Here is a 57,184-nt window from a genome sequence, read left to right as displayed (position 1 = left end):
ATTCACAATTGTCACTATGGAACCAGTATTTGACAGTCGCTCTTCAAACATTCCAGATGAAACCAGGTCCGTCGCCGGAATGCTGTAGCCGACCAGCGCCACATTAGCCGCCGAACCAATGGCATCCGACGCGTCCTTCCACAACTGACGAGTTAGAGGATTCCGGTAGTAGGAAGACTTTGCAGCGGCCGGAGGTACTATAAATGGCTCACGTCCAGGTAGAAGCTGATTCCGATCCACCACACGTGGCACTCCCGGAGCGCCGAATCGTCCATTATCATTCCACCGCCGAATAGTAGTCCCCGTTAGATCTCCGGGCACCCAATAGTTATCAATCGACCCATGCAACTTGATCAATCGAAACGTCTTAGCTGTCGGCAACCCGAATACCAGACCTCGATTCGGCGTTTCAGGCGGAAGAGGCATGTTCTTCAACGCATCCTCGGCTTGAGCTTCGTGCTCGAGATCGTCGTAGAGTCGGCAATACTTAAGCACCAACTCCGGAATCACGTCGTAGTTGAAGGTAACGACATTCGCCTGTCGAAAATGCAAAATTCCGATGAGACGCTGCAGCCACCACGATGGTTGCCCCTTGAGCACTTCATCCTGACATTCACGAATCACTTCTCTAATCGCGGATGTGACAAGTGAGAACATCTCTCGATTGCGAAGATTCTCCGATTCCGACAGATCCGGCTGTTGCTCTGCCAAGCGCGACAACCAAGATTCGAAACGGCGTCCTCTGAACGGTCTTACCGCGTCCTCGGATCGACCAGATTCGCGGATCCTGCGCATCACCCGAACCCCAAGGTCATCGGTCGCTGGAAACACGCCATCCGATGCAGCGATAGAGAAACCAGCGCCTAGAACCACAGTCAAACTCATAAGTCCAACGATACTAGAGATCGGCAAGCGTCACTCAACGGACGCTTAGATTCGAGGCAGTTGACGGACACATGTAATAAGCCTCGGACCGGTGCTATGGGCAGAACTAGGGCTTCGGTTAGGGCGTTATCAGAATTGCGAACCTGCAAATACCTGGCCCCGCTTCAAACAGGTACAGTTTCCAATCCAGTGAGGCTGCTCCCGATCGCCGTTGGCTCGCCAACCGCCCTGGCACGTCTCGTACAGCTCCCGTCTTACGCACCACTATGCACCCAATGCAACTCAGCAAGAAGACGCTCACCCAGATGGTAAGAGTCATCGCAATAAGATATCGCGTCGAAAGTGAAGCTGGTGCTGTCAACGACCGATCGAAGTTTCCAGCGCAAGGAACCGAGAGCAGCTTCTGCGAACGCGCAACCGCCACCTGCTGTGCCGTCCCCGGGGGACGCGTCGTGCAGCGGTGAGGCGGTGCGACCGTTACCATGAGAGCATGACCGACCCGACTCACTTTGACCCCCTCGCGCTCGAATCCCTGCTCGCCCTCGAGCACCGCGGGTGGGACGCCCTGTCCAGCCACCGGGGCGGCGCGTTCTACGGCGCTCTCATGACGCCGGAGGCGGTCATGGTCCTCGTCAACGGGATGGTGCTCGACCGTGAGACGATCGTCGCCGGTCTCGACGACTCCCCCGCCTGGGACTCCTACACCCTCACCGACGCCCGCGTGGTGCCGACCGGTGAGGACTCCGCGGCACTCGTGTACCGGGCGAGCGCACGGCGCGCCGCGGACCCTGCCCCGTTCGAGGCCCTCATGGCGAGCCACTACCGGCTGGTCGACGACGAGGTGCGACTCACCTTCTACCAGCAGACGACGATCACGCACTGAGCGCTGCACTCGGCGGAGTGGATTCGGCCCGCGGGCAGTGCGATGCTGAAGACTCCGTCCGAGCACGCGAGCCGCGCGGCTCGGTTCCGATGAACGAGGTGGCAGTTCGAATGATGGATCCGTCACGCGCGCAGCAGGTCGCCAACCCGCTCGAGGAGCTCGGGCTCGATGAGCTCCGGCAGCGGACGAGCATGAAGTGGCGCGCTCACCCCGCTGACGTGCTGCCGCTGTGGGTCGCGGAGATGGATGTCCGACTCGCCCCGCCCATCGCCGAGGCCCTCCACCGCACCATCGATGCCGGGGACACCGGGTATCCCGTCGGCACCGCGTACGCCGAGGCGTTCTCCGCGTTCGCAGCGGAGAACTGGGCGTGGAACGACCTGGCCGTGGAGCGGACCGCGATCGTCCCCGACGTCATGATGGGAGTCGTCGAGGTGCTCCGGCTGGTGACGGAGCCCGGTGACGCCGTCGTCGTCAACTCCCCCGTCTACGCGCCGTTCTACGCCTTCGTCACCCATGACGGCCGGCAGATCGTCGAGGCGCCCCTCGGTGCGGACGGCCGGGTGGACCTCGGCGTCCTCGAGGACACGTTCCGCCGGATCAGGCAGGGCGGGCGTGGGGCCGCCTACCTGCTCTGCAACCCGCACAACCCCACCGGAACGGTGCACACCCCGGAGGAGCTCGCGCGGATCGCGGAGCTCGCCCGCACCCACGGGGTCCGGGTGGTCGCCGATGAGATCCACGCCCCGCTCGTCCTGCCCGGGGCCCGCTTCACCCCCTATCTCAGCGTGCCGGGGTCGGAGGACGCCTTCGCGCTGATGTCGGCGTCGAAGGCCTGGAACCTCGCCGGTCTCAAGGCCGCGCTCGCGATCGCCGGGGAGGAGGCCGCCGCGGATCTCGCCCGCATGCCCGAGGAGGTCAGCCACGGCCCGAGCCACCTCGGCCTCATCGCCCACACCGTCGCGCTCCGGGAGGGACAGGAGTGGCTCGGCGCGCTGCTGCGGGGTCTCGACGCGAACCGGACGCTGCTGCGCCGGCTCGTCGCCGAGCACCTGCCCGAGGCCGGCTTCCGCGTGCCCGAGGGCACCTACCTCGCATGGCTCGACTGCAGCTACCTCGGCGCCGGGGCACCCGCCGCGCGGGACGGACTCGCCGTCGTGTCCGATCTCGCGGGACCGGCGCAGCTGTTCCTCGACGAGGCCCGGGTGGCGCTGAGCTCCGGTCACGTGTTCGGCACGGGCGGTGCCCAACACGTCCGGCTGAACTTCGCCACCTCACCGGCGATCCTCACCGAGGCCGTCGAGCGGATGGGTCGCGTGCGGCCGGTCGGCTGAGACCGGCCGGCCCACCGTGAGCTGATGCGTCGCCTCTGTGACGTCCTGGTCCATTGCCGAACGGCGTCGGACGTCACAGCGGGGACGTCGGTTCCGCGGGACGAGAGGGGTCCGCCAGTGCATAGGCGGAACAGCTCTCGCACCGTGTGATGAAGTTGTGCCGGCACTCTCGGACGTGCTCGCGGAACGCTTCCGCGGCGTCGAGCTCCGCCCGCTGCCTGCGGATCGCCTCGAGACGAGCGGCGATGACGCCGTCGCGCCCCTGCTCGTCGCGGTGCAGGATGAGGCGGATCTCCTCGAGACCCAGCCCGACGGACCGGCAGGATCGGACGACCTGCAGTCGGCGCACATGCTCCTCGGTATAGTCGCGATACCCTGCAGGGGTCCGGTCCGGCGTGATGCCGCACGCGTCCTCCCAATGACGCAGGACGTGGGTCGCGACGCCGAGGCGCCCTGCGGCCTCCCCGATCCTCATGACACCGTGCTCCTCACGTTCCCGCACCTCTTGCCTTCATGTCGACATGAAGGTCTAGCGTAGCGCGCATGACCGACCTCCCCGCCCCGCCCGAGCGCATCCCGATCCTCGGCACCGAGATCGCGACCTCCGTGCTCGAGCCCGAGACCGGCAACCCCGCCGGTGACGTCGTGCTCTGCCACGGGACACCGTGGTCGGCGGAGACCTGGCTGCCGGTGGCCCGAGCGCTCGCACGGTCGTTCCGGGTCTTCCTGTGGGACATGCCGGGGTACGGGAGGTCGATCCGCGGATCCGATCCGCCGGTCGACCTCGTCCATCAGCGCCACCGTCTCACTGCGCTCATCGATCACTGGGATCTCGATCGACCCCACGTCGTCGCGCACGACATCGGCGGTGCGGTCGCTCTCGGATCCCATCTGCTCGACGGCGCCGCCTTCGCCTCGCTCTATCTCCTCGATGTCGTCGCACTCGACCCGTGGGGCTCGCCGTTCTTCCGACTCGTCTCCGAGCACCACGAGGTGCTCGCCGCACTTCCGGAGAATCTGCACGCCGCCCTCGTCCGGGAGTACATCTCCGGCGCCGGCGGCGACACCCTCACCCCCGCGCGAGTCGAGGAGCTCGCCCGACCGTGGTGCTCGCCGCGCGGACAGGTCGCCTTCTACCGGCAGATCGCCGCACTCACTCCGGACCACACCGCGCCCATAGTCGCCCGACTCGCTGAGACCCGATGCCCGGTGCACATCGGCTGAGGCGCGGACGATTCCTGGATCCCCGTCGCCCAGGCGGCCGAGCTCGCCGGCCGGTTCCCCGGGCAGCCCGGCGTCACGACCTTCCAGGGGACCGGCCACCTCGTGCAGCTCGAGGCGCCGACCGAACTCGCTCTCGACCTCCGGCGATGGCTCGGGACCCTGCCGAGCTGACCGTCCGCCGTGAGCCGAGACGTCCCCGCTGAGACGTCCCCACGGGGACGTCGCAGCGGGCCTCCCCACCCGGACCGGATCGCCGTCCCCGTGCGTTCGCGATGCCGGCGGCTCCGCCGGGCGATGGGCGTCACCCCCGCCGCCTATCGGCGTGCGTTCGGACACTGATCGTTCGCACACCGACCGGCCCCGCGCGCCCCCGTGCCGCACGCGCCGGAGGATCTCCGCCTACGCGGCGGACCCGCGCGCCCGGATCCGCGGGTACACCCGGCGGAGGAGCCGGAACCACGGCGACCAGCGGGGCGGGCCGGTGACCCCAGCTGCGCGATCGAGGAGGTCCTCGAGCACGGCGTCGTGCAGCGGACCGACGAGCACCGCCCATTGCAGACGCCGCCACGGGCCGATGCGGAGCTCGAGGTCGTGCACGAGGCGGCTGCCGCGGGCGGAGGGGACGACGACGAACCGGTGGAAGCCGCGCCAGTGCCGCGAGCCGAGGATCGAGTCGAAGGCGAAGGTCACCGCATCCGGTGAACGCTCCGTGCAGTGGTAGCGCACCGGGCCGTGCCCGCCCGCCGCACCGACGAGGGGCGGGCCGTCGAGGCGCATGGGGAACCACAGGTGCACAGGCCACAGCCCGTCGTCCCGGGTTCCGAGCGTCGACAGCAGCGCCGCGACCTCGGCGGCGGGCCGGTCGAGGTCGCGGGATTGCCGGTTGCGGACCCGCACGGTCTCAGCCCTCGCGCGCCGCGAGGTCGAGCAGCATGACGTCGGAGCTCCCGTTGCGGCCGATGACCGCGAAGCCGAGCTCCTCGTACAGGTGGCGGGACCCGTTGCCGTCCTCGACGGCGAGGCTGATCGCCCGGACACCGGTGAGCCCGGCCATCTGGATGAGCGTCTGCAGGAGGCGGCGGCCGAGCCCCTCGCCCTGCGCCTCGGGCAGGACCGCGATCGAGAGCTCGGGGATGTCGTCAGCGACCCAGCCGAAGCCGGGCTTCTCCCCCATCGTGCGGATCCAGATCGCTCCGAGCGCCCGCGGCTCCGCTCCGGGTGCGGGCGCGTGGTCGCCGTCGGCTCCTGCCCCGGGCTCTGCCGCCAGCGCCATGACGCCGAGGTCACCGACCCTACCCCAGCCCTCGATGTAGCGGTTGAGGTGATCGTCGGCGCGGATCGCCTCGGCGTCGACGGGCGGGCGGTCCATCGACCAGCTGCAGCAGAGCTCGAGGAACGGCAGGAGGATGTGCTCGCCGTCGGACGGGACCGGAACGATGCGCATGCGGGGACTCCTCGGGACTGGGTGCGAGTACGCCCATCATCGTATCCGCGCCCGGGACCGAGGTCCGTGCGAGCGGGCCGCGCTCGCTCTCAGCTGCGGGCTTCGGCGCGACGGATCCAGCCGTCGTTGCGCACCCGCCAGCCGAGGCTGATCGCGCGGAAGGCGACGAAGCCGATCCCGAAGCACGCCCACAGCACGTGGACCGTCGACCACTGCGTGAACACGAGGAGCAGCAGGACCGCGTACCCGAGCAGCGCCCCGAACTGGGCGAGCGCCAGGTAGCGGGCGTCCTCGGCTCCCATGAGCACACCGTCGAGGGTGAAGACGTACCCGGCGATCGGCATCCCGGCGGCGAGGATGAGAGCGAGCGTGCCGATGAGGGCGGCGACCTCGGGATCGCCGGTGAACACCGCACCGAGGACCGGGGAGGCGGCGGCGAGCAGCACGCCGACGACCACCCCGAAGCCGATCCCCCACTGGATGAGCCGCCGGTTGATCGCCGCCACCCGCTCCCGCCGGCGGTGCCCGAGCTCGAGGCCGATGAGCGCCTGCCCGGCGATCGCGAGCGAGTCGAGGACGAGGGCGAGCGCGTTGAACAGCGTCTGGATGACCTGGATCGCGGCGAGCTGTACGGTGCCCAGACCGGTGGCGAGCACGATGAGGAGGATCATCGCAGCGCGCAGCGAGCCGTTGCGCACGAGCAGCCAGCCCGAGGTGCGGGCCGCCCGGATGACGCCCGCCCAGTCCGGGCGCAGCGAGGCCCCGGTGCGGCGGGCGGCGCGGACGGCGATGACGAGGTAGATCGCGCACATCCCGAGGTGGGCGATGAGCGTGCCGAGCGCGGACCCGGCCACGCCCATGTCGAGACCGTAGATGAAGAGCGCGTTGAGCCCGATGTTGGAGAGGAAGCCGCCGGCGGCGACGTAGAGCGGGGTGCGCGTGTCCTGCAGCCCGCGCAGCAGCCCGGTCGCGGCGACGACGGTGAGCATGAAGGGCAGCCCCCACCAGGAGATCGTGAGGTACGCCGAGGCGCCGGCGGCCACCTCGGGCGTGGGATCGAACCAGCCGATCGCCGTGTCGATGAGCGGCAGCCCGATGACGAGCAGGACGCCCGAGGTGATGAGCGCGAGCCAGATCCCGTCGAAGCCGGCGCCGATCGCGCCCGGGGTGTCACCGGCGCCGAGCCGGCGGGCCACGCGCGGGGTCGTCGCGTAGGCGAGGAAGATCATGAGGCCGAGGACGGTCTGGAGGATCGTGCTCGCGATCGCGAGCGAGCCGAGCGCCTCGGGCCCCAGGTGCCCGACCATCGCGGTGTCGGCGAGGAGGAACAGGGGTTCGGCGGCGAGCGCCCCGAGTGCCGGGACGGCGAGCCTGAGGATGTCCCGGTCGAGTGCACGCATGACCACCATCGTAGGACCGGGACGCCTGGACGGGCACGTCAGGCCGGGCTGTTAGGGTCGCCCCCGTGAGAACGGTCGACAACGCACGCACCACCGACACCCGGGCCGGTGCCTTCCAGCGGCACCTGCCCCTCCTCGCCACCGAGGTCATCTGCCTCGCCGCGGTCGTGGTCGCCGTGCTCACCCGGCAGTGGTCCGACATCATCATCCCGGCGCTGCTGATTCCCGCCGGTCTGGTGCCGCTCCTCCTCGAGCACTGGGCGCGCACCCCGATCCCCGCGTGGCTCCAGGGGCTCTACGCGGCGCTGCTGCTCTCCGGCCCGTTCCTCGGCAGCCACCTCCACTTCTACGCGGTGTGGGGACTGTGGGACACCGTGGTCCACTTCTACTCCGGCATCCTCATCGCGCTCGGCACGGTCTACGCGCTCGGCATCGCCTACCGGCGGACCGATCTCACCACCCCGCCGTGGTTCGAGGCCGTCGTCGTCATCGCCGTGAGCGGCCTCGTCGCGCTCCTGTGGGAGATGTCCGAGTTCACCGCGGACATCGTCGTCGGGACGAACGCGCAGCGGAACAACACGGACACGATGGTCGACCTCGTCGCGGGCACCTCGGCGGCCCTCCTCGTCGTCATCCCGCTGCTCCTCCACCGCCGGCGCGGGTGGTTCGCGGCGTTCGGCTCCCTGGTGTGAGCCGGCCCGTCCGGAGGGGGCCGTTCGGAATATCTCGCTCCGCGCGGTGTTGTGCCCAGTGGAAGCCGCAGCCTCATGGTCCGCGGAGCCCCGGCCAGATCACGGGTGACGGACCGGTCCGCTGCGGGACACCTCGGCGCCGGGTCCGGCGCGGAAGGAGAACCCCATGACCGACACCGATCGCATCGTCATCCTCGGCGGACACGGCAAGATCGCCCTGCTCGCCGCCCCCAGGCTCACCGCGGCCGGGTTCACCGTCGACTCCGTCATCCGCAAGGAGGACCAGCGCGATGACGTCAGGGAGGCCGGCGCGAATCCCGTCGTCCTCGACATCGAGACCGCGACCGAGGAGGACCTCGCCAAGCAGTTCACCGGGGCGAAGGCCGTGGTGTTCTCCGCCGGCGCCGGCGGGGGCGACCCGCAGCGCACGCACGCGGTCGACTACGAAGCGGCCGTGCGCGCGATGAAGGCCGCGCAGCAGGCCGGCGTGCAGCGGTTCGTCATCGTCTCCTACGTCACCGCGGGGATCGACGTCGACCGGCTCGAGGAGGACAACTCCTTCTTCCCCTACGCCAAGGCCAAGCACGACGCCGACGCCCACCTGCGCGAGACCGAGCTCGACTACACGATCCTCGGCCCCGGCCGCCTCACCCTCGACCCGGCGAGCGAGCAGATCCAGGTCGTCGACTCCCACGGCGAGGCCGAGGGCCGCACGCTCACCGACGAGGAGAAGGTCACCTCCCGCGACAACGTCGCAGCCGTCATCACCCACGTCCTGCGTGACGGTGCCGGAGTCCGGGAGACCGTCAACTTCTTCGACGGGTCCACCCCGATCGCCGAGGCGATCCGCTGAGACCGGGCGTACGAGTGTAGGACTTCCGACGGAGGGTGGTGGCGTTGATGCCATCACCCTCCGCCGAAAGCCCCACAGTTCGGTCGGACGCCCGGTCGGGCACTGTCAGAACAGGGTGCTGATCCAGCGGCGGGTGTCGGCGGGGTCGATGACGTCGTCGACGTCGAAGAACATCGCCGCGGTCATCGCCCGGCCCTGCTCGTAGGACTCCGCGACGAGCTTCTCGTAGAGCGCCTCGCGCTCGGCCGGGTCCTCGACCGCGGCGAGCTCCTTCGAATAGCCCAGGCGCACCGCGCCCTCCAGGCCCATCGGCCCCATCTCCCCGCTCGGCCAGGCCACGGTGAAGCGGGTGGCGTGGAAGGAGCCGGCGGCCATCGCCATCGCGCCGAGCCCGTAGCCCTTGCGCACGACGACCGCCCCGAACGGCACGCTCAACCCCGCCCCCGTGGTGAAGAACCGACCGAACGCGGTGACGCCCGGCTCGTGCTCGGCCTCCGGGCCGACCATGAACCCGGGGGTGTCGACGAAGGACACGACGGGGATCCCGTGCGCCTGCGCGGTCTCGAGCAGCCGCACGAAGGAGTTCGCGGCATCGACGTCGACCGCCCCGCCGAGGTGGTGGTTGTCGTTGGCGATGATCGCGATCGGCCGGCCGGCGACGAGCGCGAAACCGGTGATCGCGCCCGGTGCGTGATCCGGGCGCAGCTCGAGGAACGTGTCCGCATCGACGACGCTGCGGATCACCTCGCGCATCTCGAAGGCGCGCAGCCGGTCCCCGGGGACCACGGCCCGCGCGCGCTCCGGATCCGGGGCACCGGAGTCCGCGGCCGAGGCGCCCTCCTGGGTATCCGGGGACACGGCACCCGGCCCGGCACCGCCGTCCCCTGCCGGCACGAAGTAGCGCAGGTACTGCTGGGTGGCGGAGACGGCCTCGGCGTCGCCGGCGACGAGCACGTCGATGACACCGCTCACGGTGTGCACGCCGACGGGTCCGATGTCTTCCGGCCGGTAGCGTCCCAGGCCGCCGCCCTCGACCATCGCGGGTCCGCCCATCCCGAGGTTCGCGTCCTCGGTGGCGATGATGACGTCGCACACCCCGGCGAGCGCAGCGTTGCCGGCGAAGCACCGCCCGGACACGATCGCGACGAGCGGCACCCGGCCCTTGAGCCCGGCGAGGGCGGCGAAAGTGTGGACGTTGAGGTGGGCGCCCGGGGCCCGGTCGGTGTCGCCGGGCCTCCCGCCGCCGCCCTCGGCGAACAGCACCACCGGCAGCCCCTTGGACGCCGCGACCTGGATGAGCCGATCGGTCTTCGCGTGGTTGCGCGAGCCCTGGGTGCCGGCGAGCACCATGTAGTCGTAGCTCATGACGACGGCCTCGAGCGGCCCGCTGGGCGTGTCGACGAGTCCGATCCCGCCGATCAGCCCATCCCCGCTCGTGCGCGCGATGAGGTCCTCCAGCGAGCGCCTGGCCATCTGGGCGGCGATGACGAGCGGCCCGTACTCGACGAACGAGCCGGGCACGAGCAGGTCGTCGAGGTTCTCCCGGGCGGTCCGCCGCTGCCGGGCGTGGATCTTCTCCACCGCTTCCGGCCTCGCCTCGTCGAGCACGTCGGCATGCCGCTGCACCACCTCGTCGACGAGCGGGTGCGCTTCGTCCCGGGCGGCCTCCGCCTGGGCGGCGGGGTCCTCGGAGGTCCGCACGAGGAACACCGGATCACCGGCTGCGACGGTGTCCCCGACCGCCACGAGCGCGCGCGCCTCCGCATGGGCCGGTGCCGGGATCGGGTGGTGCATCTTCATCGCCTCGATGAGTCCGAGCTCACCGGGCTTCGCGTCGAGGGACACGATCGTGCCGCTGAGCGGGGCGGCGACGAGCTCCTCCCCCGGCCCGGGTGCGGGCACGGTGCGAGCCGTTCCCGAGGCGCCCTCGGCCGACGAGGCGCCCGCACCTCCCGGTGCACCACCGGAACCGGCGCCGTCCGCGCCACCGTCGTCCGCCTCGAGCTCCGCGGCCCGGGCGACGAGCGCTCCCATGTGCTCGTCGATCCACGTCGTGTGCGCCTCACCGAGCGGCGCGCGCTCGAGGACAGCGCGGAGGAACGCGGTGTTCGTGTCCAGCCCGGTGCAGCCGAGCTCGGCGAGCGCGCCGACGGTCCGGCGCTCGGCGGCCTCGAGGCCCGGCCCGTGGGCGATGACCTTGGCGATGACCGTGTCGTAGAGGGCACCCACGCGGGTGCCGCCGCGCACCCAGGTGTCGACGCGGATCCCGGGCCCGCTCGGCAGGTCGAAGCGCTCGATCGTGCCGGTGGCCGGGTGCACGGTGCCGTCGGCGGCGAGGGTCTCCGCGGCCACCCGCACCTCGATCGCGCTGCCGGTCGGCTCCCACGTCATGTCCTCGGCCACGCCGTGGACGGCGAGGTCCTCACCCAGGCCGAGCGCGATCTGGCAGGCGACGAGGTCGAGCCCGGTGACCGCCTCAGTGACGGTGTGCTCGACCTGGATCCGCGGGTTGACCTCGAGGAGCACCCAGTCGTCGTCGGCGACGAGGAACTCGACGGTGGCGAGCGACAGGTAGTGGAGCGAGTCGAGGAGCTTCTCCGCCGCCCGGTGGAGGTCCGCCCGCAGGTCTGCGGACAGTCCGGGGGCCGGGGCGAGCTCGACGAGCTTCTGCCGACGGCGCTGCAGCGAGCAGTCGCGGTCGCCGAGCGCGTACACGCCGTCGGGCGTGCCGATGCACTGGACCTCGATGTGGCGGGCTGCGGGGAACCAGGTCTCGGCGAACACGCGCGCGTCCCCGAACCCGTGCTCGGCCTCCGCCGCACAGCGCGCGATCGCCGGTTCGACGTCCTCCGGGGAGGTGACGACGGCGATGCCGCGCCCGCCCCCGCCGGCGAGCGCCTTGATCGCGATGCCCGCCGGGTGCCGCTCGAGGAGCTCGAGGGCCGGCGCGGCGGTCTCGAGGACCCCGGTCGCCTCGGCGACGGGGATGTCGAGGGCGGCCGCCCGGTCCTTCGTCGAGGTCTTCGTCCCGGCGATCTCGAGGACGTCGGCGGACGGGCCGAGGAAGGTCAGTCCCGCCTCGTGGCAGGCGTGGGCGAACGCGGCGGATTCGGCGAGGAACCCGTAGCCGGGGTGGACGAGCTCGGCCCCCTCGTCGACGGCGATCCGGATGAGCTGCGCGATGTCGAGATAGGCGCGCGGCCCGATCCCCTCGAGCTGCCGCGCCGAATCGGCGAGCCGGAAATGGAGGCTGTCGGCGTCGTCGGCGGGGTGGACGGCGAGCGTGCGCAGCCCCTGGTCCTGCGCGGTGCGGATGATGCGGGCGGCGATCTCGCCCCGGTTCGCGACGAGCAGCGTGGTCATGCGGTGGGCAGCTCCTTGAGCAGGTCGACCTTGCGGATCTTGCCGGTCGCGGTCATCGGCATCGTGTCGACGACGACGACCTCGGGCACCTTGTACGACGCCATCTGCTCCCGCGCCCAGTCCCGGATGCTCTCCGGCGTCGCCGCGGAGTCCTCCGTGAGCTCGACGAAGGCGACGGGCCGCTGTCCGGTCTCCGGGTCCTCGCGCGGGGCGACGGCGACCCGCACGACGTCGGGATGGCCCTTGAGGAAGGATTCGACCTCGGCGGGGAACACGCTCATCCCCTTGACCTTGATCATCTCCTTGGTCCGGGCGAGGTACGTCAGCGCCCCGTGCGCGTCGAACCGGCCGGTGTCCCCGGTGAGCAGCCAGCCGTCGACGAGCGTGTCGCGGCTCGCCTCGGGCCGGTGGTAGTAGCGGGTGAGGACGGAAGGCGAGTGCACGAGGATCTGCCCGGTCTCCCCGACCGGCACCGGCGCGAGGTCGGCATCGACGACGACGATCCGGGTGCCGGGCACCGGGTAGCCGCAGTAGATCGGCTCGGCACGCAGGTCCTGGTCATCCGCATCGAGGCCGAGGGTGAAGGTGTCGGCGGTGTGCGTCTCCGTCATCCCGTAGGACGCCTCGCGCAGCAGCACGCCGGTCGCCTCCCGCCACTGTCCGCGCAGCTCCGGGTCGAGCTTGCGCACGAAGCTCACCGCAGTGCAGTTGCGCAGCGAGGACGTGTCGGCGCCGGCGAACCCGGGCAGCTCCATGAGCTCGACGTAGTTGTCCGCCGGCGCCACGATCGAGGTGACCTGCTGGGAGGCGATGAGCTCGAGCGCGACCTCGGGGTGCCAGCGGGTCATGAGCACGACGGTGGACCCGTCGACGAGCGGGTTGAGCATGCACATGTCCTCCCCGGCGATCCAGAACATCGGGAGGAAGCCGAGTGCCACGTCTCCACCGGCCCCGGGGGTGCGCCCCTGGCCCAGGAGCGCGCTCACCGCGGTGTAGACCATGTGGCCCTGCGTGTGCTCGCAACCCTTGGGCATGCCGGTGGTGCCGCCGGTGTAGTTGAGCGCGGCGAGCGCGTCCCGGTCCGCCGGCACCGGGTCGGCCGGCGGGCTGTCGATGATCGCCTGCCAGTCCGAGCGCTGCTCCGGGTCGATCGCACCGAACGGGGTGCGCGGCACCGGTTCGCCGTCGATCATGTCCGCCATCCGGGTGTAGGCGACGGTGAGGTCGGGATCGACCCCGTCCGCACCGCGCACCGCGTCGAGGAGCGGGGCGAACTCCGGGTGCGCGAGCACCACGCCGACCCCGGCGTCGGCGAGCTCGTAGGCGAGCTCGCCGGCCTTGAACAGCGGGTTGATCGGCACGTACACGGCGCCGAGGCGGAGGATCCCGAGGAACGCGATCGTCAGCTGCGGGCAGTTGACGAGGTACGCCCCCACCCGGTCGCCGGCGCGCACGCCCTGGGACCTGAGCCACCCGGCGAACGCGGCGGCCGAGCGCTCGAGCTCCGCATAGGACACATCGCGCCCGTAGAAGTGGATGGCGACGGTGTCCGGCCGCTCCACCGCCCACTTCTGCGTGTAGTCGGCGAGCACCGCACCGGGCAGCGGCTCGCTGTACTCCCGGGGGACCTCGGCCGGCCACAGGTCGCGCATCCCGGCGAGCTCCTCGGCCGCCGCCTCCCACTGCTCATGCATCGGTGTCCGGGTCATCTCAGCCGTTCTCCGCCTGCTCGGCACCGACCTTGCGCATCTCGCGGCGCAGGATCTTGCCCGATGCGGTCTTGGGCAGCGCGTCGATGAAGTTGATCTGGCGCGGTGCTTTGTAGGAGGCGAGGTGCTCGCGGCAGAACGCGACGATCTCGTCCTCGGTGATCTCCGCGCCCGGCTGCAGGCTGATGAACGCGACGACGTTCTCACCGCGGTACTCGTCGGGGACGCCGACGACAGCGGCCTCGAGGATCGCCGGGTGGGTGTAGAGGACGTCCTCGACCTCGCGCGGCCACACCTTGAAGCCCGAGGCGTTGATCATGTCCTTCTTGCGGTCGACGATGAACACCCAGCCGTCGGGGTCCATGAAGCCGACGTCGCCGGTGCACAGCTCCCCGTCGGGGATGTTCTCCGCGGTGGCCTCCGGGTTGTTGATGTACTCCAGGGACACCATGGGGCCGCGCACGCAGATCTCGCCGACCTCGTTCGGGCCGACCTCCTGGCCGTTCTCGTCGAGGATCCGCAGCATCACGCTCGCCAACGGCAGGCCGCAGGACAGGTTGCCCGATTCGGGGTCGACGGGGGCACGCAGGTGGCGGGGCACGACGACGCACTGGGCGGTGGTCTCGGTGAGTCCGTAGCCCTGCCCGATGTAGTGCCCGGTGCGGTCCTCGAACTTCTTGACGATCGCCTCGGGCAGCGGGGCGCCGCCGGACATGATCGCGGTGAAGGAGTCGAAGGCGTCGGAGGTGAAGTCCGGGTGCGCGAGCAGCGCCATGTAGGCCGTCGCCGGGCCGGCCATGTACTGCGGCTTATCGGTGCGGAACGTCTGGAGCGCGGCCGCGGGGTCGAAGCGGTAGTTCATCGACAGGGCAGCACCGCAGGCCGCGGCGGCGAGGAACTGGCACACGAACCCGGTGATGTGGAAGACGGGGGCGAGGGTGAAGATCGTCGCGGTCTCGTCGAAGCCCTGGTAGTCGCGCAGCATCTGGGCGTTGACGGACAGGCCGCGGTGGGTGACCGCCGCGCCCTTCGAACGGCCCGAGGTGCCCGAGGTGTAGCCGATGATGCCGACCGAGTCGGGGGTGAGCACGGGGTCCGGCACGGACTTCCCGTCGTACTCTGCGACGACGGTGGCGAAATCGGGCTTCCCGGTGTCGTAGGAGTCGGCGAACATCCCGAAGATCCGCTCGTCGTCCGTGCGCTGGTAGTCCTTCTCGTTGCAGGTGACGACGATCGGCATGCCCTCGGCGTAGGGCTTGACGCGGTCGAGGTAGGCCGCGGCGGACACGACGAGCGCCTTGACCCCGGCGTCGGAGAACACGTGGGCGAGCTCGTCGCGGTACATCGGGTTGAGCGGCACGACGACGCCGCCGGCCTTCCACGCGCCGTACACCGCGACGTAGTAGTGGGGGACGTTCTGGAGGTAGACGCCCAGCCGGTCGCCGGGCTCGAAACCCTGGTCGACGAGGTAGGCGGCGAAGGCATCGACCATCCGGTCGAGCTCGGCCCAGGTGGGCTCGTAGCCGTAGTACTTGATCGCGGGTCGGTCGGGGAAGCTCTCCACCGCGCGGTCGAAGAGCGCGAGGGTGGTCGTCTCCTCGATCTGCTTGTTCAGCCGCTCGTCGTCGGCGACGGTCTTCAGCCAGGGGCGGGTTTCGAAGAAGCTCATGGTGGTCATTCCTTCACGTCGATGTGATCGGATCAGCGGTTGGGGCGGGGAGGGCGGACGACCGGGATCGACCGGCGCGCGCCCGGGACGCAGCGATGGGGATCGTGGTGGTGCAGTGGGCAGGGCCGAGGGGAGGCCCGGGGCGGGTGCGTCGACGCACCCGCCCCGGTGGGGTGGATCAGGCGACCTCGAACAGGCCGGCGGCTCCCATGCCGCCGCCGATGCACATCGTCACGACGACGTACTTGACGCCGCGGCGCTTGCCCTCGATGAGGGCGTGGCCGACGAGCCGTGCTCCGGTCATGCCGTAGGGGTGGCCCACGGAGATGCCGCCGCCGTCGACGTTGTACTTCTCCGGGTCGATCCCGAGCTTGTCGCGGCAGTACAGCGCCTGCACGGCGAAGGCCTCGTTGAGCTCCCACAGGCCGATGTCGTCGACGGTGAGGCCGTGGCGCTCGAGCAGCTTCGGGATCGCGAACACCGGGCCGATGCCCATCTCGTCCGGGCCGCAGCCGGCGACCGCGATGCCGCGGTAGATGCCGAGCGGCTCGAGGCCGCGGCGGGAGGCCTCGGCGTCGGACATGAGCACGGAGGCCGACGCGCCGTCGGACAGCTGCGAGGCGTTGCCGGCGGTGACGGTCGGGTTCTGCGAGGCCACGCCCGGGGCGAGCACCGGCTGGAGCTTGGCGAGGCTGGCGAGGTCGGTCTGCGGGCGGTTGCCCTCGTCCTTGCTCAGGGTGACCTGCTTCTCCGAGGTCTCCTTCGTCTCCTTGTCGACGACGATCTGCGTCGACTCGAGCGGGACGATCTCGGCGTCGAAGCGGCCGGCCTCCTGCGCGGCGGCGGTGCGCTGCTGGGAGGACAGGGCGTACTCGTCCTGCGCCTCGCGCGACACGCCGTAGCGCTCGGCGACGATCTCCGCGGTGTTGAGCATGGGGAGGTAGATCTCCGGCAGGTTCTCCACGAGCCACGGGTCCTTGGCGCGGAAGGTGTTCTGCTTGTCGTTCTGGACGAGCGAGATCGACTCGACGCCGCCGCCGACGGCGATGTCCATGCCGTCGTGGACGATCTGCTTGGCCGCGGTGGCGATCGCCATGAGGCCGGAGGAGCACTGGCGGTCGAGCGTCATGCCGGAGACGGTGACGGGCAGGCCCGCGCGCAGGAGCGCCTGGCGGGCGACGTTGCCGCCTTGCGCGCCCTGCTGGAGAGCGGCGCCGAGGATGACGTCCTCGACCTCGCCGCCCTCGAGCCCGGCGCGCTGCACGGCGTGCTTGATCGCGTGGCCGGCGAGCTCCTGGGACTGGGTGTTGTTGAATGCGCCGCGGTAGGCCTTGCCGATCGGCGTGCGGGCGGTGGAGACGATGACTGCATCAGTCATGAGAGGTCCTCTCGTTGGTCGGACCGGCGGAGCGCCCGCCGGCCGGCGGCGGCCGGAGCCGCCTATGGGTCATGCTGTCAGATCGATGAGCGGAGCGAGCGCGCGCCGCTGGGCGGCGGCGTGTCCGAGGATGAGCTCGTCGGCCTTGGCCCGCTTGAGGTAGAGGTGCAGCGGGTACTCCCAGGTCATGCCGTTGCCGCCGTGGAGCTGGACGGCCTCCTCCGCGGCGTGGACCGCGGTGGTCGAGGCGTAGGAGCCGGCGACGAGCGAGCACAGCTCGACCTCATCCTCCGTCTGCTCCCCGGCCTGCCAGGCGGCGGCGACGCGGGCGGCGTAGATCGTGGCCGCCCCGGTCTGCGAGACCTCGAGCCAGAGGTCGGCCATCCGGTGCTTGATCGCCTGGTAGGAGCCGATCGCACGGCCGAACTGGCGGCGTCCCTTGATGTACTCGAGCGTGAGGTCGAAGGCCCGCTGCGCCACACCGTACTGCTCGGCGGCGAGGATGATGCGACCGAGGATCTCGGCGGTCCGCACGGCCTGCGCGGCCTGCTCGCCGCGTCCGAGCACCGTGGCCGGCGCGGACTCGAAGGTCACGTCGGCGAGGCGACGGGTCTGGTCGAAGCTGAGGAACGCCTCGGTGCGCACGTGCTCGGCCGCGACGAGCGCGACGACGGTGTCGGAACCGGTGCCGGCGACGACGAGGTACTCGTCGGCACCCGCACCGTCCATCACCCCGGCGACGGTCCCGGACACGGTGGCGGAGTCCCCGTCGCCGTCCACGGTGAGCTCGGCACGGATCTGCGGGGAGGACGCCGTGAATGCGATCGCGGCGAACGATTCGCCGGCGGCGAGCCGACCGGCGAGGTCGCCGGCGCGGACGCCGACGGCCAGGGTGGTCGCGAGCACGCCGGAGCTGAGGAACCGCACGGGCGCGACGGCCCGGCCGATCTCCTCGGCGACGACTGCGGCCTCGGCCGCGCTCGCTCCCGCTCCCCCGAGGTCCTCGGGCACGAGCAGGGCCGCGAGGCCGAGCTCCTGGGCCCAGGCCCGGTCGAGTCCGGAGGTGTCGGTGTGCGGGTCGTCGTAGAGCTTCGCGACGGACTCGGCGTCGCTGCGGTCGGTGAAGAGCTTGCGGACGCTGGACCGCAGATCCTCTTCGACTTCGCTGGGCAGGAGATCGATATCGGTCATTTCGGAAGGTCCTTGAATGCCACGTCCTTGTCGACCCGGTGCTCACCGGGCAGACCGAGGACTCGTTCGGAGATGATGTTGCGGATGATCTCGCTCGTGCCGCCCTCGATCGAGTTGCCCTTGGCACGCAGGTACCGGTAGCCGGGGATCCGGCCGGTCATCGAGTACTCGCTCGGGCGGCGCATCTCGTAGGTGTCGTAGCGCAGGCCGTCGACGCCGCGCAAGGTGATGTCGAGGCTCGACAGCTCCTGGTTGTTCAGGGCGAAGGAGAGCTTGGCGCCCGAGCCCTCCGGTCCGGGCTGACCGGCGGCGAGCTTCTGGCTCAGCCGCTCCCCCATCATGCGGGCGACCTCGACCTCGACCCACAGCTCGAGCAGGCGGTCCTGGAGCAGCGGATCGCGGTACTCCGGGTGATCGCGCCACGCCTGGGCGACGACGCCGATCATCCCGCCCTCGCGCGGGGACCCGCCGCCGATCGCCACGCGCTCGTTGTTGAGCGTGGTGTTGGCGACCTTCCAGCCCTGCCCGGGTTCGCCGAGCATGTTCGCCGCAGGGACCTCGACGTCGGTGAGGAACACCTCGTTGAACTCGGCCTCGCCGGTGATCTGGCGCAGCCCGCGGACCTCCACGCCGGGGGCGTGCATGTCGATGAGGAAGTAGCTCAGGCCCTGGTGCTTGGGCACGGAGGTGTCGGTGCGGGCGACGAGGATCGCCATGTCGGCGTTCTGCGCGCCCGAGGTCCACACCTTCTGGCCGCTGACCTTGTAGACGTCGCCCTCGGCGACCGCGCGGGTCGCGACGGCGGCGAGGTCGGAGCCCGCGCCGGGCTCGCTGAAGAGCTGGCAGAAGATCGTGTCGAGCGTGTAGATGTCGCGCAGGATCTTCTTCTGCTCGGTCGTGCCGTAGGCGACGATCGTCGGGCCGGCCATGCCGAAGCCGATCGTGTTGCTGCCCCTCGGCGGCGTCTCGAGCCCGGCGGCGGCGACCTGCTGCGCGGCGTACTCGCGCAGGCTGGTCGACACCCCGAGGCCCCCGTCGCCGGCCGGGAAGTTCACCCAGGCCAGGCCGTGGTCGTAGAGGACTCCGTAGCGCTCACCGGCGCTCATCCCGTCCGTCGTGGCGGCCTGTGCCGCCGCGACCGCCTCGTCGATGCGCCGCTGCTGGGCGCTCAGGGGTTCGGCGCTCAATTCTTCGGCCCTCCTGCGACGTAGATGACCTGGCCGGACACGAAGCCGGCGCCCTCGCTGGCGAGGAAGGAGGCGGTGTGGGCGATGTCCTCGGGCTTGCCGGTGCGGGCGACCGGGATCTGCTTGGCCGCACCCGCGGTGAAGTCCTCGAAGGAGATCCCGACCCGCTCTGCGGTGGCCTTCGTCATGTCGGTCTCGATGAAGCCGGGGGCGATCGCGTTCGCGGTCACGCCGAACTTGCCGAGCTCGATCGCGTAGGTCTTCGTCAGGCCCTGGATGCCGGCCTTGGCCGCGGAGTAGTTCGCCTGACCGCGGTTGCCGAGCGCCGAGGTCGACGACATCGAGATGATGCGCCCGAACTTCTCCTCGACCATGTGCTTCTGGCACGCCTTCGTGATGAGGAAGTTGCCGGTGAGGTGGACGCCGAGCACCACCTGGAACTCCTGCGGGGTCATCTTGAACAGCATGTTGTCCTTGATGATGCCGGCGTTGTTGACGAGCACGGTCGGCGGGCCGAGGGTCGAGGCGACGGAGGCGACGGCCTGCTCGACGGCGGCCTCGTCGGTGATGTCGGCGCCGATCGCCGTCGCCTCGCCGCCGGCGGCGACGATCCGGTCGACGACCTGCTGGGCGTCCGCCTCATTGAGGTCGAGGACGGCGACCTTCATACCGTCCGCGGCGAGCCGTTCGCTCACGGCGGCACCGATGCCGCGGGCTCCGCCGGTGACGATCGCTGTGCGCTGGGTCATGGGTTTCTCCTTCGAATGCTGGTGGAAGTCGGTGGTGCCGCGGCCCCGGCGATGGCCGGGACCGCGGCTGCGGCGGTGCTCAGGAGCGGTACTTCTTGAGCTCCTTGCGGGCGATCGTCATCTTGTGGACCTCATCGGGTCCGTCGACGATCCGCAGGGTGCGGGCGTGGGCGTACATCTCCGCGAGCGGGAAGTCCCCGGTCACACCGCCGCCGCCGTGCACCTGGATGGCCCGGTCGATGACGTTGAGGGCGGCCTTGGGGGCGGCGACCTTGATCTCCGAGATCAGGGTGCGCGCCTCCTTGTTGCCGACCTTGTCCATCATGTCCGCGGCGTGGAGGGTGAGCAGGCGGGCCTGGTCGATCTCGACGCGGGATTCGGCGATCCAGTCCTGGATGTTCGCCTTCTCCGACAGCTTGGTGCCGAACAGCACGCGGGACTCCGCCCGGCGGCACATGAACTCGAGGGCGCGCTCGGCCATGCCGATGGCTCGCATGCAGTGGTGGATGCGGCCCGGGCCGAGGCGGGCCTGGCTGATGGCGAATCCCTCGCCCTCGCCCTTGAGGACGTCCTTGGACGGCACGCGGACGTTCTCGAAGAGCACCTCGGCGTGGCCCTCGCGGTCCTCGTAGCCGAACACGGTGAGGTTGCGCTTGACGGTGACGCCGGGGGCGTCGATCGGCACGACCATCATCGACTGCTGGCGGTGGGTCTCCGCGTTCGGGTCGGTCTTGCCCATGACGATGAGGACCTTGATGAACGGGTGGCAGCCGTTCGAGGTGAACCACTTGCGGCCGTTGAGGACGTACTCGTCGCCGTCCTTCTCCATCGTCATCTCGATGTTCGTCGCGTCCGCGCTCGCGACGGCGGGCTCGGTCATCGCGAAGCCGGAGGCGATCTTCCCGTCGAGCAGCGGACGCAGGTACTTCTCCTTGTGCTCCTCGGTGCCGAAGAGCGTGAACACCTCCATGTTGCCGGTGTCCGGGGCGTTGCAGTTCGTCGCCTCCGGGGCGAGGTGGATCGAGCGGCCCATGATCTCGGCGAGCGGGGCGTACTCGAGGTTCGTCAGGCCTGGGCCCCACTCCTCGTGCGGGTGGAACAGGTTCCACAGACCGCGCTTGCGGGCCTCGACCTTGAGGTCCTCGAGGATCTGCGGCTGGGTGTGCGGACTGTCGGCGGCCGCCATCTGCTCCTCGTAGACGGATTCGGCCGGGTAGACGTGCTCGTCCATGAAGGCGAGCAGGTCCTCGCGGTACTTCTTGGCGCGTGCGGTCTCTTCGAACATGGTCACTCCTGTGTGGGGTGTCGGGTGCGTCAGCGGGTGGGGTGATGGGTGGCGGGTGCGTGGTGGACGGTGCCCGGCGGCGGGCCGCTCAGCTCGCGGATCCGCCGGCGAGTGTGCGGCGGTAGCGGCGCATGCCGCGCAGCCAGCGGTCGTAGTCGGAGCCCTTCATGCGGTACATGTCGAGCACCTCGGGGTGCGGGAGGATGAGGAAGGTCTCGGATTCGACCGCGGCGAGCACGACCTCGGCGACCTCGGCGGGCTCGAGCACCCGCCCGGCAGACGTCACGGCCTTGTTCGCCGTCCGGTCCGCCGCGTCCGCGGCGCGCTCCCCGCCGGTGAGCAGCGGGGTGTTGACGCCCATCGGGCACAGGCAGGAGACGCGGATGCCGTCGTCGCCGTAGGTGATGTTGAGCCACTCGGCGAAGCCGACGGCCGCGTGCTTGGTGGTCGAGTAGCCGGCCTGGCCGATCTGGGTGAGGAGTCCCGCAGCCGATGACGTGGACACGAAGTACCCCTCACCGCGGGCCTGCCAGCCGGGGACGAGGGCCTTGGCCGCACGGATGTGGGCGCGGACGTTGATGTCGAACACGCGATCCCACTCGTCCTCGTCCTCGCCGATCCCGGTGGGGCCGACGATGCCGGCGTTGGCGAAGTAGAGATCGACGGGCCCGTGGGCGGCCTCGGCGGCGGCGAGGAGCTCGGTGACCCCGTCGGCGGCAGCGACGTCGCCCTGCCAGGAGGCGGCGCCGATCTCCTCGGCGACCTGGCCGACGGTGGGGGCGATGTCCGCGATGAGCACGCGCGCGCCGTGGCGGATGAGCTCCTCCGCGAGGGCTCGCCCGATCCCGCCGGCGCCGCCCGTGACGACTGCGGTCTTCGAGTTCACATCCATGTGGTTCCTCTCCGATTGAAAACGGTGACGTCCTTGTGACCGACCTCACCATCTATCTATAGTTGAGGCAGGCCTCAATTTCAAGCCTGACCAAACATTCGTTCGTCACGAATTCATCGACACCGATCCAATGGAGGGCCGGATGGGCGCCAAAGCCGAGCGCACCCGAGCGAACCTCGTGCAGGCCGCGCGCGCCGTCTTCGCCGAACAGGGGTACTTCGACACCAAGCTCTCCGACATCACCGACCGCGCCGGCTGCTCGACCGGCACCCTCTACACGTATTTCCGCAACCGCGAGGACATCCTCGCTGCGATCATCGAGAGCGCCTACACCCCGGTCCTCTCCCCCGACCACTCCGGTGAGGTCGTCCTCGACCGGGTGTCGCGGATCCGGCGGGCCAACCGCGAATACATCGAGTCCTACCGGGAGAACGCCGACCTCATGGGGCTCATGGACCAGGTGGCGCACGTCGATGCCGGCATCCGCGAGGTGCGGCTGCGCCGGGCGCGGGCCTTCGTCGAACGCAACGCCCAGGGCATCGCGAAGCTCCAGGAGACGGGGGCGGTCGACCCGCACCTCGACCCGCTGCTCGTGTCCCAGGCGCTGTCCTCGATGGTGAGCCGGATGTGCTTCCACATCTTCGTCGACGATCGCGAGAACCCCCGCTTCCGCACCTCGCAGGGGATCGATGAGCTCGTCGACACGCTCACCACGCTGTGGGTCAACGCGCTCGGGCTCAGCGCCGAGCCGGACGCCGACGCCCGCATCTGCACCACCGGAACCCGCCCCACCGACTCGTCGGCACCTGCCGACACCCGTCCCACCGACATCACCGTCCCGACAGGAGTCTCATGACCGCACCCGCCCCCTCGACCGCCTCCGCAGCGCCGCGGAACCCCGTCGACGCCTTCATCGCCAATGCCGCGGCGGACCCGAGCGCCGTCGCGGTGCGCGGGCCGCGGCGGGCCGACCGGGTGGAGCTCACCCGCGCCGGCCTCGTCACCGCGATCGCCCGGGCCGCCGAGCGGTTCTCCGCCGCCGGTCTCGCCGCCGGGGACCGGATCGTCCTCATCGCCCCGACCTGCCCGGAGTTCCTCGCGGAGTTCTTCGGCGCGCAGGCGCTCGGGATCGCCGTCGTCGCGGTGAACCCGCTGTCCACCCAGCGCGAGCTCGACTTCTTCATCACCGACTCCGGCGCCCGGCTCGTCCTCGCCCACCCGGCCGTCGCCGAGGCCGGACGGGCATCCGCCTCGACCACGGGGACCCGCTTCGAGACCATCGAGCCGCTCGCCGGCGACCCCGAGCCGGTCAGCGATCCGGCGGACTTCGCACCGCTGCCGCGCGACCCCGGCGATCTCGCCGCACTGCTCTACACCTCGGGCACCACGGGCAGGCCCAAGGGTGCGATGATCACCGTCGGCAACCTGCTCGCCGTCGCCGAGGTCGGCCGGCAGATCTCCGGCATGGGGCCCGAGGACCGCTCGGGCACCGCGCTGCCGCTGTTCCACGTGTTCGGGCTCGCCTCGGTCGCGACGGTGTCGCTGACCAGCGGCGTGCCGCTCACCCTGCTGCCGCGGTTCGACGCCCGCGAGCTCTACGACACGATCATCGACGACCGGCTCACCGTGGTCGCCGGGGTGCCGACGATGTGGAACGCGATCCTCCGCGTCGAGTCGGACCGGGTGCCCACGACGCTGCGGCTCGCCCTGTCCGGCGGCGCCTCGATCGCCGTGGAGCTCATGCGGCAGTTCGAGACCCGGTTCGAGGCGCAGATCGCGGATGGGTACGGACTCACCGAGACGAGCGCCTTCGGCACCTTCAACCCGTGGAACGGGCGGATCGTCCCCGGCTCGGTCGGAGTGCCGGTACCGCAGCTCGAGGTGCGGGTCGTCGGCCCGGACGGTGCGGACTGCGCCGTCGACGAGGTCGGCGAGGTGTACCTGCGCGGCACGATGGTCATGGCCGGGTACTGGAACAATCCCGAAGCGACCGCGGCGGCCTTCGACGAGCACGGCTTCTTCCGTACCGGGGACCTCGGCCGGCTCGATGCCGACGGCTACCTCTCCATCGTCGACCGGATCAAGGACCTCATCATCCACGGCGGCTACAACGTCTACCCACGCGAGGTCGAGGAGGTGCTCTACGAGCATCCGAAGGTCCTCGAGGCCGCCGTGATCGGCAGCCCCGACGAGCACTACGGGCAGACGGTGACAGCGGTGATCGCCCCGATGCCCGGGCAGACGCTGACGGAGGCCGAGGTCGAGGCCTTCTGCCGCGAGCAGCTCGCAGCCTACAAGATCCCGCGGATCATCCGGTTCGTCGACGCCCTGCCGAAGGGCCCCACGGGGAAGATCCGGAAGCGCGACATCACCCCCTGAGACCGCAATTTCAGGAGGTTCCTGAGAGCATTTCCGCCGTTCTCCGCAATCTCAACCGACCCGATCGAGATCGCAGAATCGTGCGGATCCGTTCACAGGAACCGCCTGAAATCGAGTGGTCAGGTCTCGTCGATGTCGAAGCGGTCGACGTTCCCGGCGCCGACCCGCCGCACCACCGGGGCGCCCTCGGTGAAGTCGATGACGGAGGTCGGGACGACCCCGGGGACGCCGGAGTCGATGATGATGTCGACCTCGCGGCCGATCTCCGCCTGGACGTCCTCGGCATGGGTGAGCGGGTCGTCCGCGCCGGGCAGCAGGAGGGTCGAAGACAGGATCGGCTCGCCGACCTCCCCGACGAGGGCGAGCGCGGTGCGGTTCTCCGGGATGCGCGCGCCCACCGAGTGCTTCTTCGGGTGCATCATCCGCCGCGGCACCTCCTTCGTCGCCTTCATGATGAAGGTGTACGGCCCGGGCGTGAGCGACTTGATCGTGCGGAACGCGGAGTTGTCGACGATGACGAACTGCCCGAGCTGCGCGAAGTCGTCGCACATGAGCGTGAAGTGGTGCTTGGAGTCGAGCTTCCGGATCCGGGTGATCCGCTCGATCCCCTGCTTGTTCTCGAGCGCGCAGCCGAGCGCGTAGCACGAGTCGGTGGGATAGGCGACGAGCCCTCCGGCGGCGATGACCTCGGCGACCTTGCGGATGAGGCGGGGCTGCGGGTTGTCGGGGTGGATCTCGAGTATTTCAGCCATACGTCATGGTAACCGCAGATGCCGCCCGCGTCAGGGGGTCCGCGGGTCTCCCCCGGCCGGGCCGTCTCCGGCGTCGGACCCCTCGCGCCGGTCGCCCCGGGTGGATCCGGTTCCGTCCCCGGATCCCGCGCTCTCCACGCCCTCCGGGTCGTCGGGGTCGACGGACTCGTCGGCGACCTGTTCGGGCGGACGGAGGAAGGGGGCGCGCATGACGAGCTCCTCCGGCGCCGGCTCCTCGACATCGGGCCACGCGCCCGAGGCGCCCGTCCCCGTGGCCGCGGCACCGTCCACCGCGGAGCTCTCCGCGGAGCTTCCCGCAGCGCCGCGGTCGGCCACGTTCCCATGCGCGGGCTCCGCCGGTTGGCTGTCCGGTGCCGCCGCCCCCGCGCCCGAGGCGCCCGCAGCACTCGCACCGGCGGCCGCCCGCATCCGGTCGAACTCGCCGGGATCGCCCGGCACCACGACGGAGCGCCCGGTGATCCCCTGGGCGGCGCGGATCGGGCGCACCGGCAGGCTCGACCCGGTGGACAGGTCGGATGCGATGAGGTTGTTGACCCAGCGGGCGCGCGGGTCCGCATCAACGAGGAGCGCCTTGAGGAGCAGGGTCGCCGGCAGCGCGAGCAGTGCGCCCATCCAGCCGAGCACCCAGTACCAGAACAGCAGGGAGAGGAACGACATGAACGGGGTGACACCCACCGATTCGCCGGTGAATTTGGGCTGGATGATCGACTGGATGACGAAGTTGAGCACCGAGTAGGCGATGACCACCCACAGCGCGTCCCACCAGCCGCCGCTCACCAGCGCCATGAGCGCGGGCGGGACGAGGCCGATGACGAAGCCGATGTTGGGGATGTAGTTGGTGAGGAACGCGAGCACGCCCCACACGAGCGCGAGCGGCACGCCGATGATCCACAGCGCCACGAGGTCGAGCACGGCGACGATGAGGCCGAAGATCGTCGCGACGACCCAGTACCGGCGCACTCCGGCGGCGAAGATCTGCATCGCACGGCCGAACCGCGGACGGATCGCCGAGGTCACCTGCAGGCGCCGCGGGAAGGACATCGAGTCCATCGCGACGAAGAACACCGCCATGATCACGGTGATGAGCGCGGTGAGGACGAGGCTGACGTTCGACAGCAGCGAGCCGACGGTGGAGAACAGGGTGGATACGTCGAAGGCGGCGAGCTGCTGCTCGACGAACCCGCTCGTCACCCCGAGCGTCGACAGCCAGGCGAGCGCCTCGCCGTAGGTCGCGGTGATCTCCTCGGTGTACTCGGGGATGACCATGACGAGCTCGGCGATCGACCAGGCGGTGAGGCCGAAGAACCCGAGGAGCACGACGAGCACGACGACGACGGTGACCATCGCGGCGAGGAACCGCGGCACCCGGACCCGCACGAGCCAGCGCTGCAGCGGGTAGGCGACGATGACGAGGTTCATCGCGAGGAACACCGGGGCGACGATCGACTGCAGCGACTGGAAGAAGTGCACGCCGTAGGCGAGCCCGGCCACCCCGAGCACGACGACGAGGTAGCGCGGCCAGAGCGCGCCCGCGGCTGCCTCCGCGCTGCTCGCCGGAGCGGTGGGCGGCTCCCCGCCGGGCCCGAGGTGCCCTGCCGGGTTGCCGGACGCGGTGCTCACCGCCGCTTCCGCTTCTCGCGGATGCGCATGCCGATCTCGAGCGGGGTGCCCTCGAAGCCGAAGGTCTCGCGCAGGCGCCGGGTGATGTAGCGGCGGTAGCCGGGCTCGAGGAACCCGGTGGTGAAGAGGACGAACTTGGGCGGCCGGTTCGAGGCCTGCGTGCCGAACAGGATGCGCGGCTGCTTGCCGCCGCGCACCGGGTGCGGGTTGGCCGCGACGAGCTCACCGAGGAAGGCGTTGAGCCGGCCGGTCGGGATCCGGGTGTCCCAGCTGTCGAGCGCGCGCTCCATCGCCGGCACGAGCCGGTCGGCGTGCCGTCCGGTCTTGGCGGAGATGTTCACCCGCGGCGCCCATTCGACGTGCTGGAGGTCCTGCTCGATCTCGCGCTCGAGGAAGTGCCGGCGGTCCTCGTCCATGAGATCCCACTTGTTGAAGGCGAGGACGAGCGCGCGGCCGGTCTCCGTCACCGTCTTGATGATGCGGACGTCCTGCTCGCTCAGCGTCTGGTCGGCCTCGAGGAGGACGACGGCGACCTCGGCGCGCTCGAGCGCGGTCTGCGTGCGCAGCGCGGCGTAGAAGTCGGCACCGCTCGCCTGCCGGGCGCGCTTGCGGATGCCGGCGGTGTCGACGAAGCGCCACTGCCGCCCGCCGAGCTCGACGAGCTCGTCGACCGGATCGCGGGTGGTGCCGGCGACGTTGTCGACGAGCACCCGCTCGCTCCCGACGAGCCGGTTGAGCAGAGAGGACTTGCCGACGTTGGGCCGGCCGACGAGGGCGACGCGGCGCGGTCCCCCGACCTCGGAGAGGGCGTCGATGCCGGACACCTCTGGCAGCACGTCGACGAGGACGTCGAGGAGGTCGGCGACCCCGCGCCCGTGCATCGCGGAGACCGGGTGCGGCTCGCCGAGGCCGAGCGACCAGAGCTCGGCTGCGGCGAGCTCGCCGCGCTCGTCGTCGACCTTGTTCGCCGCGAGCACCACGGGCTTCCCGGCCCGGCGCAGCATCCGCACGACGTGCTCGTCGGTGGCGGTCGGGCCGGTGGTGGCGTCGACGACGAACACGACGGCGTCGGCCATCTCGACGGCGACCTCGGCCTGCTCGGCGATCCGGGACGCCATGCCCTTGGCATCGATGTCCCAGCCGCCGGTGTCGACGAGGGTGAGCGGGCGTCCGTTCCACTCCGCGGAGTAGCTCACGCGGTCGCGGGTGACGCCCGGGACGTCCTCGACGACGGCCTCGCGGCGGCCGAGGATGCGGTTGATCAGGGTGGACTTGCCGACGTTGGGACGGCCGACGACGGCGAGCACGGGAGCGGGCCCGGTGACCTCGGGGCCGGTGTCGCCGTCTTCGTAGGCGCTCAGCAGCGCCCGGTCCTCGTCCTCGAGCTCATAGGATTCGAGGCCGGCGCGCAGCGAGGAGGCGCGCTGCTCGGCCTCGTCGTCGGCGATCCCGGCGACGCGGTCGGCGAGGTCCTCGTCGGGGCGGGCGAGGAAGTCCTCGGCCGCGGAGGAGGTGCCGGAAGAGGTGCCGGCGGAGCCGCCGGTGGGGTCTGATTCAGTCATGTTCGGCCTTCTCGACCAGACCCATGACGGCTGCCACGGACTGCTCGAAATCGATGTCGGTGGTGTCGAGGGTGTGGACGCCGTCGGCGGCGGTGAGGAAGCTCGTGGTCTGTGCGTCCTTCGCGTCGCGGTCGACGATCTGGGAGCGGGTGGCCTGCACGGCCGCGGCGTCGGCGCTGCCGTGGAGCTCCTTCGAGCGGCGGGCGATGCGCACGGACTCGTCGGCGGTCATGAGGATCCGGACCTCCGCCTCGGGGGCGACGACGGTGGTGATGTCGCGGCCCTCGACGACGATCCCGGGTGCGGCGGCGGCGATGATCTGCCGCTGGAGCTCGATGAGCTCGGTGCGCGCCTCGGGCACGGCGGACACGATCTGCGCGTTCGCCGACACCTCGGGCTCGCGGATCTCGGTGGTGACGTCGATGCCGTCGATCGTCACCTCGGCAACGTCGGGGTCGGTGGAGATCTCGAGGTCGGCGCCGCGGACGAGCTCGACGACGTCGCCGGGGTCGGCGGTCCCGCGGTTGAGGCACAGCCACACGACGGCCCGGTACATCGCACCGGTGTCGAGGTAGCCGTACCCGCTGCGCCGGGCGACCTCGCGGGACACGCTCGATTTGCCGACGCCGCTGGGCCCGTCGATGGCGATGACTGTCATTCTCTTCCTTCGGTGTCGATTGCCGCCTCCGGCACCCACCAGCCGCGCGCGGCCAGTCCTTCGGTGAGGGTGACCTGGGCGGACGGGATGACGGAGATATCCACACTGCCCAGCTTAATGCCGGTGGCGTGGTCGATGCGGATGTCCTCGACGTTGACGCCGAGCTCGCCGACGTCGGTGAACAGGCGGGCGAGCGCGCCGGGGGTGTCGTCGATGAACACCGTGACGGAGGAGTACCGGGCCGGGGCCTGCCCGTGCTTGCCGGGGATCCGGTCGTGGCCCTCGTTGCCGGCGGCGAACAGCCCGGCGATCGTGGCGAGCGCACCCGGCTCCAGGTCGAGGGCGCCGATGAGGGCGTCGAGGTCGGCGCGGACGTCGGCGAGCACGGCGCGCACCTCGGCGGCGTTGCCGGCGAGGATCTGCGTCCACAGGCCCGGATCCGAGGCGGCGATCCGGGTGACGTCGCGCAGGCCCTGCCCGGCGAGCGCCACCCCGTCGGCGGGCATGTCCTTGAGCCGGCCGGCCATGAGCGAGGCGAGCACCTGCGGGGCGTGGGACACGCGGGCCACGGCGGAGTCGTGGAACTCGGGGTCGAGGTGGACGACGGCGGCCCCGGTGGCCTCGGCGAGCGCGACGACGGCGGCGAGGCGGTCGGCGGGGGTGTCCTCGTCGGAGCACACCACCCAGGGGCGGGCGAGGAAGAGGTCGTCGCGGGCGGCGATCGCCCCGGACTTCTCCCGGCCGGCCATCGGGTGGCAGCCGATGTAGCGGGCGAGCACGGGGTCGCCGGTGAGCGTGCGGGCCTCGGCGAGGACGGCGGTCTTCACGCTCGCGACGTCGGTGACGGTGGCTTCCGGCCAGGTGTCGAGTGCGGCGACGATGGTGCGGGCGGCGACGTCCGGCGGGGTGGCGACGACGACGATGTCCGCGGTCGAGGGCTCCGCGGCGGTGCCGGCGCCCATGTCGGCGGCGAGCCGCACGGCGGTCGGCGACTGGTCGGACAGCGTCACCGGGTACTCGGCCCGGCGCAGCGCGAGGCCGAGCGAGGTGCCGAGCAGTCCGGTGCCGATGATGTGGACGTGGGGCAGGGTCACAGGCGGACGGCTTCCATGAGCGCGCCGACCTCGTCGGGGCGCAGGTCGCGGACCTTGCCCTGGCGCTGCTCGGCGAGCGGGATCGGACCGAACTGGGTGCGCACGAGGCGCTGCACGGGGGTGCCGACGGCGTCGAACAGGCGGCGCACGATCCGGTTGCGCCCGGAGTGGAGGACGACCTCGACGAGCGCGTAGCCGGGGGTGGAGTCGACGAGCTTGAAGGAGTCGACGCGGGAGATCCCGTCCTCGAGCTCGATTCCCTCGCGCAGGCGGGCGCCGGCGTCCTTGGGGACGGGGCCGCGGACCTCGGCGAGGTAGGTCTTGGAGATCTCGTAGGAGGGGTGGGTGAGCCGGTTGGAGAGCTCGCCGTCGTTGGTGATGAGGAGCAGGCCCTCGGTCTCGTAGTCGAGCCGGCCGACGTGGAACAGGCGCTCGGGGCGGTCGCGGAGGTAGTCGGCGAGGCAGCGGCGGCCCTCGGGGTCGCTCATCGCGGTCACCACCCCGGCGGGCTTGTTGAACGCGAGGTACACCTTGTCGGTGTGGGCAGTGATCGGCATGGTGTCGACGCTCACCGTCTGGGTGGCGGGGTCGATGCGGGTGCCGAGCTCGCGCACCGTCTGACCGTCGACCGTCACACGGCCCTCGGTGATGAGCTGCTCGCAGGCGCGGCGGGAGCCGAGGCCGGCCTCGGCGAGGATCTTCTGCAGGCGCACGCCGTCGGGCCGGTGGGCGTCGACGACGGGAGCGGGGGTCTGCCGTCCGCGCTCCTTGCGGCTGGGGCGCTTGGAACGGTGACCGGGCGACCGGGGATCTGAGGCATTCATGGGGTCCATTGTCTCAAACTCGCACGCCTCCCGCCGACCACGCCCGCGCCCCCGCGCCTCGCCTCCCGCTACCGAGGCCCCGATCGCGCGCTGAGGTGTCGAACGAGTGCGGTTTCGGGCCGAGATCCGCACTCGATCGAGCCCTGACGCGCAGTCGGCCCGTCAGTCGACCGTCGGGACGTCGTCGCCGGCAGGCAGGTAGGGGGCGATGTCGGGCAGCTCGTCGAGGCTCTCGAGGCCCATCGACTCGAGGAACACCCGGGAGGTGACGAACTGCACCGCGCCCGAGGTGGCATCCGCCCCGGATTCGACGATGAGTCCGCGCATGAGCAGGGTGCGCACGACGCCGTCGACGTTGACGCCGCGGATCGCGGAGATCCGGGCGCGGGTGACCGGCTGCCGGTAGGCGATGACGGCGAGGGTCTCGAGGGCGGCCTGGGAGAGCTTCGCGGACTGGCCGGCGGTGATGAAGTCCGCGACCGTGCCGTGGTGGTCCGCCCGGGAGTAGATGCGCCAGCCGCCGGCGGCGCGGCGCAGCTCGAAGCCGCGGCGGCGTGAGCCGCGGCGGCCGTCGTAGTCGGCGGCGAGCTCGGTGAGCGCGGCGAGCGCCTCGTCCGGGGTGGTGCCGAGCGCCTCGGCGATCTGCACCGGTTCGAGCGGCTCGTCGACGACCATGAGGACGGCCTCGAGCGCGGTGAGCAGCGCCGCATCGACCGCGGCCTCCCCACCGGGTGCCGTCCCGGCACCCTCGACCGCAGTCCCCTCGCCCGTGCGGTCGGCCTCGGATCCGGTGTCAGTCATCGGCGGTCTCCCATTCGTCGGTGTCGGTGAGCACAGCCGTCCCGGCCCCGCCCGCGGTGTCACCCCCGCCGTCCGCGACTCCCGCCTCCGGCTCCACCCCGCTGATGCGCAGGGCGCCGAGCGGTTCGGGCTGGTCGAAGGCGCACAGCCCAGCCTTGAACAGTTCGAGGAGCGCGAGGAAGCGGGCGACGATGACGAGGGTGTCCCCGGCATCGGCGACGAGCTCCGCGAAGTCGAGCGTGACGCCGGGCTGCAGGCGGGCGAGGATGAGCGAGCGCTGCTCCGGCACGCTGACCTGCGGCAGATGGAGGTGGTCGATCGACACCGTCGGGGGCGTGCGGTCGCGCTGGAGGACGGTGGCGAAGAGCGCGGCGAGCACGCGCGGGGTGGCGGTCATCTGCAGCGGCGGCAGGATGTTCGCGAACTCCGGCTCGAGCGGCACCGAGCGGGCCGTGCGGGTCGCGGCGGTCGCCATCTGCACCGCGAACTCCGCGGACACGCCCTTGAATGCGCGGTACTGGAGGAGCCGGGCGAAGAGGAGGTCGCGGGCCTCGAGGAGCTCGAGGTCGAGCTCGTCCTCGACCTCCCCGCTCGGCAGCAGACGGGCGGTCTTGAGGTCGAGCAGGGTGGCGGCGACGAGGAGGAAGCTCGAGAGCTCCTCGAGCCCGGTCCGGCCCTTGAGCTCGGAGACGTAGGCGAGGAACTCGTCGGTCACCTCGGACAGGGCGACCTCGGTGATGTCGAGCTTGCGCTTGCCGATGAGGCCGAGCAGGAGGTCGAACGGGCCGGAGAAGTTGTCCAGCTCGACGACGAATCCGCCGGTGCTCAGGGGGCGCCTCCGCGGGCGATGAGCTCGCGCGCCAGGCGGCGGTAGGCCTCCGCCCCGGTGTGCGAGGGGGCGAAGGAGGTGATCGGCTCGGCGGCGACGGAGGCGTCGGGGAACTTCACGGTCCGGTTGATCACGGTGTCGAACACCTTGTCGCCGAACGCCTCGACGACGCGGGCGATGACCTCCTGCGCATGCAGCGTGCGGCCGTCGAACATCGTGGCGAGGATGCCGTCGATCTCGAGGCCCGGGTTGAGCCGGTCCTGCACCTTCTCGATCGTCTCGACGAGGAGCGCGACGCCGCGCAGCGCGAAGAACTGGGTCTCGAGCGGGATGATGACGCCGTGTGCGGCGGTCAGCGCGTTGACGGTGAGGAGGCCGAGCGAGGGCTGGCAGTCGATGAGGATGACGTCGTACTCGCCGGCGACCTTCGCGAGCGCCCGGGCGAGCACCTGCTCGCGGGCGACCTCGTTGACGAGCTGCACCTCCGCGGCGGACAGGTCGATGTTCGCCGGGAGGATGTCGATGCCCTCGACGTTGGAGCCCACGATGACGTCGTGCGGGTCGACCCGGGAGCTCATGAGCACGTTGTAGATGCTGAGCTCGAGGTCGTAGGGGTTGACGCCGAGGCCCACCGACAGGGCGCCCTGCGGGTCGAAGTCGACGAGCAGCACGCGGCGGCCGTAGGCGGCGAGCGCCGCGCCGAGGTTGATCGAGGAGGTGGTCTTGCCGACCCCGCCCTTCTGGTTGACCATCGCGACGATCCGGGCCGGCCCGTGCGCGCTCAGCGGTGCGGGTTCGGGGAACTCCCGGGTCGGACGACCGGTGGGACCGAGGCGGTCCTCGGCCCCGGGGATGTCGAGTCTCTGCTGCGAATCGGCCACGCGGATGGTCACCTTTCTCGTGATCGGCTGCTGTCCACCCTATCGCGCCCGCGGGTGGGAGGTGGCATACACCTCGCGCAGGGTCTCCGAGGTCACGCGGGTGTAGATCTGCGTCGTCGTCACCGAGGAGTGGCCGAGGAGCTCCTGCACGACGCGGATGTCCGCGCCGCCCTCGAGGAGGTGGGTCGCGAAGGAGTGGCGGAAGGTGTGCGGGGAGGCGTGGGCGGCGAGCCCGGCGCGCTCGGCGGCGGTGCGGATGGTCTGCCATGCCGACTGCCGGGACAGCCGGCCGCCGCGCTGGTTGAGGAACACCGCACCGGCGCGCTGCCGCCGCTCGGGGTCCCCGCTCCTCCCCCGGGCCGCACCCTCGGAGCCGGCGGCCCGGGCGGCGCTCATCTGCGGCCGACCGCGCACCAGCCAGGCGTCCAGCGCCCGCGCGGCGTGCGCGCCGAGCGGCACCAGCCGCTCCTTGCTCCCCTTGCCGTAGAGCCGCACGATCCGGTGCTCGAGGTCGAGATCGTCGATGTCGAGGCCCACGGTCTCGCTGATCCGGGCCCCGGTGGCGTAGAGGAGCTCGAGCAGGGCACGCGAGCGCAGCTCCGCGGCGGAGTCCCCGACGACGGTGGCGAGGAGGGATTCGACCTCGGCGATGCTCAGCGCCTTGGGGAGCCGCTCGGTGGCCGAAGGCGGGCGGACGTCGACGCCGGGGTCGGTGCCGGTGAGGCCCTCGGCGTGGAGGAAGGCGTGGAGGCGGCGCACCGCGACGGTGATGCGGGAACGGCTGCGCACCGCGAGTCCGGTGTCGGCGAGCCCCGCGACGAAGGTCCGCAGGTCCTCCGGGGTGACCGCGGTGTAGTCGCGCGCGTCCTGCGCGGTGAGCCAGGTGAGGTAGCGGCCGAGGTCGCGGGCGTAGGCGTCGAGCGTGTTGCGGCTGAGCCCGCGCTCGAGCTCGAGGTGGGCGAGGTAGTCGGCGGCCGGCCCGCGCAGGCCGGGGACGGCCTCGGGCAGGAGCTCCGCCCCGCGGCGCGCCATCAGCGGTCCCCGGGTCCGCTCAGGACGGCTCCCGGGAGTGCACGGCGCGCGCCGGCCACGGCGAGTCGGCGGGCCGGAGCCCGGTGAAGCCGCGCTCCCGGGCGAGATCGGCCTGGAGGATCCCGATGACGGCGGTCGCGTTGGTGATGCGGCCCTCGACGACGGCGGCCTTCGCCTCGCTCAGCGGCACCCAGCGGGGCACGATCCCGCTCTCCTCGCCGGAGCGGTCGAACTCCTCGGCCATGGCGGACAGGCCGCGGGCGAGGTAGATCCGCAGCGTCTCGCTGATGCCGCCCGGGGAGGACAGCTGGTCGGCGAGCAGGTGCCAGTCGGCGGCCGCGAGGTCGACCTCCTCGGCGAGCTCGCGGGCGGCGGTGCGGTGCGGCGGTTCGCCGGACACGTCGAGCAGGCCGGCGGGGATCTCCCAATCGCGGGCACGGATCGGATGGCGGTACTGCTGGATGAGCATGATCCGGTCGTCGGCGTCGAGCGCGACGACCGCGACGGCTCCGGGGTGAGCGACGAAGTCGCGGGTCAGCGGCTCCTCGGACTCCGGGAGCCGGAAGGTCTCGCGGACGACGTCCCACACGAGGCCGGAGTACGCGACCTCGCTGCTGAGGATCTCCGGAGCGCCGAATGCGTCGCGGAGCTCGGCGCCTGCCATCGGCTCAGAGATCCCGCTGGCGGTCGAGCGCGGCGCGCACGAGCCCGGCGAACAGCGGGTGCGGGTCGGTGGGCCGCGACTTGAACTCCGGGTGCGCCTGCGTGGAGACGTAGAACGGGTGGACGTCGGCGCGGAGCTCGACGAACTCGACGAGCTGGCCGTTGGGCGAGGTGCCGGACACCACGAGCCCGCTCGCCTCGAGCTGCTCCCGATACGCGTTGTTGACCTCGTAGCGGTGCCGGTGGCGCTCGGAGATCTCCTCGGCGCCGTAGGTCTCTGCGACGACGCTGCCGGGCAGGAGCTTGGCGTGGTAGGTGCCCAGGCGCATGGTGCCGCCGAGGTCGCCCTCGCCCTCGACGAAGTCGAGCTGCTCGGCCATCGTCGCGACGACGGGCTCCGGGGTGCCCGGGTCGAATTCGCTCGAGGATGCCTCGGCGATGCCGGTGACGCTGCGCGCGTACTCGATGACCATGCACTGCAGGCCCAGGCACAGGCCGAGCAGGGGGATCCCCTCGGTGCGGGCGTAGGTCAGGGCGCCGAGCTTGCCCTCGATGCCGCGGATCCCGAACCCGCCGGGCACGCAGATCGCGTCGAGGCCGCCGAGGTGCTCGGCCGCCCCGGCGGGGGTCTCGCAGTCGTCGGAGGCGATCCAGTGGATGTTGACCTTCGCGTCGTTGGCGAACCCGCCGTGGCGCAAGGCCTCGGTCACCGACAGGTAGGCGTCGGGCAGGTCGATGTACTTGCCGACGAGGCCGATCTCCACGGTGTGCTTGGGCCGGTGGACGCGCTCGAGGAGCCGGTCCCAGGTGTCCCAGTCGACGTCGCGGAAGCCGAGGTCGAGGCGGCGGATGACGTAGACGTCGAGCCCGCCGTCGTGGAGGACGCGCGGGATGTCGTAGATGCTCGGGGCGTCGACGCAGGACACGACGGCCTCGAAGTCGACGTCGCAGGAGGAGGCGATCTTGTTGCGGATCGAGTCCGGCAGCGGGCGGTCGGAGCGCAGCACGATCGCGTCGGGCTGGATGCCGATCGAGCGCAGCGCGGCCACGGAGTGCTGGGTGGGCTTCGTCTTGAGCTCGCCGGAGGGGCCCAGGTAGGGCACGAGCGAGACGTGGATGAAGAACACGTTCTCGCGGCCGATGTCGTGGCGGATCTGGCGGGCGGCCTCGAGGAACGGCTGGGACTCGATGTCGCCGACCGTGCCGCCGATCTCGGTGATGATGACGTCGGGGGCCTCGCCGTCGGTGCGCTCGGCCTGCGCCCGCATCCGGGTCTTGATCTCATCGGTGATGTGCGGGATGACCTGCACGGTGTCGCCGAGGTAGGCGCCGCGGCGCTCCTTGGCGATGACGTTGGAGTACACCTGGCCGGTGGTGACGTTCGCGCTCGCGTCGAGCTCGGTGTCGAGGAAGCGCTCGTAGTGGCCGATGTCGAGGTCGGTCTCCGCGCCGTCCTCGGTGACGAACACCTCACCGTGCTGGAACGGGTTCATGGTCCCCGGGTCGACGTTGAGGTAGGGGTCGAGCTTCTGCATGGCGACCGCGAGGCCGCGCTGTGCGAGAAGATGCCCGAGGGAGGAGGCCGTGAGCCCCTTGCCGAGAGATGAGGCGACACCGCCGGTCACGAAGATGTGACGGGTGCCGTGCTGTCCGCTTGTGCTCAATCGATTCACCACGGAACTCGATCCTATCAGCTGGGAGGGGCGGGTGGGGGTCAGCGCCGGTTCGGGAGCGCGTCGGCGGCGTAGACGTCGAGCAGCTCGCCGGCGAGGTAGCCGTGGCCGCTGATGTCGATGACCCGCCGCTTGGCGGCGATCGCGGAGGCGCCGCGGGCGGCCGGGCTGTCGGACAGGTGGGCGATCGCGGCGAGCAGGCCGTCGGTGTCGTCGGTGTCGACGTGCACGGCGGAGTCGCCCCAGGCGCGAGCACCCCGCGGGGCACCGAGGTGGATGGCCGGGCGGGCGAGCTGCATGACGCCCTCGGGACCGATCGCGGACATCCGGTCGCCGGCGACGACGATGTCGGAGCCGGCCACGACGTCGACGGTGGCGACGACGTCGGCGAGGATGATGTCCTCGCGGCGGGGCACGAACTCGCTCGCGATGACGCTGCGGAGCCGGCCGGCGCCGGTGAAGACGGTCGCCCAGCGGCGGTCGGGGCGGTGCTCGCTCAGCCGGACGGCCGCCTCGAGCGCGGTGGTGAGCGCCGGGTGGTCGACGAGTTCGAGCGGCACGGCGACGACGAAGGTGCCGGCGCGCACGCCGAGCGCCTCACGGATCTGCGCACGGCTGCGGACGGGCTCGTACACGGTGCGGACGTCCGGGTTCAGCAGCCGGGCGCGGGACACCACGGGCACGTCCTCGGCGAAGTGCTCGACGACGGGCTCGGTGGTGCCGAGCACGACGGCGGCGGTGCGTGCCACGACCCGGGCATCGGCGGCGGCGAAGGGGCTGCGCGGCTGGAAGCGGCCGACGGTCGCGACGAGGGCCGGGCGCAGGGACTCCGGCAGGCCGGTCATCGCGAGGCCGGCGATCGCGGAGGCATGGAGGCCGTGGGCGTGGACGACGTCGATGTGCCGGTAGTAGCGGTGGAGCGCATAGGCGCGGCCCGGATCGCCGGGGCGGGGGCCGGTCTTGACGTCGATGTCGAGATGGACGAGCCGCGGGTCGTCGACGGGCAGGTCGAGGGCTGAGAAGGTGCGCCGGTCGGAGGCGACGGCGACCTTGTAGCCGGCCTGCAGGTGCCGGGCCACGGCGAGTGCGGCGACCTCCTCGACCACGCCGACGGTGCCGGTGAGCACGTGGAGGATGCGGAGGTCGGCGGGCAGCGCGGGGAGGCCTGCGGGGTCGGCCGACTCCTCCGGGGTCACCGGGGTCGTGTCGGAAGAGGTCATCGCGGTCGGGCTCATCGTCATCCTCACGGTCGTCGAATCTGCGGTTCAGCCTACCGTCCGAGGACGGCGCGGTAGTGGTGGAGGAGGGTGGTGGCCACCTCGGGCTCGCGCGGCAGGTCGACGGCGGCGAGCGCGGCGCGCCGGCCCAGGCGGGACCGCTCCGCGGGATCGGCGAGCAGGGTGCCGAGGGCGGCGGCGAGCGCCTCGGGGTCCCCGGGCGGGACGAGGAGGCCGGCGTCGCCGAGCAGCCCGGGCACGCCGCCGACGGCGGTGGCGACGATCGCGCGGCCGGCCATCATCGCCTCTTGGACGACGAGGGCGCGAGCCTCCCAGCCGCTCGTGAGGACGAAGACGTCGGCGGCCTGGTTGAGGGCGGCGATGTCGGAGCGCTGCCCGAGGAAGCGCACCGGCAGCCGCTGCTCGGCGACCGTCTGCTCGAGGGCGGCGAGCTCGTGGGCGTCGGCGCTGCCGGCGATGAGCAGGTGCGCCTCCGGGTGCTCGGCGGTGATCCGGGAGAACGCGTCGAGGAGCAGTCGGTAGTTCTTCTGCGGGGCGATGCGGCCGACGGCGAGCACGAGCACGGAGCCGCGCGGCAGGCCGAGCTCACGGATCTTCTGCGAGCGCAGGAGCGCGATGTTGACGTCCTCGGTGAAGGCGGCGTCCGGGGCGGCGACGGGAGCGAACACGGCCGTCTGCGCCCCGCAGGCGCGGGCGCGCAGCACGAGGTCCTCACTCGCCCCGACGGTGAGGTCGGCGCGGCGGGCGACGTAGCGCTCCACGGCCTTCTCCGCCAGGCCCCGGGCACCGGTGCCGGCGGCCTGGTTGTGCCAGGTGACGACCGACACGGGGCGCTCGCGGCGGCGGATCCGGCCGAGCGCGGCGAGCGTGACGAGGCCGGCGCGGAAGCCGTGGGCGTGGACGATGTCGGCGCGGAAGGCGGTGACGAGGCGGGACAGGCGGCCGAGCGCGGCGGAGTCGCGCGGACCCACCGAGGTGCCGAGCTCGAGCGGGGCGAAGCGGACGCCGGGATGGTCGGTGAATCCGAAGTGGGATTCGGTGGCGGCGGGGCCGATGACGCCGACGGCGTGCCCGGCCGCGGCGTACTCGCGGGCGAGGGCGGCGACGTGGGTGCCGACGCCGCCGGTCGAGGTGGCCAGCACGAGCAGGATCCGCAGGGGTCCTCCATCCGCTGCACCGGCAGCGCTGTGCGCGCGGGCCTCACCGTGTCGTGCCACCACCGCTCCCCTCGTCGACGTCGGTCTCCAGCCTATGCGATCCGGGGAGCGGAATCCGACCCGGCCGGGTCCGACCCGGGACGGTCCGCATCGGAGGGGTGCGGGCGCGCGGAGCCCGCCGCACCGCCGGGCCGGTCTTCGCCCCGGCCGGCCGCCAGACGCAGCCCGGCACGCAGCAGCCCGCGGTCGACCGCGAGCAGGCCGGCGCCCATGACGGCGAGCCCGGCGAGTGCGGCGAGGACCCCGGCGAGCACGGCTCCCACGGTGGGCGGCAGGCCGGCGAACGCGGCGAGCAGGAGGTGGGAGGTCCACGCGGCGCCGACCGCAGCGGCCACGGCGAGGACGAGCGTGCGCAGCGTGCCGCCCACGGTGCCGCGCACCGCTTCCGGCCCGGCCGCCCGGCGCAGCAGGACGACGAGGAGGACACCGGCGACGATCATGCCGAGTGCGTGGCCCGCGCAGACGAGGAGGAGGGTCGCCTCGCTCACGCTCAGCGCTCCCCCGGCACCGGCCGGGCCGGCTGCGGCGCGGGAGCCGGCGAGGCCCGGCAGCGTGATCCCGCCGGCGACGAGCCCGGGCAGGACCAGCCCGCCGAGCGCCACGGTGCCCGCGACGAGGAGCCAGCCGGTGGTGGTGCCGATCGCGGCGTACCGGGAGTGCTCGAGGGAGTAGAACACGCGCGAGGCCCAGGCGACCATGCACCAGCCGGGCACGGCGAGCGCGATGAGCGTGATCCCGGCGGCCATCGTGCCGAAGGGCACGTCCGGGTTGCGGGCGGCGGCGTCGAAGGAGGAGAAGAACGCGGCGAGCGGTGCGGCGGCGGCGACGAGGACGACCGAGCCGGCGAAGCCGACGCGGATGATCATCCCGGTGGTCGTCGCCACCGTCGCGGCGACCTCCGCGGAGGCCTCGGCCACCTGCCGGCTGAGGGTGGGGAACACGACGGTGGCGATCGGCACCGCGAGCACCGCATAGGGCAGCAGGTACACCGCCTGGATGTAGCTGAAGACGACGAACACGCCGGTGCCGCCGACGGTGTTCGACACGACGAGGGTGATGAGCACGGACACCTGCTGGGCGAGCAGGGCGGTCATCCCGGCCGTCGCGAGGCGTGCTGCACGGCTCGCGACACCGGCGGGGAACCTCCAGCTGGGGCGCAGCCGCACCCCGGTGCGGGCGGTCGGCAGGGCGAGCGGCAGGGCGAGCATCGCGACCCCGGCGGTGGTGCCCCAGCCGAGCAGCGCGAGCGCACTCGGCTCCGCGGTCTCCGGCCCGCCGGCGACCGCGCCGTAGGCCAGGTAGGTGGCGATGACGACGAGGCTGGAGAGCAGCGGCATGAAGGCCGGCCAGAGGAAGCGCCGGTGGGCCTGGAGCACCCCGGTGAGGACCGCGCCGATCGCGTAGAGCACGAGCTGCGGGGCGAACATGAGGAGGAAGTGGCCGGCGAACCGGCCGGTGTCGGACTCCGCCTCGACGAACACGCCGGCGAGCTGCCGGTGGAACACCGCGACGAGCACGGCCAGCGGCAGGGTGAGCGTGATCGCCCAGGTCAGCAGCGCCGAGGCGATGCGGGACACGGCGCGCGGGTCCGCCCGGGCGAGCGGCGCGGCGAGCAGCGGCACGACCGCGCCGGCGAGTGCGCCGCCGGCGATGACCTCGTAGAGGATGTTCGGCACCTGGTTGGCGGTCTGGTAGGCGGTGCCCACCGCGCCGGCGCCGACCGTCGGGGAGAACACGAGCCAGCGGGCGAACCCGACGAAGCGCGAGAGCAGGGTGATGACGGAGACCGCGAGCGCGGCGTTGGCGAGGAGCCGGACCCAGCGGGAGGTCACGGAGCGGCGGGGGCGGCCGGCGTCCGGCCCCAGGCATCGAGCTCGCGCAGGACCGGGGTGGCCTCGATGACGCGGGTGAACGAGACCTTCTCGCTCGCGAGGGTGAGCGCGACGAGCAGGGAGAGGACGCCGAGGAGCTCCCCGCGGGAGCCCTGCAGGGCGGTGCGGGTGCCGAGTGCGGCACCGAGCGCGTTGGCGCCGGTGTCGCCGAGCATCGTGCGTCCGGCGAGGTCCTCGCCCCACACTGCCGCCGCGGTGCCGAGCACGCCGCCGGAGAGCACCGCGGCCGGCCCGTGCAGCGGCCCCAGGACGGTGACGAGTCCCGCAGCCTTGAGGCCGCGGCCGGGTCGCAGGTCGAGGAGGTTGACGAGGTTCGCGCTGCCGGCGATGACGCCGCCGGCGAGCACGGTGTCCACGCAGCGGCCGAACACCGCCGAACCCGCGAGCGGGCGGGGCTCCCGGACGACCGCGGCGGCCAGCAGGGATGCGGCGGGGATGCCGAGGACCTTGAGCCCGCCGGTGGTGACCTCGCCGCGGGCGAGCGCGCTGAGGTGGCCGCGCAGGCCCTTCGCGGACCCGGTCTCCATGAGGTCGTCGATCCCGCCGAGCACGCCGGCCGCGGCGGTCGCGGTGACGGCGGCGAACCGGTGGGCGGGTCGCGGCAGGGCGAGCGCTGCGACGGCGAGCCCGGCGGCGACGGCAGGCCCCTCGATGAGGGACACGCTCGCCCCGGAGTGGTTGGGGCGGTCGAGGCGACCGGCTCGGTCGAGCAGCGGGCGGGCGGCGGTGAGCGCACGGGCGACGCCGAACCCGGCGGCCGCGCCGACTCCGGCGAGGACGAGGCTGCGGATCACTGCTCGGCCCCCGGCACGACGGACTGCGCGTTGTCGGCGAAGCCGAAGGCGCCCGGGTTGCCGGCGATCGCCTGTTCGAGGGCGAGCGCGGCGATGACGGGGCCGGCCGTGACCTCGAGGCCGTCGGCGGTGGTGATGCCGGAGTCGTCGGAGCGCAGTGCGGAGAGCAGGCCGCGCTCGGCCGACGCGCGGGTGCCGGTGACCACGGTGGGTGCACCGGAGGCGAGCGCGGTGGCGAATGTCGCGCCGGTGGAATCCGGTTCGGACTGCGGTGGGGCGGTCGACTCGGTCGCCTCGGCCTCCGCGGAGGTCTCCGCGGCCGGCGGGGCGACGAACATCACGGCGGTCGCGGCGGCGTAGTCCGAGCCGGTGAGCCGACCGTCGTCGGAGAACGCGGTGACGACCTGGGCGGCCTGGTCGGCGGTGTAGACGGTGGGCCCGGCGTCCTCGGGCGCCGCGGTGGGCTCCGCGCCGCGCGGCGCGGTGCCGGATCCGGGCTGCGCCGCGTCCGCGGGTTCCTCGCCGTTGCCGCCCGCCGTCCCGGCACCGGCGGTGAGCGCACGGGCCAGGGCGGTGGTGAGCGCCTCGGCCGCGCCGTCCGGCAGGCTCGGGTCGATGCCGCGCAGCGTCTCGATGAGGTCCCCGGCACCCTCGGGGTCGAGCGCGGTCTCGGCGAGCGACACCTGCATGACGACCTCGGCGCCGGCCCCGGTGAGCCGCTCGTCGAGCGCGGTGAGCGCGTCGGCATCCGCCCCCGGGGAGCCGACGAGCGCGACCTCGGCGTCGGTGAGGGAATCGGCAAGCAGCTCCGGGGCGGAGGCGACGACGAACTGGTCGAGCTCCTCGGCGGAGGCACGCTCCGCGTCGAGCTCGGAGCGGAGGTTGTCCCGGTCGGTGCGCAGTGCGTCCACCTGGCTCTGCAGAGAATCGCCGATCGGCTCCTTGAGGGGCCCGGCACCGAGCACGATGCCCACCGCGAGCGCGAGGAACACCGAGATCAGCGAGACGAGGTGGTAGCGGAAATCGATCACAGCGGGAGTCTTCCTGGGATGAGGGGGGCGAGGCCGGCGGCCGCGACGTCCGCGGTCGCCGAGCCCAGTCCGAACAGGCTCTGGAACCAGCGTGCGATGCCGTCGAACTGGGCGGCGATGAGCCCGAACACCGTCTGCCCGGCGGCGGTCGCGGAGAGCGCGACGAACACCGCGAGCAGGCCGGCGAGGGCGAGCACCCACAGCTGGGTGTTGGAGATCCGCTGCCGGTAGAGCAGCGACACGCCCTTCGCGTCGACGAGCTTCGAGCCCACGCGGAGGCGGGTGAGGAACGTCGAGGCCATGCCGCGGCGGCCCTTGTCGAGGAACTCGATGACGGTGTCGTGGGTGCCGACGGCGACGATGAGCGGGGCGCCCTTGTCGTCGGCGAGGAGCATCGCAATGTCCTCGCTCGTGCCGGAGGCCGGGAAGAGCACGCACTCGAGATCGAGCTCCTGGAGCCGTTCGACGCCCGGCGCGCGGCCGTCGCGGTAGGCGTGGACGACGAGCTCCGCGCCGGAGGTCAGGGCGGCGTCGGACACCGAGTCCATGTCGCCGACGATCATGTCCGGGGTATGACCGGCCTCGAGGATCGCGTCGGCCCCGCCGTCCACCCCGATGAGCACCGGGCGGTACTCGCGGATGTAGGGCCGGAGCATCGCGAGATCCTCCTTGTAGTGGTAGCCGCGCACCACGATGAGGGCCTGCCGGTCGGTGAAGTCGGTGCGGACGTGCGGGACGACGATCTCCTCGTCGAGCAGGTCCGAGTCCTTGCGGATGTATTCGATGGTGTTCTCGACGAAGTCGACGAGCACGGTGTTCATCCCCGCCTCGGCCTCCCGCATGGAGGTCTCGATGCGGCTGAGCGTCTGCACCTGGCCGGCGGCGACGACCTCCTCACCGCGGAGCAGCTCGCCGTCGTGGAGGGTGAGCTCCTCGCCCTCGGCGACCGCGGCGAGCACCTCCTCGCCGACCCCGTCGACGAGCGGGATGCCGGCCTCGACGATGATCCGGGGCCCGATGTTCGGGTACCGCCCGGAGATCGAGCGGGCGGCGTTGACGACGGCGGCGGGCCGGCAGGCGACGAGCGCCTCGGCGGACACCCGGTCGATGTCGGCGTGGCCGATGACAGCGATCTCCCCGGCCTGGAGGCGCTTGGTGAGGTCCTTGGTGCGCGGGTCCGCGCGCACGACGGCCGGTCCGACGAGGGTGTCGGTGGGAATGGTCTCTCGGCCCTTGCGCAGTCTCATGGTGCCCTCATTCTGTCACGCCGTCCTCGGCGAACCCGGCTTTCTCCGCGGTCGAGGTGTCGAGCAGCTCGGCGGCGTGGGCGAGGGCGTTCTCGGAATCGGCCATCCCCCCGAGCATGCGGGCGAGCTCGGTGAGGCGCCCCTCACGATCGAGTGTGCGGACCCCGGACACCGCGCCGTCGGCGGCGTCGTCCTTGACGATCGTGAGGTGCTGGTCGGCCCAGGCGGCGACCTGCGCGAGGTGGGTGACGACGATGACCTGCGAGTGCTGGGCGAGGATCGCCAGGCGGCGGCCGATCTCGATCGCGGCGCGGCCGCCCACCCCGGCGTCAACCTCGTCGAACACGAAGGTGGGGAATGCGCTGTGCCCGGCCTTGACGACCTCGATCGCGAGCATCACCCGGGACAGCTCGCCGCCGGAGGCGAGCTTGCCGATGTCGCCGGGGGCGGCGGCATCGTGGGCGGTGAAGAGCATCCGCACGGTGTCGGCGCCGAGCGCGTGCGGGGCGGCCGGGGCGATCTCGAAGCTCAGCCGGGCGCGCGGCATCGACAGGGCGGCGAGCTCGGCGCCGACGGCGGCGGCGAACTCCGCCGCGGCGTGCTCGCGCGCGGTGCGCAGCGTGTCCCCGGCGGCCTCGACCGCCGCGGCGGCGGCCTCGACGCGGGCATCCATGTCGCCGAGCGAGCTCTCGGAGTTCTGCAGCTCGAGGAGCTCGGCCCCGGCGCGCTGCTCGAACGCCAGGACGGACTCGACGTCGGGGCCGAACGCGGCGAGCGAGCCGAGCTCGGCGCGGCGGGCCTCGGCGTCCTCGAGCGACATCGCACCGAGATCGTCGAACTCCTGGAGGTAGCCGGAGAGCTCGGCGGCGGTGTCGGCGAGGCGGAGCGCGGCGTCGGTGACGGCGGCGGCGAGCGGGCTCAGGGTGTCGTCCGTCGCGGCGGCGCGGGACACCTCGGCGGCGGCGCGGTTGATGAGGTCGGCGGCGTTCGCGGTCTCCTCCCAGTCGCTGCCGACGAGCAGGTCGTGGGCGCCGGACACCGCGGACTTGAGGTCCTCCGCCGCGCCCAGGCGGGCGGCGAGCGCGGTGAGCTCGACGTCCTCCCCGGCCTGCGGGCGGATCCGATCGATCGTCTCGAGGCTCGCGGTGAGGTAGGCGATCTTCTCGGCGCGCTCGGCCGCGGTGGCGTGGAGGCGCTCGTGCTCGGCGGTGAGCGTGCGCCAGCGGGTGTAGGCCTCCCGGTAGTCCGCGAGCGCCCGGGCCACCAGCTCTCCCCCGGCAGTGTCGAGGAGCTCGCGCTGGGTCGCGGCCTGCCGCAGGGTCATCTGCTCGGACTGGCCGTGCATGCTCACCAGTCCGTGGCCGGCGTCCTTGAGGACGCCGAGCGGCACGGTGCGCCCGCCGGCGGTGGCCCGGGCCCGGCCGGCGCGCGGGATGATGCGGGCGATGATCGCCTCGTCCTCGGCCTCTCCCCCGGCCTCGACGATCCGCTCGGCGACCGACGGGTCGGCGCCGTTGAGGTCGAACACGCCCTCGACGACTGCGCGCTCGGCCCCGGCGCGCACCACGTGGGACTCCGCGCGGGCGCCGGTGAGCAGGTCGAGCGCGGTGACGAACATCGTCTTGCCGGCCCCGGTCTCACCGGAGACGACGGTGAGCCCCGGGGACAGCTCGAGGCGGGCGGCGGGGATGACGCCGAGGTTCTCCAGCTGGAGCGCGACGATCACTGCGGGTTCCTCGCCGGTCCCCTCCAGCCGGTGACGGGCAGGTGGAACTTCGCCACCAGGCGGTCGGTGAAGGGACTCGTGTTGAGACGGGCGAGCGCGACCGGGGTGCGGGCGCGGGCGGCTTCGATGCGGGCGCCGGGCGGGACGTCGATCTCACGTCGACCGTCGCACCACAGCACGGCGCCCACCCCGGGGGCCGAGGGCAGGAACTCGACGCCGAGGCGCGCCGCCGGTGAGACGACGAGCGGCTTGGCGAAGAGCGCGTGGGCGCTGATCGGCACCATGAGGAGGGCCTCGACGTCGGGCCACACGATGGGGCCACCGGCGGAGAAGCCGTAGGCGGTGGAGCCGGTGGGGGTGGCGAGGATGACGCCGTCGCAGCCGAAGCTCGACACCGGGCGCGAGTCGACCCCGAGGACGAGGTCGATCATCCGGCAGTCCTCGCTCTTCTCGATCGTGGCCTCGTTGAGCGCCCAGGTGCGGTGGATGACGGCGTCGCGGTCGTAGACGGTGATGTCGAGGGCCATCCGCTCCTCGACGATGTAGTCGCGGGCCGAGGCGCGGTGGACGGCCTCGGCGAGGTCCTCCCGCTCGCTCTCGGCGAGGAACCCGACGTGGCCGAGGTTGACCCCCATGATCGGCACGCCGGAGCGGTGGAAGCGTTCGGCGGCCTTGAGGATGGTGCCGTCGCCGCCGAGCACCATGACGAGCTCGCAGCCTTCGGCGAGGCAGTCGAGCTCGGCGTCGGGGACGACCTGGATCTCCGTGTCGGGCACCCCGGTGTAGGCGACGAGCGCGCGGTACTCGGTCTCGAGCATGACCGGGCGGATGCCGTCGCTGTCGAGCGTCCGGCACACCTCGAGGGCGGCGGACCGGGCGTCGCCGCGGTGCGGGTGGAGGACGACGACGATGGTGCGGCTCATGTGTCCTCCTCGCTGATCCGGCGGCTGATGTCGGCCGCCGTGACCTGGGGCTCCGGCGGCACTGAGGACGATCCTACCGACCGGGGCGCGCGAACACACACGAAGTACTCCCGGTTGCCGGTGGGGCCGGGCAGGCGGGAGGGCGCCCAGCCGAGCACCGCGCCGCCCAGGCGGGTCGCCGCGTCGACGACCCGGACGACGGCGGCTGCACGGTCGTCCGCGCGGTGGGCGACCCCGTGCTTGTCGAGGGCGGCGCGGCTGAGCTCGAACTGGGGCTTGACCATGAGGAGGAGCAGCCCGCCGGGGCGGGTGACGGCGAGCAGTCGGTCGAGGAGGAGGGTGAGGGAGATGAAGGACACGTCGGCGACGACGAGGTCGACGGCGGTGTCGGGGGCGAGCCAGGACGGCTCGAGCTCACGGAGGTTGTGGCCCTCGAGGGAGTGCACGCGGGGGTCGGAGCGGAGTGCGGGGTCGAGCTGCGCGTGGCCGACGTCGACGGCGTGGACGCGCCGGGCCCCGCGGTCGAGCAGCACCTGGGTGAAACCGCCGGTCGAGGCCCCGGCGTCGAGGCACACCGCCGCGCGCGGAGCGTCCTCGCAGTCGAGGTCGGTGAGTGCGCCGAGGAGCTTGTGGGCGCTCCGGGCGACCCAGGGGTCCGCGGCACGGACCTCGAGGCGGGATCCCGGGTGCGTGGGGTGGGCTGCGCGGGTCACCGCCCGGTCGTCGACGAACACGCGGCCGGCGGCGATCTCCCGGGCGGCGCGGGTGCGGGAGCGGACGAGGCCGCGGGCGACGAGCGCGCGGTCGAGGCGGGTCGGCCTGCCGGTTTCCGCATCCGACCGGCCGGGATCCGGCCGGGGCGGGCCGGGATCCGCGCCGGGCGGGCGGCTGCTCACTGGGAACGCAGCCCCTCGTCGAGGTCGCTGAGCAGTGCCTCGGCCGCGGCGAGGGACTCGGCCGGGTCGAGCGCGCGGAGGCGGGTGAGCTCGGCTTCCCAGGCCGCGGTGTCACGCCGACCGGCGACGCTCGCCGGGGTGGGGCGGGGGGAATCCGACCCAGCGGGGCGGGGGGAATCCGACCCAGCGGGGCGGGGATCGTCAGCCATCGGCCCTCCGCGGGAATGCGGGGTCGATCTCCCATGCGGTGTCCGCCGGCTGCTCGGCGAGCAGTGCGAGGGCGGCGGCCGCCGCGTCGAGCGCCGGGCCGGTCGAGCTCAACACTCCGCCAGACAGGGTGACGACGGCGTCCCCGCAGCGTGCGGTGTGCGCCTCGACCGTCGCTGCGGGGGCGGGCGCGAGGAGATCACCGAGGGTGGCGATGATGCGGTCGGGGCGGTGCTCGGCGGGTGCGGTGAGCGCGTCGTGGATGTCGTGGATCCCGGTGAGGACGAGTGCGGAGGTGTACCCGGCCGCCCGCCCGCCGGCGATGTCGGTGTCGAGCCGGTCGCCGACCATGATCGGGTGGGTGCCGCCGATCGTCGCGGCGGCCGTCTGCAGCATGAGCGCAGCCGGCTTGCCGGTGACGCGGGGTTCGCGCCCGGTGGTGTCGGCGACGATGCGGACGAAGGCGCCGTTGCCGGGCAGCAGTCCGCGCTCGGTCGGCATCGTGAGGTCGCGGTTCGTCGCCCACCAGTCGACGCCGGCGGCCACGGCGACGCAGGCCTCGGCGATGTCGTGCCAGGTGATGTCGCGGAAGAAGCCCTGGACGAGGGCGTCGGGCTCGTCGTCGGCGGACTCGACCACGGTGAAGCCGGCTTCGCGGACGAGCTCGGTGAGCGCGGTGCTGCCGATGACGAGCACCCGGGACCCGGCGCCGAGCTCGTCCGCCATCGCCCGGGCGGCGACCCCGGCGGAGGTGGTGACGACCTCGGGCCGGGCCGGCAGGCCGAGCTCGAGGAGGTGATCGGCGATCTCCGCGGCGGCCCGGGAGGCGTTGTTCGTAACGTAGCCGAACGGGATGCCGCGGGATTCGAGCTCCGCGAGCGCCTCGACCGCGCCGGGGACCGCGTGGGGTCCGGCGTACACGACGCCGTCGAGGTCGAGGAGCACGGAGTCGAAGGACAGGGCGCGGGGGTCCATCGGCATCAGAGATCGAACAGCGGCGCGGTCATCTCTTCGTCGTCGTCGGTGCGGCGGCGACGGTCCTCGTCGGTGTCTGTCTCACCGTCGGTGTCCTTCTCGCTGTCGGTGTCGGCGGGGGTGACGGTGTCAGTGTCCTTCTCGCTGACAGCGTCGGCGGAGGCGGAGGCGCCGGTGTCGGTGCCGGTGTCGGTGGAACCCGCGGCGGTTTCGACAGCGACCTCGGCAGGCGCCTCGGGCGCGGTCTCGTGCGGTGCGGAGTCCTCGGCGAGTGCCTCGGCCTCGCTGTCGGCGGGAATCGGCTCCGTCCCGGCGGGTGCTGCGTCGTCGTCGAATCCGGCCTCGGCGAGGATCTCGTCGATCTCGGCCTCGATCTCCTCCTGGAAGCTGCGCGGTGCGGAGTCCGGGTCGAACTCACCGCTCGGGAGCTCGGGATCGACGGCCTCCGCAGTCGGCTCGACCGATGGCACGGCACCGGTCGCCGGGATGTCCCCGGTCGCCGCGGTGGCGGACTCGGCTGTGTCCGCGGCAGCGCCGGGTTCGGTGTCCGGGTCCGTGATCTGTGCGGTGCCGGCACCAGCGCCGGTGTCGGAATCCGCAGCGGTCCCGGAGTCCACAGCGGTGTCCGTGCTCTCAGCGGCGACCGTGCTCTCGGCGGTGTCGGGGACCACGGGCTCGTCCTCGATCTCCTCGATGGTGAAGATCTCGACGTCGGCGTTCGGGTCGGGCTCCTCGTCGCCGAAGAACGTGTTCGTCGCCTTCGCGGTGCGGCGGGCGAGCTCCTCGTACTTGTCGGCGGTCTCGGGGTCGCCGTCGATCCGCAGGATGTCGGCGTAGGCGGACATGAGCCGGACCGTCGCTCCGGAGGCGTTACCGGTGAAGCTCTGCTTCTCGAGCAGCGCACGGGCCGCCCGGACGTGTCCCTTGTCGGTGTGGGCCCCCGCGGCGACAATCATGAGCTCGGTGTAGAGCTCCGGCGCCACCGTGGTCGGGTCCACCTCGTCGATGAGCTCGAGGGCCTTGTCCGGCTTGCCGCGGCCGCGCTCGGCGTCGGCGAGGAGCGCGAGGTTGTCCGTCGAGCCGGTGATCCGGCGGTGGGTGCGCAGCTCGCGCACGGCTTCGTCGTACTTCTCGAGCTGGTAGGCGACGAGTCCCATCGCCTCGCGGACCGCACCGATCCGGCCGGCTCGGTTGAGCGCGAACTTCGCGTGCTGGTAGGCGGCCTCGGGGTCCACGTCGAGGAGCCGACCGGCGGCGACGAGGTGCTTCGACACCGACTCGGCGTTGTCCTTCTCGAGCGGTCGCAGCTGGGACCTGACGGGGCCGGCGAGCTCGCGGCCGGTGATGTTCTCGGGCAGCGCGGGCTCCGGGATGCGTTCGCGGCGCGGGAAGTCACGCTCGGCGTCCCGGCGGGGACGCCGGTCGTCACGGCGATCATCACGCCGGTCATCGCGGCGCGGTCCGCCGTGCCGGGGTCCGCCGCGCTGGTCATCGCGCCGGAAGTCGCGGCCGCGGTCATCGCGGCGATCGTTCCGGCGGGGCCCGTCGCGCCGGTCACCCCGGCGGTCGTCACGATGGTCATCGCGGCGATCGTCGCGGCGGAAGTCGCGGGAGTCGCCGTCACGGCGGGGACGCCGGTCGTCGCGGTCGCCGCCGCGGTAGCCGCCGGAGCGGTCATCGCGGCGGGAGCCGCCCGAGCGGCCGTCCCGGCGGTCGTCGCGGCGGAAGTCCCGGCCCTGCGCGTCCCGGCGCTCGCCTCGGCGGTCGTCCCTCCGGACATCACGGCGATCGTCGCGCCGGTGATCACGGGCTCCGGCGTCACGGCGGGGACCCCGGTCGTCCTGTCGGAAGTCGCGGCCCTGCCCGTCCCGGCGGTCGCCTCGGCGGTCATCGCGCCGGAAGTCGCGGCGCTCGCCGCCGCGGAAGTCGCGCGCGTCCCCGTCACGGCGGGGACGTCGGTCACCCCGGTCGTCGCGGCGGAAATCACGACCGCGGTCTTCGCGACGGAAGTCCCTGCCCTCGCCGTCACGGCGGGGGCGGCGGTCGTCGCCGCGGTACCCGCCGCGGGAATCGCCCCGGTCGTCCTTCCGGAAGTCCCGGCCCTCACCATCGCGGCGGGGGCGACGGTCGTCACCGCGCTGCATGCGGCCGTCGCCGCGGAAGTCCCGCCCGCGGTCACCGCCGCGCGGGCGCTGCTCGCCCCGGTCGTCGCCGCGCTGCCCGCCTCGCTCGTCCCGCCGGAAGTCGCGTCCTCGATGATCCCCGCGACCTCCCTTGTCCCCGTCGGCGCCTCGGCGCTCGGAACGGTATGAGCTGTCGTCAGGATGCGGCACGGTTCTCCCTATGCGGATATGGGGTGGGATTGTCGACCCTCATTCTAGACCCGTGCTCGGACAGCCGGAGAATTCACCAGCCGTCCACGTGACGCTCGCCTCACACCCGCCTCTCCTTCCTAATCTCGGACGAGTCGCCTCCGGCACGGAGGCGGGCCCGCGCACCGCCGCCGGCCGCACCGACCCACCGAAAGGCCTCCATGCCCCGCGCTCTCGTCTCCGGACTGCTCACCACCGCTCTCGTCGGCATCACCGCCCTCGCCCCGGCCGTGACGGCCCATGCCGCAACCGCTCGGGCCGCCGGCGCGATCGAGCACTCGGCGGCGGATCCCGCACTCACCCTCGATCCGGTCGGCGTGCACCGCACCGGACTGTTCGAGGAGAGCGCCGCGGAGATCGTCGTCCACTACGCCGCCCAGCAGCAGACTCTCGTCGTCAACGCCGCGGCCGGCACCGTGAACGTCCTCGATTCGAGCGACCCGGCCGATCCCCAGCAGCTGTTCGAGCTCGATTCGGCCGGCATCGCCGCCGCCGACGGTTCGACGGTGCCGGCCGGCGGCGTGGCGAACTCGGTTGCGGTCCGCGAGGACGGCCTCGCGGCGATCGCCGTCGAGCACCCGACGAAGACCGAGGCCGGGTGGATCTCCTTCTTCGACCTCTCCGGTGCGAAGCCGGCGGCGCTCGGCGCGGTGCGCACCGGCGCCCTGCCCGATTCGATCACCTTCTCCCCCGCCGGGGACTTCGCCGTGGTGGCGAACGAGGGCGAGCCGGCGGAGGATTACTCCGTCGACCCGGAGGGCTCGGTCGGCGTCATCGCCCTGCCGGATTCCGTCGCGGCCCCGGAGCAGGACGATGTGCGGCTCGCCGGGTTCCGCGCGTTCGAGGGCGATGCCCTGCCCGAGGGCGTGCGGATCTTCGGCGGTCGCGAGGACGCCGGCACCGGCACCCCGGAGTTCCCGGTGGCGGAGAACCTCGAGCCCGAGTACGCGACGGTGATCGGTGAGCGCGCCTACGTCTCCCTGCAGGAGGCGAACGCACTCGCGGTCGTCGACCTCGCCTCGGCCTCGGTCGAGCGTCTCCTCCCGCTCGGCACCCAGGACCTCTCCGCGGTCGACACCGATGTCTCCGATCGGGACGGCGGGATCGGGTTCGACACCTGGCCGGTGCAGACATTCATGATGCCCGACACGCTCAAGTCGGTGTCGATCGGCGGCAGCGACTACCTGCTCACCGCGAACGAGGGCGATTCCCGCGACTGGGACGGCTACTCCGAGGAGATCCGGGTCAAGGATTTCGGCACGGACGGCGTCGCCCCGCTGTGCGAGTCCGTCGCGGCGGAGGCCGGGATGAGCATCGAGGAGCTCCAGCGGGACGAGGGCCTCGGACGGCTCAAGGCGACCGCGGCGAACGGGCTCAGCGCCGACGGCTCGTGCTACGAGCAGATCCACGGCTTCGGCGGCCGCTCGTTCTCGATCCTCGACACCGACGGTGCCGTGGTGTTCGACTCCCGGGACGAGTTCGAGAAGATCACCGCGGAGGCCGTTCCGGACTTCTTCAACTCCGACAACACCGAATCGAGCTTCGACGACCGCTCCGACGACAAGGGCCCCGAGCCCGAGGCGATCGAGGTCGGGTCCATCGGTGAGAAGACCTTCGCCTTCATCGGTCTCGAGCGGGTGGGCGGGGTCATGGTCTACGACATCACCCGGCCCGACGATGCGGAGTTCGTCACCTACTTCAACAACCGGAACTTCGGGGTGGAGGACCTCGGTGCCGACCTCGACGCGGCCGGCGATTCCGGGCCGGAGAGCATCGTCTTCGTCCCGGCCGCCCAGATGGAGACCCCCGCCGAGGGCGTGGCCGGCATGCTCGTCATCGGCAACGAGGTGACGGGCACGACGACCTTCTACCACGTGAAGAGCGACCTCGCCGAGGATCGGCCCGGCGACGACCCGAGCGCCCCCGGGACCGAGCAGCCGAGCACCGGACCTACTCCGACGGACGACCCGGCTCCGACCGGTTCCCCGACGGACGGCGCGGAGCCGACTGCGACGCCGACGAGCACGCAGGCCCCGGCTCCGGGTCCCGACGGCGGTTCCGATGACGACTCCGACGATCGGGCAGGCGGCGGACCGCTGCCGCGCACCGGCACGGACGCGGCGATCCTCGCCGGGATCGGCGCTCTCCTCGCAGCCATCGGCGCCGCAGCCGTCTGGCTCACCCGCCGCGCCCGTTGCTGACCCAGACCTCGATTTCCGAAGGTTCCTGAGAGCGGGGCACGGGGCGAGGAGCGCACCGCCTCCAGCGAACTGCGCGGTATCCGAAACCGAGCGCGCAATTGTGCGCTCGGTTCGGGATACCGCGCAGTCGGGTGTGGTCCTGCAGTCAGCCGACCTCGAAGGCGTGGGCGAGGGCCTGCCAGGCGGCGTCGAGGTCGCTGCCGGGCGGGAACCGGCCGTCGACCTCGAGGATCGCGAGCCCGTGGGCCGCCGCCCACAGCGCCTGCGCCCGCACCGGGTCCCCCGTGGCCTCGAAGAATGGTGTGCCCGCCCACTCCTCGAGCCCGGGCGGGAGTGCTGAGCGGTCGAGCGGACCGGTGGTGGCGAGTCGGTAGAGCTCGGCGGAGCCGCTCGCACTGCTCCGGTACTCGGTGAGCAGGGCACCGACCGCCGACTCCTCGCCTTCCACGGCGGCGCTGCGCACCGCCTCCCAGCAGCGCGTGCCGATCTCGATGAAGGCGTCGGTGAGGAGGAGGGTGCGCAGCTCCTCCTTGCCGGAGAGATGCTTGTAGAGCGAGGGCGCGCGGATCCCGAGGTCGTCGGCGAGGATGCGCGTCGACAGCGCCTCCCACCCGGCGTCCTCGACGAGGACCCGGGCGCGGGCGACGATCGCATCGACGCGCGCGGTCCGCTCCGGAATGACCGGCGGATCGGAGGACGGGGCCGGAGCGTCCGACATGGTGGCCTCCTCTGGATCCATGGTCACGGCCGGGACTGCTGCAGCTGCGCGGCACGTTCGCCGATCGCGGTGTTGACCGCGACGAACTCCGGCTCCATCGCCCTGAGCATGCCGGTGGTCCACGGCACGAGGGCGCCGACGAAGGTCTCCTCCTGCGTCAGACGGGTGCCGCCGTCGGGGAGCGGTGAGAGGACGAAGGAGTGGGTGCCTTCGGCGAGCCCGGGGACCGCCGTGCTGCCGCGCCACGTGAGCTCGCGGCCGGGATCGGCGACGAGGACGCGCGGAGTGAAGCGCATGGTGCCGTCACCGAACACCACGGTGTTGTCGAGGCGCTCCCCCTCCGCGACGGTGCCGCTGCTCTCGATGATCGAAGGGTTCCACTCGTGGTAGGCAGAGGTGTCGGCGAGCACGGCCCACACCTCTGCCGGAGATGCCGCGAGGTCCGTGGTCGCGGTGACGCGTACGGGGCGCAGGGCCCCGTGAACGAACGACCCGGCGACGATGCAGACGATGGTGGCGACGATGACGGTGATGATCTGTCCGGGATTCATGATGCCCCCTGGGCTGGATGCGAATGCAGCTAACACTGTTACCTTAGCGTGCGGCTAACACTGTTAGCAATACCTGTGAGCACTCGATTCCAGCCGGTTTCCGACACTGGATCCACCGTTCTCCGCACGGTCGCGGCCCGCCCGCGCGGAGCATTGCCTCCCCGATCGGATGGGAAGAGGGGGCGGCGCGCGGGTTCAGGGAGCGAGGTCGGCGAGGATCTCCGCGGCCGAGGCGCGCCTGCAGTGCGCGTATCCCGTCCCCGCCCAGGCGTTGATGCCGTCGGGGTCGGTTGCCGCCGCCCGAAGTGGGCTGGTGAGGAAGTGGACCTCGGGGTAACCGATAACGGAGTGCCGGGTCATCCGCTCGATGAAGGCGTTGCGCAATCCGCGGGCCGGGCGGCCGGAGAACACCCGGGTGACGACGGTCTCGGTGGAGCGCCCAGCTTCGAGCGCCTGCCGGTGGAGCGGTCTGGTGCCGGCCTCCTCGGCGAGGAGGAACGCGGTGCCCGCCTGCGCCGCATGCGCGCCGGCCTCGAGCACGCGAGCCACGTCAGCGCGCGTCGCGAGTCCTCCGGCGGCGATGAGCGGCACGGACGTCAGACCGCGCACGGCGTCGAGGAGTGCCTCGAGGGGCAGCTCGGAGGGTTCGGCCCGCTGGTCGTGCTGGGCCCGGTGCCCACCGGCCAGCGGGCCCTGGAGCACGAGAGCGTCGGGGTCGAGCGCGAGGGCGGCCTGCGCCTCGGCGACGGTCGTCGCGTTGAGCACGACCGCACTCCCGGCCTCCTGCAGCGCGTGGGCGTGCTCCGCGGTGGGGAGTCCGAAGGTGAAGGACACGACGGGGACGGGGTCGGCGAGGAGCTGCTCGAGCTTCGCGCCGTACTCGTCGTCGCCGGCGGGTCGGACCTCGGGGGCCGGGACTCCGAGCTCTGCGGCGAAAGGGCGGAGCGCGCGGGCGTAGGCGTCGAGGTCGCCCGGGGCAGACGGGTGCACCTCCGGCACGAAGACGTTCATCGCGAAGGGGCGGTCAGTGAGACGGCGGACCGCGGCGATCTCGTCGACCATGTCCGCTGCGGTGCGGTAGCCGGCGGCGAGCGAACCGAGTCCGCCGGCGCGGCTCACCGCGGCGACGAGCGCCGGGGTCGAGGGTCCGCCGGCCATCGGCGCCTGGATGATCGGGTGGGTGAGGTCGGTGAGGCGGAATGTCATGAGCGGAGTCCTTCGAGGTAGGCGGGGAGTGCGTCCTGGATGTCGCCGCGGATGACTTCGTCGGCGGCGGAGTCGAACGGGGTCGGCTCCGCGTTGACGATGACTCCGGCGGCGCCGAACTCGAGTGCGAGCGGGAACAGGGAAGCGACCGGTTGCACGAACAGGCTGGTGCCGACGGCGATCATGATGTCGCAGGATTCCGCGGCGGAGGTGGCGGCCTCGATGACGTCTGCGTCGAGCATCTCCTCGAACAGGATCGTCGTGGCGCGGATGATGCCGCCGCACATCGGGCACGGCGGATCCTCCTCCCCCGCACGGACCCGATCGATCATCTCTGCCATCGGACCGGCCGCCCGGCAGTACTCACAGCGCCACCGGCGCACGTTGCCGTGGACCTCGTGGACGAGTTCGGGGCTCGAGCCGGCGGCCTGATGGAGGCCGTCGATGTTCTGCGTGATGATGCCGGAGATCTGCCCGGAACCCTCGAGCTCGGCGATCGCACGGTGTGCCGGGGTGGGTTCGACGTCCCAGACGGCCGAGGCGGCAGGCAGCTGCCAGGCGCGCTTCCGGATCTCCGGGTCGCGCAGGTACCAGGAGAGAGTGGAGGTCTTCTCGGCCTCGGAGTCCCTGGTCCACACCCCCTGGGGCCCGCGGAAGTCGGGAATGCCGGCTCCGGTGCTGATCCCGGCGCCGGTGAGGAACGTGATCAACGGTTGAGTGCTCATGCATCCATTGTCGCCCGAGTCCAGGGTCGCTGCCCAGGCGTGCAGCGCAGGATGCGGGCGAAGCCCGAGGGCCCCATTGAACGAGAGAAGGCACACCCGGGCGTGGGTGTGCCTGACGATGGGACGACGACAATCGGTCGAGGTGTCCTTGGTGGTGAATGGGCGAAGGCCCTCGAGCTCGGGGTCTCTTATCGGTGGGCGGTGCTTCGTGGGTGAATGACGAAAGGCACACCCCGTTCGGGGTGTGCCATTCGTTGAAGAATATTGCGGCGGTGACTTACTCTCCCACACCCTGTCGAGTGCAGTACCATCAGCGCTGGCAGGCTTAGCTTCCGGGT

51 protein-coding genes and 1 rRNA gene (1 of these 52 cut by a window edge) are annotated in these 57,184 nt (G+C 71.9%); 9 read left to right on the top strand and 43 right to left on the bottom strand.

The window, feature by feature from the left end:
• A protein-coding gene (locus ABD883_RS12485) for a hypothetical protein (RefSeq protein WP_345032525.1) crosses the window boundary here: on the bottom strand, positions 1-885 show its 5' portion. Its footprint begins 468 nt before the window's first position; the window shows 885 of its 1,353 coding nt (coding positions 1-885); its start codon is at positions 883-885; its stop codon lies beyond the left edge, outside the window.
• 490 nt (positions 886-1,375) lie between these two features.
• Here ABD883_RS12485 and ABD883_RS12480 point away from each other — a divergent pair, with 490 nt between their 5' ends.
• The gene (locus tag ABD883_RS12480; protein ID WP_137319989.1) at positions 1,376-1,768 is read left to right on the top strand and encodes a nuclear transport factor 2 family protein; all 393 of its coding nucleotides are present in this window, start codon (positions 1,376-1,378) and stop codon (positions 1,766-1,768) included.
• Between the two features lie 110 nt (positions 1,769-1,878).
• Complete coding sequence (locus tag ABD883_RS12475) at positions 1,879-3,102, top strand: MalY/PatB family protein (protein WP_295689044.1); 1,224 nt, start codon at positions 1,879-1,881, stop codon at positions 3,100-3,102.
• A gap of 73 nt (positions 3,103-3,175) precedes the next feature.
• Here ABD883_RS12475 and ABD883_RS12470 read toward each other — a convergent pair whose 3' ends face one another.
• On the bottom strand, positions 3,176-3,577 hold the full coding sequence (locus tag ABD883_RS12470; protein ID WP_345032522.1) for a MerR family transcriptional regulator: 402 nt from the start codon (positions 3,575-3,577) through the stop codon (positions 3,176-3,178).
• A 68-nt stretch (positions 3,578-3,645) separates the two neighbouring features.
• On the opposite strand from ABD883_RS12470, the gene ABD883_RS12465 reads away from it, so the two are divergent.
• Positions 3,646-4,326: an alpha/beta fold hydrolase gene (locus ABD883_RS12465; protein ID WP_345032520.1), complete on the top strand. Its 681-nt coding sequence runs from the start codon at positions 3,646-3,648 to the stop codon at positions 4,324-4,326.
• A 399-nt stretch (positions 4,327-4,725) separates the two neighbouring features.
• Here ABD883_RS12465 and ABD883_RS12460 read toward each other — a convergent pair whose 3' ends face one another.
• The 3 genes from ABD883_RS12460 to ABD883_RS12450 all read right to left on the bottom strand — a co-directional run bounded on the left by ABD883_RS12460 (position 4,726) and on the right by ABD883_RS12450 (position 7,170).
• Positions 4,726-5,223: an SRPBCC family protein gene (locus ABD883_RS12460; RefSeq protein WP_345032518.1), complete on the bottom strand. Its 498-nt coding sequence runs from the start codon at positions 5,221-5,223 to the stop codon at positions 4,726-4,728.
• 4 nt (positions 5,224-5,227) lie between these two features.
• On the bottom strand, positions 5,228-5,770 hold the full coding sequence (locus ABD883_RS12455) for a GNAT family N-acetyltransferase (protein ID WP_137319993.1): 543 nt from the start codon (positions 5,768-5,770) through the stop codon (positions 5,228-5,230).
• A gap of 89 nt (positions 5,771-5,859) precedes the next feature.
• Positions 5,860-7,170 carry an MATE family efflux transporter gene (locus ABD883_RS12450; protein ID WP_345032516.1) on the bottom strand — a complete coding sequence of 437 codons (1,311 nt, stop codon included), beginning with the start codon at positions 7,168-7,170 and terminating at the stop codon, positions 5,860-5,862.
• Positions 7,171-7,235: 65 nt separating this feature from the next.
• Here ABD883_RS12450 and ABD883_RS12445 point away from each other — a divergent pair, with 65 nt between their 5' ends.
• Positions 7,236-7,862: a DUF2238 domain-containing protein gene (locus ABD883_RS12445; protein ID WP_345032514.1), complete on the top strand. Its 627-nt coding sequence runs from the start codon at positions 7,236-7,238 to the stop codon at positions 7,860-7,862.
• Between the two features lie 166 nt (positions 7,863-8,028).
• On the top strand, positions 8,029-8,715 hold the full coding sequence (locus tag ABD883_RS12440) for an SDR family oxidoreductase (RefSeq protein ID WP_345032512.1): 687 nt from the start codon (positions 8,029-8,031) through the stop codon (positions 8,713-8,715).
• A 105-nt stretch (positions 8,716-8,820) separates the two neighbouring features.
• Here the strand turns inward: ABD883_RS12440 and ABD883_RS12435 are convergent, their stop codons facing one another.
• The 9 genes from ABD883_RS12435 to ABD883_RS12395 form a co-directional block, all read right to left on the bottom strand.
• Complete coding sequence (locus ABD883_RS12435; RefSeq protein ID WP_345032510.1) at positions 8,821-12,078, bottom strand: acetyl-CoA carboxylase family protein; 3,258 nt, start codon at positions 12,076-12,078, stop codon at positions 8,821-8,823.
• A complete protein-coding gene (locus ABD883_RS12430; protein ID WP_345032508.1) occupies positions 12,075-13,787 on the bottom strand; it encodes an AMP-binding protein in 1,713 nt (570 codons plus the stop codon). The genes ABD883_RS12435 and ABD883_RS12430 overlap by 4 nt, the downstream gene beginning before the upstream one ends.
• Before the next feature lies 1 nt (position 13,788).
• The gene (locus ABD883_RS12425) at positions 13,789-15,456 is read right to left on the bottom strand and encodes a class I adenylate-forming enzyme family protein (RefSeq protein ID WP_345032506.1); all 1,668 of its coding nucleotides are present in this window, start codon (positions 15,454-15,456) and stop codon (positions 13,789-13,791) included.
• 178 nt (positions 15,457-15,634) lie between these two features.
• A complete protein-coding gene (locus tag ABD883_RS12420) occupies positions 15,635-16,834 on the bottom strand; it encodes an acetyl-CoA C-acyltransferase (protein ID WP_137319999.1) in 1,200 nt (399 codons plus the stop codon).
• 69 nt (positions 16,835-16,903) lie between these two features.
• The gene (locus ABD883_RS12415; protein WP_345032502.1) at positions 16,904-18,025 is read right to left on the bottom strand and encodes an acyl-CoA dehydrogenase family protein; all 1,122 of its coding nucleotides are present in this window, start codon (positions 18,023-18,025) and stop codon (positions 16,904-16,906) included.
• Positions 18,022-19,212 (bottom strand): acyl-CoA dehydrogenase family protein, encoded by a 1,191-nt coding sequence (locus ABD883_RS12410; protein WP_345032500.1) that lies wholly within the window; start codon positions 19,210-19,212, stop codon positions 18,022-18,024. The genes ABD883_RS12415 and ABD883_RS12410 overlap by 4 nt, the downstream gene beginning before the upstream one ends.
• On the bottom strand, positions 19,209-19,961 hold the full coding sequence (locus tag ABD883_RS12405; protein ID WP_247618998.1) for an SDR family oxidoreductase: 753 nt from the start codon (positions 19,959-19,961) through the stop codon (positions 19,209-19,211). Before ABD883_RS12405 ends, ABD883_RS12410 begins: the two co-directional genes overlap by 4 nt.
• Positions 19,962-20,040: 79 nt before the next feature.
• Positions 20,041-21,246, bottom strand: a complete 1,206-nt coding sequence (locus ABD883_RS12400; protein WP_345032497.1) for an acyl-CoA dehydrogenase family protein — start codon at positions 21,244-21,246, stop codon at positions 20,041-20,043.
• Between the two features lie 88 nt (positions 21,247-21,334).
• Entirely contained in the window at positions 21,335-22,138 is an 804-nt protein-coding gene (locus ABD883_RS12395) for an SDR family oxidoreductase (RefSeq protein WP_345032495.1), read from the bottom strand.
• Positions 22,139-22,280: 142 nt separating this feature from the next.
• Between ABD883_RS12395 and ABD883_RS12390 the strand changes: the two genes are divergently transcribed.
• Entirely contained in the window at positions 22,281-22,994 is a 714-nt protein-coding gene (locus tag ABD883_RS12390; protein WP_217494865.1) for a TetR/AcrR family transcriptional regulator, read from the top strand.
• Positions 22,991-24,517 (top strand): AMP-binding protein, encoded by a 1,527-nt coding sequence (locus tag ABD883_RS12385; RefSeq protein ID WP_345032493.1) that lies wholly within the window; start codon positions 22,991-22,993, stop codon positions 24,515-24,517. Before ABD883_RS12390 ends, ABD883_RS12385 begins: the two co-directional genes overlap by 4 nt.
• Before the next feature lie 119 nt (positions 24,518-24,636).
• Here ABD883_RS12385 and ABD883_RS12380 read toward each other — a convergent pair whose 3' ends face one another.
• The 24 genes from ABD883_RS12380 to ABD883_RS12265 all read right to left on the bottom strand — a co-directional run bounded on the left by ABD883_RS12380 (position 24,637) and on the right by ABD883_RS12265 (position 50,230).
• Positions 24,637-25,269, bottom strand: coding sequence for an L-threonylcarbamoyladenylate synthase (locus ABD883_RS12380; RefSeq protein WP_345032491.1), 633 nt, complete (start codon positions 25,267-25,269; stop codon positions 24,637-24,639).
• Positions 25,270-25,299: 30 nt separating this feature from the next.
• Positions 25,300-26,910, bottom strand: a complete 1,611-nt coding sequence (locus tag ABD883_RS12375; RefSeq protein WP_345032489.1) for an AI-2E family transporter — start codon at positions 26,908-26,910, stop codon at positions 25,300-25,302.
• Positions 26,907-28,472 carry a ribosome biogenesis GTPase Der gene (gene der / locus ABD883_RS12370; RefSeq protein ID WP_247619003.1) on the bottom strand — a complete coding sequence of 522 codons (1,566 nt, stop codon included), beginning with the start codon at positions 28,470-28,472 and terminating at the stop codon, positions 26,907-26,909. Before der ends, ABD883_RS12375 begins: the two co-directional genes overlap by 4 nt.
• On the bottom strand, positions 28,465-29,130 hold the full coding sequence (gene cmk, locus ABD883_RS12365) for a (d)CMP kinase (RefSeq protein WP_345032486.1): 666 nt from the start codon (positions 29,128-29,130) through the stop codon (positions 28,465-28,467). Before cmk ends, der begins: the two co-directional genes overlap by 8 nt.
• Positions 29,127-30,224 carry a prephenate dehydrogenase gene (locus ABD883_RS12360; protein WP_345032484.1) on the bottom strand — a complete coding sequence of 366 codons (1,098 nt, stop codon included), beginning with the start codon at positions 30,222-30,224 and terminating at the stop codon, positions 29,127-29,129. Before ABD883_RS12360 ends, cmk begins: the two co-directional genes overlap by 4 nt.
• Positions 30,221-31,048: a pseudouridine synthase gene (locus ABD883_RS12355; protein ID WP_265808705.1), complete on the bottom strand. Its 828-nt coding sequence runs from the start codon at positions 31,046-31,048 to the stop codon at positions 30,221-30,223. Before ABD883_RS12355 ends, ABD883_RS12360 begins: the two co-directional genes overlap by 4 nt.
• 162 nt (positions 31,049-31,210) lie before the next feature.
• Positions 31,211-31,849: an SMC-Scp complex subunit ScpB gene (scpB, locus tag ABD883_RS12350; RefSeq protein WP_345032480.1), complete on the bottom strand. Its 639-nt coding sequence runs from the start codon at positions 31,847-31,849 to the stop codon at positions 31,211-31,213.
• Complete coding sequence (locus tag ABD883_RS12345; RefSeq protein WP_425548447.1) at positions 31,842-32,564, bottom strand: segregation and condensation protein A; 723 nt, start codon at positions 32,562-32,564, stop codon at positions 31,842-31,844. Before ABD883_RS12345 ends, scpB begins: the two co-directional genes overlap by 8 nt.
• Positions 32,565-32,674: 110 nt before the next feature.
• A complete protein-coding gene (locus tag ABD883_RS12340; protein WP_254668809.1) occupies positions 32,675-33,559 on the bottom strand; it encodes a ParA family protein in 885 nt (294 codons plus the stop codon).
• 39 nt (positions 33,560-33,598) lie between these two features.
• Positions 33,599-34,591 (bottom strand): site-specific tyrosine recombinase XerD, encoded by a 993-nt coding sequence (gene xerD / locus ABD883_RS12335; RefSeq protein WP_137320015.1) that lies wholly within the window; start codon positions 34,589-34,591, stop codon positions 33,599-33,601.
• 19 nt (positions 34,592-34,610) lie between these two features.
• The gene (locus ABD883_RS12330; protein WP_345032477.1) at positions 34,611-35,255 is read right to left on the bottom strand and encodes an NUDIX domain-containing protein; all 645 of its coding nucleotides are present in this window, start codon (positions 35,253-35,255) and stop codon (positions 34,611-34,613) included.
• A gap of 4 nt (positions 35,256-35,259) precedes the next feature.
• Positions 35,260-36,948, bottom strand: coding sequence for a CTP synthase (gene pyrG, locus ABD883_RS12325; protein WP_425548449.1), 1,689 nt, complete (start codon positions 36,946-36,948; stop codon positions 35,260-35,262).
• A 20-nt stretch (positions 36,949-36,968) separates the two neighbouring features.
• Positions 36,969-38,162 carry a glycosyltransferase family protein gene (locus ABD883_RS12320; RefSeq protein ID WP_345032473.1) on the bottom strand — a complete coding sequence of 398 codons (1,194 nt, stop codon included), beginning with the start codon at positions 38,160-38,162 and terminating at the stop codon, positions 36,969-36,971.
• A 35-nt stretch (positions 38,163-38,197) separates the two neighbouring features.
• Positions 38,198-39,382, bottom strand: a complete 1,185-nt coding sequence (locus tag ABD883_RS12315; RefSeq protein ID WP_345032471.1) for a glycosyltransferase family 4 protein — start codon at positions 39,380-39,382, stop codon at positions 38,198-38,200.
• A 32-nt stretch (positions 39,383-39,414) separates the two neighbouring features.
• Positions 39,415-41,214: a murein biosynthesis integral membrane protein MurJ gene (gene murJ / locus ABD883_RS12310; protein WP_345032469.1), complete on the bottom strand. Its 1,800-nt coding sequence runs from the start codon at positions 41,212-41,214 to the stop codon at positions 39,415-39,417.
• Positions 41,211-42,068 (bottom strand): hypothetical protein, encoded by an 858-nt coding sequence (locus tag ABD883_RS12305; RefSeq protein WP_345032467.1) that lies wholly within the window; start codon positions 42,066-42,068, stop codon positions 41,211-41,213. Before ABD883_RS12305 ends, murJ begins: the two co-directional genes overlap by 4 nt.
• Positions 42,065-43,099, bottom strand: coding sequence for a copper transporter (locus ABD883_RS12300; RefSeq protein ID WP_345032464.1), 1,035 nt, complete (start codon positions 43,097-43,099; stop codon positions 42,065-42,067). Before ABD883_RS12300 ends, ABD883_RS12305 begins: the two co-directional genes overlap by 4 nt.
• Positions 43,096-44,346, bottom strand: coding sequence for a putative cytokinetic ring protein SteA (steA, locus tag ABD883_RS12295; RefSeq protein ID WP_137320020.1), 1,251 nt, complete (start codon positions 44,344-44,346; stop codon positions 43,096-43,098). Before steA ends, ABD883_RS12300 begins: the two co-directional genes overlap by 4 nt.
• A gap of 7 nt (positions 44,347-44,353) precedes the next feature.
• On the bottom strand, positions 44,354-46,072 hold the full coding sequence (gene recN, locus ABD883_RS12290; RefSeq protein WP_345032462.1) for a DNA repair protein RecN: 1,719 nt from the start codon (positions 46,070-46,072) through the stop codon (positions 44,354-44,356).
• Positions 46,069-46,995 carry an NAD kinase gene (locus ABD883_RS12285; protein WP_137320022.1) on the bottom strand — a complete coding sequence of 309 codons (927 nt, stop codon included), beginning with the start codon at positions 46,993-46,995 and terminating at the stop codon, positions 46,069-46,071. Before ABD883_RS12285 ends, recN begins: the two co-directional genes overlap by 4 nt.
• Positions 46,992-47,891 carry a TlyA family RNA methyltransferase gene (locus tag ABD883_RS12280; RefSeq protein WP_345032459.1) on the bottom strand — a complete coding sequence of 300 codons (900 nt, stop codon included), beginning with the start codon at positions 47,889-47,891 and terminating at the stop codon, positions 46,992-46,994. Before ABD883_RS12280 ends, ABD883_RS12285 begins: the two co-directional genes overlap by 4 nt.
• Positions 47,888-48,100: a hypothetical protein gene (locus ABD883_RS12275; RefSeq protein ID WP_345032457.1), complete on the bottom strand. Its 213-nt coding sequence runs from the start codon at positions 48,098-48,100 to the stop codon at positions 47,888-47,890. Before ABD883_RS12275 ends, ABD883_RS12280 begins: the two co-directional genes overlap by 4 nt.
• Positions 48,093-49,079, bottom strand: a complete 987-nt coding sequence (locus tag ABD883_RS12270; RefSeq protein WP_254668811.1) for an HAD-IIA family hydrolase — start codon at positions 49,077-49,079, stop codon at positions 48,093-48,095. Before ABD883_RS12270 ends, ABD883_RS12275 begins: the two co-directional genes overlap by 8 nt.
• Positions 49,079-50,230 (bottom strand): hypothetical protein, encoded by a 1,152-nt coding sequence (locus ABD883_RS12265; protein WP_345032454.1) that lies wholly within the window; start codon positions 50,228-50,230, stop codon positions 49,079-49,081. The genes ABD883_RS12270 and ABD883_RS12265 overlap by 1 nt, the downstream gene beginning before the upstream one ends.
• Here ABD883_RS12265 and ABD883_RS12260 point away from each other — a divergent pair.
• A complete protein-coding gene (locus ABD883_RS12260; protein ID WP_345032452.1) occupies positions 50,168-51,385 on the top strand; it encodes a hypothetical protein in 1,218 nt (405 codons plus the stop codon). The two genes, ABD883_RS12265 and ABD883_RS12260, sit on opposite strands and share 63 nt — an antisense overlap.
• A 221-nt stretch (positions 51,386-51,606) precedes the next feature.
• Entirely contained in the window at positions 51,607-53,646 is a 2,040-nt protein-coding gene (locus ABD883_RS12255; protein WP_345032450.1) for a choice-of-anchor I family protein, read from the top strand.
• 145 nt (positions 53,647-53,791) lie between these two features.
• On the opposite strand, the gene ABD883_RS12250 is transcribed toward ABD883_RS12255, so the two are convergent.
• From ABD883_RS12250 to rrf, 5 genes are all read right to left on the bottom strand, one after another.
• A complete protein-coding gene (locus ABD883_RS12250) occupies positions 53,792-54,364 on the bottom strand; it encodes a TetR/AcrR family transcriptional regulator (protein ID WP_345032448.1) in 573 nt (190 codons plus the stop codon).
• 23 nt (positions 54,365-54,387) lie between these two features.
• Positions 54,388-54,915 (bottom strand): SRPBCC family protein, encoded by a 528-nt coding sequence (locus ABD883_RS12245; protein WP_345032446.1) that lies wholly within the window; start codon positions 54,913-54,915, stop codon positions 54,388-54,390.
• Between the two features lie 195 nt (positions 54,916-55,110).
• Positions 55,111-56,121 (bottom strand): NAD(P)H-dependent flavin oxidoreductase, encoded by a 1,011-nt coding sequence (locus ABD883_RS12240; RefSeq protein WP_345032444.1) that lies wholly within the window; start codon positions 56,119-56,121, stop codon positions 55,111-55,113.
• A complete protein-coding gene (locus ABD883_RS12235; RefSeq protein WP_345032441.1) occupies positions 56,118-56,846 on the bottom strand; it encodes an SIR2 family NAD-dependent protein deacylase in 729 nt (242 codons plus the stop codon). Before ABD883_RS12235 ends, ABD883_RS12240 begins: the two co-directional genes overlap by 4 nt.
• Positions 56,847-57,110: 264 nt before the next feature.
• Positions 57,111-57,184, bottom strand: a 5S ribosomal RNA gene (gene rrf, locus ABD883_RS13820); the annotation flags it as partial.

The organism is Brevibacterium pityocampae, assembly GCF_039541555.1.
GTDB classification, from domain to species: Bacteria; Actinomycetota; Actinomycetes; order Actinomycetales; family Brevibacteriaceae; genus Brevibacterium; species Brevibacterium pityocampae.
Note: the sequence above shows the minus strand (reverse complement) of the source record. Positions and strands in the feature narration are given on the sequence as shown.

What these genes read in the sequence shown, in the direction of transcription:
- ABD883_RS12480 (WP_137319989.1), top strand. Translation starts at nt 1,376, where the DNA reads ATGACCGACCCGACTCACTTTGACCCCCTCGCGCTCGAATCCCTGCTC.
- ABD883_RS12475 (WP_295689044.1), top strand. Translation starts at nt 1,879, where the DNA reads ATGATGGATCCGTCACGCGCGCAGCAGGTCGCCAACCCGCTCGAGGAG.
- ABD883_RS12470 (WP_345032522.1), bottom strand. Translation starts at nt 3,577, where the DNA reads ATGAGGATCGGGGAGGCCGCAGGGCGCCTCGGCGTCGCGACCCACGTC.
- ABD883_RS12465 (WP_345032520.1), top strand. Translation starts at nt 3,646, where the DNA reads ATGACCGACCTCCCCGCCCCGCCCGAGCGCATCCCGATCCTCGGCACC.
- ABD883_RS12455 (WP_137319993.1), bottom strand. Translation starts at nt 5,770, where the DNA reads ATGCGCATCGTTCCGGTCCCGTCCGACGGCGAGCACATCCTCCTGCCG.
- ABD883_RS12450 (WP_345032516.1), bottom strand. Translation starts at nt 7,170, where the DNA reads ATGCGTGCACTCGACCGGGACATCCTCAGGCTCGCCGTCCCGGCACTC.
- ABD883_RS12440 (WP_345032512.1), top strand. Translation starts at nt 8,029, where the DNA reads ATGACCGACACCGATCGCATCGTCATCCTCGGCGGACACGGCAAGATC.
- ABD883_RS12435 (WP_345032510.1), bottom strand. Translation starts at nt 12,078, where the DNA reads ATGACCACGCTGCTCGTCGCGAACCGGGGCGAGATCGCCGCCCGCATC.
- ABD883_RS12430 (WP_345032508.1), bottom strand. Translation starts at nt 13,787, where the DNA reads ATGACCCGGACACCGATGCATGAGCAGTGGGAGGCGGCGGCCGAGGAG.
- ABD883_RS12425 (WP_345032506.1), bottom strand. Translation starts at nt 15,456, where the DNA reads ATGAGCTTCTTCGAAACCCGCCCCTGGCTGAAGACCGTCGCCGACGAC.
- ABD883_RS12420 (WP_137319999.1), bottom strand. Translation starts at nt 16,834, where the DNA reads ATGACTGATGCAGTCATCGTCTCCACCGCCCGCACGCCGATCGGCAAG.
- ABD883_RS12415 (WP_345032502.1), bottom strand. Translation starts at nt 18,025, where the DNA reads ATGACCGATATCGATCTCCTGCCCAGCGAAGTCGAAGAGGATCTGCGG.
- ABD883_RS12405 (WP_247618998.1), bottom strand. Translation starts at nt 19,961, where the DNA reads ATGACCCAGCGCACAGCGATCGTCACCGGCGGAGCCCGCGGCATCGGT.
- ABD883_RS12400 (WP_345032497.1), bottom strand. Translation starts at nt 21,246, where the DNA reads ATGTTCGAAGAGACCGCACGCGCCAAGAAGTACCGCGAGGACCTGCTC.
- ABD883_RS12395 (WP_345032495.1), bottom strand. Translation starts at nt 22,138, where the DNA reads ATGGATGTGAACTCGAAGACCGCAGTCGTCACGGGCGGCGCCGGCGGG.
- ABD883_RS12390 (WP_217494865.1), top strand. Translation starts at nt 22,281, where the DNA reads ATGGGCGCCAAAGCCGAGCGCACCCGAGCGAACCTCGTGCAGGCCGCG.
- ABD883_RS12385 (WP_345032493.1), top strand. Translation starts at nt 22,991, where the DNA reads ATGACCGCACCCGCCCCCTCGACCGCCTCCGCAGCGCCGCGGAACCCC.
- ABD883_RS12380 (WP_345032491.1), bottom strand. Translation starts at nt 25,269, where the DNA reads ATGGCTGAAATACTCGAGATCCACCCCGACAACCCGCAGCCCCGCCTC.
- der (WP_247619003.1), bottom strand. Translation starts at nt 28,472, where the DNA reads ATGACTGAATCAGACCCCACCGGCGGCTCCGCCGGCACCTCTTCCGGC.
- cmk (WP_345032486.1), bottom strand. Translation starts at nt 29,130, where the DNA reads ATGACAGTCATCGCCATCGACGGGCCCAGCGGCGTCGGCAAATCGAGC.
- ABD883_RS12355 (WP_265808705.1), bottom strand. Translation starts at nt 31,048, where the DNA reads ATGAATGCCTCAGATCCCCGGTCGCCCGGTCACCGTTCCAAGCGCCCC.
- scpB (WP_345032480.1), bottom strand. Translation starts at nt 31,849, where the DNA reads ATGACTGACACCGGATCCGAGGCCGACCGCACGGGCGAGGGGACTGCG.
- xerD (WP_137320015.1), bottom strand. Translation starts at nt 34,591, where the DNA reads ATGGCGCGCCGCGGGGCGGAGCTCCTGCCCGAGGCCGTCCCCGGCCTG.
- ABD883_RS12330 (WP_345032477.1), bottom strand. Translation starts at nt 35,255, where the DNA reads ATGGCAGGCGCCGAGCTCCGCGACGCATTCGGCGCTCCGGAGATCCTC.
- ABD883_RS12320 (WP_345032473.1), bottom strand. Translation starts at nt 38,162, where the DNA reads ATGAGCCCGACCGCGATGACCTCTTCCGACACGACCCCGGTGACCCCG.
- steA (WP_137320020.1), bottom strand. Translation starts at nt 44,346, where the DNA reads ATGAGACTGCGCAAGGGCCGAGAGACCATTCCCACCGACACCCTCGTC.
- ABD883_RS12285 (WP_137320022.1), bottom strand. Translation starts at nt 46,995, where the DNA reads ATGAGCCGCACCATCGTCGTCGTCCTCCACCCGCACCGCGGCGACGCC.
- ABD883_RS12275 (WP_345032457.1), bottom strand. Translation starts at nt 48,100, where the DNA reads ATGGCTGACGATCCCCGCCCCGCTGGGTCGGATTCCCCCCGCCCCGCT.
- ABD883_RS12270 (WP_254668811.1), bottom strand. Translation starts at nt 49,079, where the DNA reads ATGCCGATGGACCCCCGCGCCCTGTCCTTCGACTCCGTGCTCCTCGAC.
- ABD883_RS12265 (WP_345032454.1), bottom strand. Translation starts at nt 50,230, where the DNA reads ATGGGACTCGTCGCCTACCAGCTCGAGAAGTACGACGAAGCCGTGCGC.
- ABD883_RS12255 (WP_345032450.1), top strand. Translation starts at nt 51,607, where the DNA reads ATGCCCCGCGCTCTCGTCTCCGGACTGCTCACCACCGCTCTCGTCGGC.
- ABD883_RS12250 (WP_345032448.1), bottom strand. Translation starts at nt 54,364, where the DNA reads ATGTCGGACGCTCCGGCCCCGTCCTCCGATCCGCCGGTCATTCCGGAG.
- ABD883_RS12245 (WP_345032446.1), bottom strand. Translation starts at nt 54,915, where the DNA reads ATGAATCCCGGACAGATCATCACCGTCATCGTCGCCACCATCGTCTGC.
- ABD883_RS12240 (WP_345032444.1), bottom strand. Translation starts at nt 56,121, where the DNA reads ATGACATTCCGCCTCACCGACCTCACCCACCCGATCATCCAGGCGCCG.
- ABD883_RS12235 (WP_345032441.1), bottom strand. Translation starts at nt 56,846, where the DNA reads ATGAGCACTCAACCGTTGATCACGTTCCTCACCGGCGCCGGGATCAGC.